Consider the following 57,671-nt stretch of genomic DNA (forward strand, 5'->3'; position numbering starts at 1 on the left):
GAATAAAATAATTATATAGAAACTAATTATTAAAAAATAAATTAATATATATTTATACATTAAATCTAATATACATTATATATAAGAATTCTTCTAGTATTTATATTTATTCTATTTTCTATTTTCCCATCGCTTATCATAAAATTATTTTTCATCCAAAAATATTTAACTTCATTATCATCAGGATGAAGCACTAAAAATTCTAAATTAGTACAAGCTTTTAAAACCTCTATAATTTCGTTTATTATAATACTACCTAGCCCGATCTTTTTAGGATTGACAGAAAACCACAATATATATACATATAAAAACTCATTTTTTTCTTTATTTTTATAAAGCCTCATATTTAAATCAAATCTCTTCTCTTTAGAAGCTTTAATTTTATTACTTATAATATAATAATCATCACTTTCGCCCTCTCTATATCTAAACTCACCATAAAACCCCAAAACTTCTAATATAACTTTATTAAACTGCTCACATAAATCTATTAATACACCTTCATCAACTTTATTAATCATAATTATCCCCCAAATATCCCCTTGTTTTTAATTTCAACTCTAGATGCATATTAAAATACTTAAGTTAATAATAGTTGATTTGTATATTATGTAATTTAATTTATATAAAAAATAAATATTATCTCAGAAAAATACAAAATAGGCATTATAAAAGGCCATGTATAAATCTTATACACAGCCCCTATAAGCGTTAGCTTTAAAATCATCTAAATTCCATTATCTATAATTCTTATATAATTTTTCAATTATATTCACAATTTCATACATTACCCAAGCGCAAACGGCAAGTACGAACACGCCCATCATAACTATGTCAAGTTTAAATACTTGGCTACCATATACAATCAGATAGCCGATTCCGTTTCTAGAAACTAAGAATTCTCCTACGATTACTCCGACCCAAGCCATACCTATATTGATTTTAACAATATTTATTAAGTTTCCAATATTAGCAGGCAATATTAATTTAAATAATATTTGAAGCTTAGTGGCTTTAAAACTCTTCAACATTTTGATTTTCTCTTCATCAACATTTATAAAATAATTATATGCAGATAATATTGTAACAACGATAGAAATCAATATTGCTGTCACAACTATACCTTTTATATTAGCCCCTACCCAAACGATTACAATAGGTGCTAAAGCTGTTTTAGGAAGTGCATTTAATACTACTAAAAATGGATCTAAGACTTTTGAAAGTCTAGGAGATGCCCAAAGTAGTATCGCAACTAATACACCGCCAACTGTACCGATTATAAGCCCAAGCATCGTCTCATACACAGAAGTCTTTACATGTATCCAAAGTTTTCCGTTTTCCATATATCTCATAAACAAGTCGTATATTTCGGATGGTTTACTAAATAAAAATGTACTTATAACACCTTTATTTGCAAGAACTTCCCATAATACTAAAATCGCCACTAATAAAACAAGTTGCATAATAAGTACTTTTATTTTTTCTACTTTAATACTTCTCAAATAATTTTTATATCCTACAGACATTTCTTTTTTTTCTACACTTGAAACATCATTAGCTGTAGATGACATTTTAGAAGCTTGCTTATTCTTTTTAAATTTACCCAATGTCATTATTATCTATCTCCTTCCAAAGAATATCAAAATATTGTTGAAATACAGGTTCCTTTCTACAATTAAACGGAGTTTTTTCATTTTCCATATCGCCGAAGTTTATTTCATGCTCACATTTAATTGTTGCAGGTCTTTTAGAAAGCACAGCAATTCTATCAGACATTGCAATCGCCTCACTTATATCGTGAGTTACAAGCAAAGCTGTCTTGTGTTCATTTTTTATAATTTTGTAAATATCGTCATTTACCATAAGTCTCGTCTGATAATCAAGAGCAGAGAAAGGTTCATCCAACAAAAGTATATCAGGGTCTACTGACAAAGTTCTTATTAGCGCTACCCTCTGTCTCATCCCTCCTGATAGTTCTTTTGGATACATATCCTTAAAATCCCAAAGTCCGTACGTTTTTAAAAGTCTCTCAATTCTATCAAGCGAAGCTTTATCCTTTCTTTTTAAAATTTCAAGCCCTATAGTTATATTATCCATTATAGTTCTCCAGTCTAATAAATGGTCACGTTGAAACATATAGCCGATTGTTCCATTAATGACCACGTCGCCCTCAGTTGGTTCTAATAATTTTGTCAAAATGTTTAAAATAGTAGATTTACCACTACCAGACGGTCCCAACAGTGAAAATATCTCGCCCTCTTCAACATAAAAGTTGATGTGGTCTAGTACGCGCATTTCACCGTCTTTAGTATAAAACGTCTTAGTCAAATCATTCACTTCTACTATTTTTGCCATGATGTCACCCCCAGTAATTCACTTGCATAGTTTATATTATTAATATTTAAGCTAATTTGTACCAAATTCTATCAAAAAATTAATTTATATAAAAAGATACAAATAGTTTATATAAATGGTTTATATAAAAAGAAGATATTAAAGTTTACAAAAGTTTAAAGAATATATTAAGTTTTATATATAAATATATTAAGTTTAAAAAAGAATATTAAAGTCTAATATGTAAGTTTAAGTGAAGCTTATAATTTATAAAAATTAGAATTAAGAAGCTAAAACAATTCCATAATTTCATATCATACATTTAAATCATTAAATTCATTTCTCATAAGTTATAATTCAATATCATGTAAGTTATATTTTGATATTTTTTAAAATTATAATTTTCTATTATGCAATTTAAAATTAATTTTCTATAATTTACAATTTTATATATTAATTTATAAAATGATTTACATACTAAAACTCACTTAATTTATATACTGAATCATACTTAAACGCACTAGATTGATAAAAAATTAACCTTTAAATAACAAATAAATAATAGATATTTAAAATACAATTTGATATTTTGTTAAAATATTTTCCCAACATAGTTTTACATTTAGTAGCATTTATTGAATATTTTGGGTTGTGTTGAATCATCTTTTTATACATTTTGTCTATATTTTTAAACGTATCGAATGATAAAGCCGAAATTTATTTCATTTTTTTCTTAATCATCGTGTGGTTACGAACAATGCTCAATCCATTGATATTACTTAGATTTTAAATGATTTGAAAATATTACCAGGAAAAAGTTATCATTTCATGTCGAAAAAAGTATTTACAAAATTATTTTTTTAACATATAATCATAATTGTCCTCGGGAAATCCCCTAACAACTGGAAGGAAACCACTTTCAAGAAAAGAATTCTTGATTTAAGGAAAAATTTATTTCAGATTTAAGGAAAACAGTTCCGAGGAAAACAAAAAGGATATTATAGAAAAATTTTGGAGGTATCATATTATGATGAATATTTTAATGGGTACTGCGTTATTACTAGTAGTACTTGCTTTATTTACATTATTTAGTTATAAGGCGCCACAAGGTATGAAGGCTATGGGTGGTCTTGCAAACGCTGCATGTGCATCGTTCTTAGTGGAAGCGTTCCACTTATCATTCTTTGGAGATGTTTTAGGTATAGAATTTTTACAAAATGTTGGTAATGCAAACGGTTCGTTAGGTGGGGTTGCTGCTGCAACTTTAGTTCCATTAGCTCTTGGAGTTTCTCCAGTTTATGCTGTGTTAGTAGGTTTAACTTGCTTAAACTTCAAAATATTACCAGGTTTCATAGCTGGTTACATAGCATCATTTGTTATTAAATTCTTAGAAGAAAAAGTTCCAGCTGGTCTTGACTTAATAGTTATAATATTAGTTGCTGCTCCTTTAACTTACTTCATAGGAGATGTTACTAGCCCAGTTGTAAATGGTGTTTTAAATACTGTAGGAACAGTTTTAATAGAGGCTTCAACTGCTTCTCCAATAATAATGGGTATAATCCTTGGTGGATTAATAACAGTAGTTGCTACTGCTCCACTTAGTTCAATGGCTTTAACTGCTATGATAGAACTTACTGGTGCTCCAATGGCAATAGGTGCTTTATCAGTATTCGGTTCTTCATTCATGAACTTCGTGTTCTTTAGCAAAATGAAATTCGGTTCTAAAAAAGACAATATAGCTGTTGCAATAGAACCATTAACTCAAGCTGACTTAATATCAGCAAATCCAATACCTGTATATGTTACTAACTTCATAGGTGGGGCTATGTCAGGTGTAATAATAGCTTCTATGGGACTTGTAAACAACTCACCAGGAACTGCTACTCCAATAGCTGGTCTTGCTGTAATGTTCGCTTATAACCCAGCAATAAAAGTATTAATAGCTGCTGCTGGTTGTGCTTTAGTAAGTATATTAGGTGGATTTATAGGATATGCAATATTCAAAAATTACAAAATAGTAACTGCTGACGTAGTTCGTGGAAACGATAAAGAAGAAGTTGCTGCTTAATATAAAAATAAAGGTTGTCGCAATAATTGTGACAACCTCTTTTTATTTATTCTCTTTTTATTTATAAATGATATAGAAAAACTCATAACACAAATTCCTTTAAGTTTAATTTTGATTTTATGTTTATAACTTTACATATATATAACTTTTTCTTATGACTTTCACTTTTACTTTTCTTTTTTGCTTTAATTTTATGATAAAGTCTTTTTCAAAATGATTATTCCAAATACAGTATCAAATTTTTTCACGATATCTTGGATTATACCGCAAGATTTAAAGCCGTATTTATAATAAAACTTTGTACTTATTTTATTTTTTGTAGAAAGAAGTGCGATTAAATTCTTAATTCCCATTTCCTTTGCATCATCTTCTAGTCTTTTTAAGCAGTGATATCCTATTCCCTTTCCTTTTGCATCATATGAAAGATAACAAATCACTTCTGCTGTTTCTTTAAGTGTCTTGTAGTTTTTGTAAGAACATAAGTAACAAAAGCCCACTACTTTATCATCTAATTTGACTGCATATGCTGGATAGTCTTTTATATCGTCTAAGATCTTTTCATAAAAATTGCTAGGCAGTTTATTTCCTGGAAAGGCTGCAAATGTATGCTCAATATAGTAGTTGTAAATCTCCATTACAGGATATTTATGTTCCATAGATAATTTTTCAAAACTCAAATTCATACATATTCCCCCTTTAATATTACATTCTTCTTTTGAAATTGCTAATTATCCTTGTAGTATAATATATTTGCCCATACATATAAAATATTCCTTATAAATCAATATTTAATCCATTATGCTTTTAATACTTCAATTTATATATTGTTATTGTTTTTTTTAACAATGTTGATATACAATATAAGTAAGATTTATTATTTTTTATTATAGTGAGGTAATATGAATGAGAAAAGACAAAACTTTATCAAGTGCCACGATTAGAAGGTTAACCAAGTATTATAGATATATTGACGAATTAGATTTAAAAAATATCCAGGTGATTTCATCATATACTTTAGGCAAAATGATGAATATTAGCCCTTCTCTAATTAGACAGGATTTTAACACAATTGGGGAGTTTGGACGCCAGGGGCATGGATACCAAGTTCAAACTTTAAAAAAAGAAATTGGCGATTTTTTGGGAATTAATAAACTACATAATATGGTAGTTGTAGGTGCGGGAAATCTAGGTCAAACCCTAGCGAATTATGACGGATTTTCACAAGTCGGATTTCCTATAAAAGCATTGTTTGATATAAATCCAAAACTTATCGGAATGAAAATAAACGAAATCGAGATAATCGACTTAGATAATTTGAAAGATTTTATTAAAAACAACAATATAAATATCGGGATATTATGTGTTAGAAAACACTGCGTCCAAGAGATGACAGATATTTTAGTCGACGCCGGGATAAAAGGTATTTGGAACTTCTCCGCTCCTGATATAAATGTACCTGATGATGTGAAAGTCGAAAATGTAAACTTCTCTAATAGCTTGTTTACTTTGTCTTATCTTATGAACGATAAATATTACTCTAAGTAAAGGATCTCTGTTGTAGAGGTTCTTTTTTATTGTAATTTATTTTTATATTATTTAATGTTTCTAAGTTTTAATGGACTCTTTTGTTATTAATGGAGTTTTTTAATTTTATAAGCTTGGCGTTTTGAGCAACGGAATCTTTGATTCGTTGGCGAAATGAACGCAGTGAATTTTATTTTAAAACTTTAGTTTTTAAATAAAACTTAAATAATAAATATAAAAAGATGTAAAACCAATTCAAATTGTCTTTGATTTTATATAGTTGTTATCCTTATTCTTTCCTACTCGGTATAATATTATTTTTTATTTACTATTTTAATTTTATATCTATTTAATCTCTTGCTTACTTATTATTTAGTTATTTAATTACTCACTTACTGCCTTTTATACTGTTTATAAAGTGTCAAGATTTTCAGGAAAAATATAGTTTTTTTAGTGAAAACCAAATATATTTTTTATATAATATTACTAAATACTGGAGATAAAATAAAAATAATAAACGATAATAGTAAAAATAAATAATAATAATAATAATACGGAGGAGGTCTATTATGACAAAGGAAGAATTAAAAACAATTACAGAAAGTGCGTTTAACAATTTATTAACTCAAAGATACTCTTCGGAAGAGTTGATAAAACAAATAACTCTTCTCAGCGAAGAAAACCAAGAAGAGTTAAACCCAAACCAATTTGCTATGTTTTTATTTTACCAAAACATTGAATTTACTAAAGATTATTTAGATAAGGTATTAGAAGAAGTGCTTTTAAAAGATACCGTAAAATAGTTTATTTTCACAAAAAATAATCTGGCATCTACCTATAATGCTAGATTATTTTTTGGAGTTTTTAATAATATTTTTAAAATTCACTTTAATATAGCCGTTTAAATATGTTCATTTTTCACCTCAGCTATTTAAATATTTTTCGTATATTTTCTTCTCTGCTATTTTAATAGCCTCAATTGGATCATAACCCATCTTTACATATTTCTTAGCTATTTCTATCAATTCATCTATTCTGTCCAACATAATTATCGCCCCTTTGAATTAAAAAACCTATCAAAACTATTATTTGTAATTATTTAATGATAAAATTCGATTATTTATTTATTAGATAAACGTATTTAAATAGCCTTCTTTTTTTTATATTTAAATTATTACATTTCTCGACACCTTATATTGTATATTGAAAATATAAATTAATATATAAGTTAATCATATATCTTTACGCTATATTCCAACATTTTAACCTCTATTTCGGTAACATTTTATATATTTTTAAATATTATATAATAACACTTTATTTTTATTTTGAAGTAGATTTTTAATCTACAGTATATTTCAACTTACAGTATATTTAATTTATATTTAATTTTAATTTGCAAAATATTTTTGAAGTGAAAAACTTAAGTACAAGGATGGTGATTTTAATGGCTGTTGTAACAGGTGCATTAATTTTTGATGCAGATAGAAGTGGTGAAATCGACTTTAGAACTAACGGCGCTATCACTAATACACCTTTAGTTTTACAAAGTACTGATGGTAGTTTTAATACAGTCGCGACTTTAACTGATGGTGTCGGCGACTTTGAGTTTTTTAATGTACCTGCCGGAAATTACAAAATAAGTGTTGTTGATGGATATACAGGACTTATTACACCTAGCCCAGCAGACTTTGCTACGGCTGCAAAACCCGAAAAAGAAATCACACAAGGCAAGGTCCCCAGTTATAAAAATGTGCTGCCAGCAGACAGGCGTACAAAAGGAATGAACGCATTAAACGCAGTATTACCTACAACTTTATATATTACAGTAACTGAGGATGCTCCCCTAGATGATGTCTACTTTTATATAGGCCCTGCTTTATATAAAAATTATATATTAGATAAGTGTAGTTCTTTATCACCTAATAATCTAATATCAGCTGGAGATAATGGGACATTTGGCGACGTCGAAATAGGTAGCGAGCCAAATAGCGGTCCCGCAACTAATCCATATAGTAATTCATCTCTTATGTCTGATTTTACATGGATTAAACAATCAAACGAAATCCCAATAGGAGATTACACTATTGGAAATACGACAAAACCATATAATGAAAGTGAACTCTACGATTGGTGGAGATTATCCGACCACACGACAAGTATAGAAACAGGTAGAATGCAGATTGTAGGCGGCAATAGTTCAAATAAGAAAACTTTATCGACTACTGTAAATAACCTCGAAAAAAACACAACTTATTTATTTACAGCTTGGGTTGCAAGTTTAAATAAAAATCAATCTCCATCAGATTCCAAAGTAGGCATGACAGTAGATGGTCTAGATACACATACTCCACTATATAGCAACTTAAACCACATGATAAGTACAGATCCTAAACTACCAATTTGGCAGGAGATAGGCGTTAAATTCAACACAGGCGAAAATACTTCAGTTTCGCTAAATATGTTAAGTGTAGCACCTATGTATTTTTTCGCTATTGATGATATTAAACTGAGAAAAGTTACAAACTTATGTAGAACTACTTCAGGTAGTGTATGTGATAATTTCTGCGTTACAAATTGCGTAAATAAACATTTAACTTGTGTGGGCGATATTTTGACATTTAATATTTGTATATACAATACAAGTGAATTTAGTATGGGAAGTAATGACTATCCGATTATTTTTTCAAATGTTTTATCTGATTGTGCTTGCTTTATTCCTAACACACTTTTACTAAACAATATGCCTTTAAGTTGTATAAATTTATGTAATATTAATCTAGGTATTTTTAAACCATATGAATTAAAAACAATCGTCTTTAGCGCATTTATACAGTCTAATTTTCAAAGGCTACTGACTAGTTGTGCTAAGGTGATTTATATAGATTCAGACTCAAATATTTGTTGTACTAATAATACGATAGCTATTATGATTTTATAACGAGTAAAAATCAAATTTATTTAAAAGGAGATGAGTTTATGGCAAGTATAACAGGATTGCTCATTTTCAATGTCAACAGAAGTGGATTAATCGACTTTGCAAATGATTCAGGAGTAGCAAATATACCGATAGTTTTACAAAGTACTGACGGCGACCTTAGGACAATTGCTACTTTTACTGATGATAGCGGTGAATATAAATTTTCTAATGTACCTCCTGGAAATTATAGAGTCGTTGTAGCAGATGGTTATTCAAAAACTATTTTACCTATCCCTGCTGATTTTGATGCTAATGCAAGAGCCGCATCACAAATTCAAGTGGCAAAAGTACCTAGCTATACATCTATAGCTCCAGAAAATCGAGTAGACGGTATGAATGCCTTAAATACGGTGACCTCGACTACTGTAAATCTAACTGTAACTTCTACTGTAGATGTATATGAGGCGGATTTTTTAATAGGGCCGGCTATATATCTCACCCAAACGCTAGAAAATTGTCTAATTGTATATCCCGACAATTTGATTAAGGTTGCTAGTAATGGGACATTTGGTGAAGTTTCACAAGGAAGTAGCCCTGACAGTGGACCTAGTAATAATCCATATCCAAATGACAATATTACTTCTTGTTTTAAGTTTACTAAGCAGACAAACGAGCTTTTTAGAGGATATTATACGATTGGAAATACAATCTCTCCATATAGTGATGATTATAACTGGTGGAGGTTATCTGATCATTCAACAAGCACAGAAACAGGACTGATGCAAATTGTAGGTGGAGATGGGTCAAACAATGCATCATTTTCAACTATTGTAAATAATCTCAATGAAAATACGACTTATTTATTTTCATTTTGGATAGCAAATATAGATAAAAGTCCAAACCAGATAAATTCAAAAGTAAGTGTATGTATAAAGGGGTTAAACGACTGTTGCACCTTATATAGTGATTATGAACAAATATCTACTAATTCACATTTACCAATATGGCAACAAGTCAGCATAAAATTTAATACATGTTGTAATTCTTGTATTTCAATATGTATTTGTAGCCCAGTTTCTATGTATTATGCAGTAGACGATATAAGTTTAAATAGACTTTCAATAGCATCATGTTCTTGCATGGCTAAATGTGCTTTATCTATTGCAAGCTGTGCAGATAGGTACACAACTTGTATAGGAGATATTATAAGATTTTCAGTAGCTATATCCAATAATACAAATACTATAATAGGTAATTCTTCTCGTGTTTTTTTATACAATAATTTATCTAAATCGGCTTCCTTTATTTTAGGAAGTCTGATTATAAATAATGTACAACTCCCTTATTACTTTGATATATATTGTATAGATTTGGGAGTGTTTAGCCCTTGTGAAGTCAAAACTATTTGTTTTGATGCTGTTGTAAATAATTGCTTTATAAATCCAATTTATAATATATCTCAGATAGTTTATAGGTATAATACACAAGTTTCAGATAATTATACTTATTGCTCAGATAGAAGTGATGTCGCTGTCTATATATGTTAATCTTAAACCTTAGTGATGTAGTGTCTATATAAAATCAGCATTAAAGTTTATTATATAAAAAGGCTGTAGAAGCATAATCTACAGTCTTGTAGTATGTGTTATAAAAAAATTACGCAAGTTTGTAAACTCCCCTCTCTTCATTCTCCTCAGTTTGTGATACAATATAAAAGGCTCATCCAAATTTGGACGGGTTTAATATATTGAGGAGGAAACATTAATGAGTTTTTTTAAAGATTTATTTTCATCTTTATCTTCTAACAAGACTTCTGAAAAACCCTCTCAAAACACAGAACTTTTAACTAACAGCGCAAAGAGAGTTATTCCTTCTATTGCAGATTATTCTTACAGAAATACAGGCTTAAACACCATGACTTTCGAGGATTTAAAATATTTACTTAAAAATGATGTGTTTGAGAAAAAGCTAAATCGTGCATGTGGCGACAATATCGTATATACTGATATGCTAAAAAAAGACATAGTTTATTATTACAACCTTATGGATGATTTAAACGACCATATTTGCTCGATTTTAACACATAGAAGATTGCTTAGTGTAGATGAGTGGATGGATATATTCTCTGATATGCAGAGAAAAAACCTTATACACAATATTTATGAGGCTAAAAATAGCGACATATTAGACGATTATAAGTACATATATGGAGATGATTTAATACGTAGATTAGAAAGCGACTACACTTGGATGTATATAAATTCGAGTTTACTGCTTGGTTGTGTAAGTGCAATTTATGAAAAACCACACTTTGGACATGATTTATTCGACAGCTCGTCAGAAGTTGTTGTAGACGAAATCAACAAATGTTGTGAAAACTGGACTGCACATTTCTTCTCGCTAAAATCATCTACTTCAAACTCAAACAAAAGAAATGTTCAAAATGCGAAATCTTATGATTCTTACGATTCTTCTTATAAAGCAGAAGAGAAACCTTGTGAACCAGTACGTGAAATCGTAAAAGAAGCTACAGAAGAAATAAGCACATCAAACGCTTTTGAGGAGATTTTTGAAGAAGTTTATAAAGAAAGAATAGTAGAGACAGAAGTTTCAAAAGATGATTTCAAAGAAGATACTTATAAAGCTATCTACAAAGAAAATACATACGATTTTTATGAAACAGAAACCGCTAACACTGATTTAGAAGATGATTTTAAAGAAGTTTATGAAACACAATCTTGTGAAATAGATTTTGAAAATAAAGTTGATTCATTAGATACAACTGAGAAAGATTTATGTGAAGAAGTTTATGAAGAAAAAACTGTTGAGGCTGTTCAAGTAGCAGAAGTGAAAGTTGCCGAAGTTGTTAAATTAGCAGAAGTGAAAGTGTTTGAGACGAGTACACAAACTGTAGAAGATACATTTGAAGATACGTTTAACGAGACTTACTCACAAACTTACGCAAACGAGACTTATATAAACAAAGAGGCACCTTCTATACTTCAAAAATGTGAAGAAGACGAAATAGTTGAAAATAGCTTTGCATTTTTAGAAGATGACGACGAACTTGTTGTAGCTGATTCAGTCATTAAAAAATACGAAGACTTCGACCCAATTGAAGAAGATTTTGAAATAGCTGAAACTGAAGAATATGCTGAGTCTGAAGGACATGTAGACACTGTCAATACTGTTAATGTGTCTGTCGATGAGCCTTCTGAAATAGAAACTTCAGAATCTAGTTATTATGAAGAAGATAAAGCTGATTTAGAAAATAATACAGAACACTTGTTGAGTGAAGATGCGAAAAACGCAATTTGGCATATTGTCCAACAATCGTTTAAATATACTGATTTCAGTGCATCTACTTATCAAGATTTCCAAGATTTTATGAATAAAAACGTATTTGATAAAAAACTAAATCGACTTAATTGTGATATTAGAAGGTATTCAGACGATCTTAAAAAGAATATCTTATACTACTACAATCTAATTGAAGATTTAAAATATCATCTTCACTGTATTATAACGAATAAACAACTTATAAAAGCGGATAAATGGATGGAAGAGTTCGGTAAATTGCAAATTGCAAACAGAGTACACGAAATAGCAGGCACACCAAACGCCGATATTTTAGAGACTTATGACAAAATAGCAGTCCAAAATCTAGTTTCTAGCTTAGAGAGAGACTACACTTGGATGTATCTAAGCTCGAACTTATGGCTTGGATGTATATATGCAATATACGAATATCCAGAATTTGCACCAGCTCTATTTGCAGAACCTGCAGGCTGTATAGTTGATGAGATTATGTATGAATGTGATGATGTTATGATAAATTGGAGATCTGGGAGATAATTTTAGGGGACTGGGAGCAGTCCTCTTTATTTTTTGGATTATTTTATACATATATTTTTATAACAAGTTTTTAAATTATTAAATCTTCTCCTGTATTATTACCCTTTGAACCTAATACTTCTTCTCCAAAAACATTTCCATTCATCAACTTAATTATACATATAAAATCTTCATTTTTATCTATTACTTTATTTAAATCAGTTTTAAATCTTATCAGCTTAGATGGATTCATCTCCCCTCTAAATACCGATTTTTGAAAATGTGATAAGTATTTTTTACAAACTTTAAAAACCTTTTGCACACGTTTTTCTCCAACATCATAAAATACAAATACATAATTATAGTTTAATTTTTTACTCATTATAAATTCTCCTTACAATTAAATGGTATAAATTCTTTATCTTCCAATATATTTTTTATAAGTTTATAACAATCTAATTTTATTGCAGTTCTATATGATACCTTTCTCTTTAATGTTGGATGCATAAATACTGATTCTATTCTCTTTTCAAAAGCTTCTATAAATATTTTTCTTCCTTCTTCATTTAAAAGACAATAATTGTATTTTTTATCGAAATGCTTTGTTACTTGAAGTTTTTTCTTATTCACTAAATCAAAAATAGTCTTATATACTAATATTGGCTTAAATGCCTCACTAATATCTAAACTAAGCGAAAATCTTCCCTCTGATGGTTCATGTAAAAAACTAATTCTTTGATCTAAATGTGTTCTATAAATAGAATTTATTGTCTTAGCATATAAAACTGAATTTCCAAATGAAATTAAAGAATTTATCGGGTTATCTGGTGGTCTCTTAACTCTTTTATTCATTATAAAATCTTCTGGTAAAAAGTATTTGAAGGTAGAATAAAACCTCTGCCAAATTTCACCTTCAACTGCCATAACTTGTTGAATGCCTTTAGCATTTTCAATTTGTTTAAAAGCATCTTTTCTTATCCAATCTATTACTTCTTTTACCTCAAATTTTTCATGTCTATAGTAATGATACAAAATTTCAGAAATATTAACTCCAATTCCTTTTACAATAGACTTGGCTATTTTTAATCTCTCTTCACTATTTTCATATTTTTCAACTTGTTTAACAAGTAATTTTCCACTATTATATTTATTTCTAGGATAAAAAGTTCCACTATATCCTTCAAAGTAGTTAAAAAAATGTACTACAATATCATTTCTAGCTAAAAAATCTAATAATTTAGTATTTATACTAATCTCATTTAAGCAATATATTTCTTTAGTATTTTCAATTGGAATATATACATTTTTTCCATCTTTTCTAAAACATAATGAATTATCCTTTCTACTAAGTTCACCCATAGAAGTAATATATCTCGTACTACCCATATTTTACATCCCCTTTTAAATATAACAATATTCATAATAAGCACATTTTTTACATTTAGGTTTATTTAATACAGTTGGAATAGATTCAGAATTAATAAGTTTTTTTATATCTGAAATGTGAAACTCTAATTCTTTTTCAATTTCATCAGTAAGTTCAAAATAATACACTTTATTATCTGATTTTTTCTTTTCAACACACTCTAACTTTCCTTTTCTTATTATCCCTTTGCTTTTTAAAACTTTTAAGTAAAATAATAATTGCCATTTACTTGCATTTATATCTGAATCTGATTTTTTTATTTCTGTAAGATATTCCTTTGTGATCTTGTCTACTTTGATATTCTCAATTGATATTTCTGAATTGTCACTATCTGATGATTTTTGCTCATGAATTGCTTTTCCAATTTTAACAAGCTCGCTATTATCTTCTAAATTCAATCGATTTGCAAATAAGTAACATTGTCGTTTGCAGTGAAAATAATAGTTTATTATCGTTCCGTTAATTTTCATAATCTCACTCCCCTTTGGGTTGTTATTGAATTTTTCTTATTAATTTTATTATATATTATTTTTGTGTTTAAATATATTTTATATTGTTATTAAATTGTAATTTTTTTGTATTTTTATTATTTTTTGATGTTCCTTCTGTATTTAAATACATCTCATGTTAATGTTAAATACGTTATAATACTTTTTATTCCATTCAATACATTAGATTTAAATACATCTCATGTTAATGTTAAATATATATCTGCATCTAATACTGCTTACTACGAAGATAATTTAAATACATCTCATGTTAATGTTAAATCTAATCTTCTTAATCTTGTAGGACAAGGAAAGTTCAAATTTAAATACATCTCATGTTAATGTTAAATTTGGAATTGTAAGCAAAGGATTTGTTGCAGATATACTATTTAAATACATCTCATGTTAATGTTAAATTCCCCTTGGGCATTCTTTGTTTGGTCTAACATTATTATTTAAATACATCTCATGTTAATGTTAAATTTGGCATCACATTTTCAATCACCGGTGTTACTGCTATTTAAATACATCTCATGTTAATGTTAAATATATCAAAATCAGATAGTAAAATTTTGATTGGAGAAATTTAAATACATCTCATGTTAATGTTAAATAAAAGAAAATGGAACATATTCATTTTATACATTAGGATTTAAATACATCTCATGTTAATGTTAAATTAATCTTACAAACGGTTATTTGTACGAAGTATTTAGATTTAAATACATCTCATGTTAATGTTAAATTTAGCAAAAGGTGTTATAAACGGATAGGGGGTATAATTTAAATACATCTCATGTTAATGTTAAATAGTTTTAGAACTTGCAAAATATTATAATGATAATGAATTTAAATACATCTCATGTTAATGTTAAATATTTAAATCCAGTTCTATATCCCCAAATATCTTTTTAATTTAAATACATCTCATGTTAATGTTAAATTCGAACTCCAATATCTCTTTTATACTTTTCTCCGTATTTAAATACATCTCATGTTAATGTTAAATTATCTAGATTCGGTACTCTAGATAGCTTGTTTTTTAATTTAAATACATCTCATGTTAATGTTAAATAAGAAAGGGAACAAAAACAAGAAAAAATAAAGAAAGATTTAAATACATCTCATGTTAATGTTAAATGAGATCCATTATTTCAAAAAGCAGAAAGAAAACTCTAATTTAAATACATCTCATGTTAATGTTAAATCACTAATACCAAAGGTACTGGTTATATAATAACAGAATTTAAATACATCTCATGTTAATGTTAAATACTTTAATTGAATTTCTCTACAAAACTAATTGCTGCATTTAAATACATCTCATGTTAATGTTAAATAATTAACTAAAAATAGTTATGTTAAGTTTGATAAATTTAAATACATCTCATGTTAATGTTAAATACTTTTTCCGTTATATGTAGTGTATCCCCAACCATTATTTAAATACATCTCATGTTAATGTTAAATTTCTTCCAAATGCATCTTGCCCTTGTTCTATATAGATTTAAATACATCTCATGTTAATGTTAAATTTATAATGAAGATTTATATGGATTATTATATTGCGAATTTAAATACATCTCATGTTAATGTTAAATTGGTAAAATTTCTTCGGACTTAGAAGTCGAAGGATATTTAAATACATCTCATGTTAATGTTAAATAAGCTAGCGTTAGTACCTTCTAATAAAGCATTTCCATATTTAAATACATCTCATGTTAATGTTAAATTAAAGTAGAACAAACAGATATAAACAATGTAAAAAGATTTAAATACATCTCATGTTAATGTTAAATCGGTGAGTATTTTATATACGGTTCAGCGAAAAAAGAATTTAAATACATCTCATGTTAATGTTAAATCAAGGTTTACTTTCTAATTGACCTAAGTCCATTACTATTTAAATACATCTCATGTTAATGTTAAATTCATTATAATCTAAAATACCTGTAGTGCTTATATAGATTTAAATACATCTCATGTTAATGTTAAATAATTTGACGGAGATAGTTTAGATTTAAGCAAATGGATTTAAATACATCTCATGTTAATGTTAAATACTGCTATCTGCTTTCTACCCCTTCTCTTTATTTGGATTTAAATACATCTCATGTTAATGTTAAATCCTATATAGTAAAAATACATCTGATGTTAAACCATATTTAAATACATCTCATGTTAATGTTAAATTTTTTTTAAACTAGCCAGTTGTTGTTTATGTCTTTCTATTTAAATACATCTCATGTTAATGTTAAATACGATTTGTGGAATGGGTTGGGGATCAATTAAAGTTATTTAAATACATCTCATGTTAATGTTAAATAAAACTGCTCCGTTTCGTGGCTTAAATCTTCTAGGTATTTAAATACATCTCATGTTAATGTTAAATACCACTAATATACCCATTTCTTATTTATATAATATCACATAAACATTGAAATACCAACAATCATACAAAACTTTTCCAACCGAAATACATAAGCAGATATTTTTATAAACAAATCGCCAAACCCCTTTATTTAACTCTGTTACAGCCATATCATATGCAAAATAAGGTTGGAAAAATCTTTAGATAAATTCACCTATATTATTCATAAACTTATCTTTATTTAGTTTACCATCTTTAAAATACTCTTCTCCATCATATATGCAGTATATATCACCGATCATATCGTTGTAGCATGGTATTTGGCTGCATACAATTTGGTATGTAAAGTAGTTCATATAACTTCTAATTTCAGATAGTTTTACTTGCTTTTTGGCATAGTTCATTTTATTATCACAAAGCAGTTTTTTATAATTATCCCAGACTTCTTTTCCGTCTATAGTAGTGCCATCTTCTAAAGTTATTTTTGTGCAAAGATAAATTGTAGTAGACCAGTTGTCGTCGTCTATAAGTTTCATTCTTTTTTCTATTTCAAATGATTTTAAATCTCCAACTTTACTAAAGAAATCATCTATATTATTTTCGTTTAATTCATTATTTCTTTCTTTTATAAGTTCCATCACAGTTTTATAGTAATCGCTGTAATTTTTATCAATCAATATATTTCTATTTTCTTCGTTTAAAAGAGTTAACGCTGTGTTTGCTCTATAATCATTTGCATATACATCTTTGATGCTGTCTAATTTAAAAAAGTATACTATTCCATCTCTCTTTCCTGATCTGTTTATCCTTCCCATAAATTGTTCCTCATTATCCATAGTCGACACATCTTTATATCCTATGTCCATATCGATATCAACACCCGCCTCGATAACTTGTGTAGATACTAATATTATCCCATTTTGTTCTGCTTTTTCGCTATTTACAACATTTAAAATTCTCTTTCTCTCAGCAATACTATCATCTCCTGTCAATAGCTCAATCAAACAACCTCCTTCTTCTGAAGGAAATTCTTCTTTTAATCTATTATAAAATTCATATGCTGATTTTTTAGTGATAAACTCTATTAAAATTTTCTTTTTTAATTTCATTTTTTTAATAACATGTTCAAATAATACATCTTTATTAAATTCACAATTTAAAAGCTCATAACTCACCTTCACCCTATCTTTAAACTTTGGATTTAGAAAATATTTTTCTCTATTTTTAATTAAACTCGTTGTTTTTATATCCCCGTCTAATAAAAAGTTTAAATTTGGAAGTGTTGCCGACATTATTATAAATTTTATGTTTAGTATATCTGCAAATGTTTTGAAAAAGGTGATTATCTCGGTCCAAATTGTGATTTTATAAGATTGTATTTCATCTAATACAACTACGCTATTTGCTAATTGGTAAAATCCAGAGCATGACTCCCTTCTGCTCCCAAACATAATGTCGAATAAACTTACATTAGTCGTCAATACCATTGGATAATTTAAAAACAGTTTATCAAGCCAAAACTTTTGATAATCGCTATCTGTATATTCAAATTCTTCATTTGTACCTTCGTTATTTTTATTTGTAGGACTATATGTTTTAATCGGCTTTATTGAGTTTATTACTGCAAATTTTTCATATACTGCTTTATTATTTCCAAATGTATTTTTTAGACTGTCTGACGTCTGCTCTATTAATGTATTAAATGGGTATATATAAAATATTTTGTTTAAGTTTTTGTTTATTTCGATAAGTTTATAACTTAAATTTATTGATGAATTTGTCTTTCCGCTTCCGGTTGGTGCTTCGAAGTAGTATATATTTTCATTCTTATTTTCTACTAGGCTGTTTTCACTTTCTATAAAAATTTCAGTCCTAAATTCATTAATATCTTTTTCATCATTTTTGCATACTTTATCAAGTTTATTTTCATCACGATTTATATCTTTTTCTAAATTTTTAGTTTTCCTATACTCATCTATCTTTTTATTTATATCAGTATTTTTAAAAATATAATAAAACTCGTTTATATCTTGTATTTCACCGACTGAATTACTCTTAACACCACTTATGTATTCGCTAGTTGCCAAATAGTCACAACTCACCAAAACAGAATACACCAACCTATAATATGTAAAAATACATATTGATTTTTCTTTAGTAGCATTTTCTAACAATTCTCTTACATCTTTTTTCAATCTATTTAAAGTCTTTTCTCCCAATATAAATTTATCTTTCTTAAATAAATCTATATTTTTATCTTTTAATAATTTTTCCAAATTAAAAATGCTATCTTTTGCACTACAAGATAAATTATTTATTTCATTTACATAAGTTTCAAAATCACCCAAATCACTGTGGTGTCTAGATATTATAAAAGAATTTAAAACTATAAAAAATCGTAAAACTTTCTTTTCTTCAAGCTGTAAATCTCTAAATTCTTCTTTTAGTTTTTTGCAATAATAATGAATATACACAGTAGATGATATTTTTGAATGTTTTGAACCTATGGCATATCTGTACTCGTCGTTTGTATAATCATCTTTTATTATCTTGTTTTGCATTTTTAAATCTTGAAATAGGGGGTTTAGCTTTCCTATGTCGTGCAGGATTATCGTATTTAATAACATCTCCCTAAAAAGTTTTCTAGAGTTTTTGCTACAGTTTTCAAAGAATTTGTTTTCTATATTTAAAAAGATTTTGTCTAACTTTTTAGCTTGAAAAATAAGATCAAAATAATACTTAACCCTATCTATATGTTCAGACAAAAGCTCTTTTTTCTTGTTTTTATTGTTGTCATCTATATGGGCATAGAATGTATAATTTTCATTTAAAAATTCGCTTATTTTAAGCGTTTTACAGTTTTTTAAGTACATATTAACCTCCAAAAAAATCTATAAAGGAGGTATATACCTCCTTTATATTTAATAAAATACTATATTTTTATTTTCAATCTTAAAAATATCTATATCCTCAGTTTTTTTCAAGTTCATATTTGTAAAAATAAACTTCTGCATTATATATAAATTTGTTTGGCTTTCAAGTGCTATCGGTAGCCTTTCCTGATATTTAAATTTTGGGACATATGTATAGTCATAATCTTCGTCGTACTCATCAGATTCGTCATCTTCGTCATAATTATTAATTACAAACATATTTTCTTTAAAAAGACAGTCTATATTTAAACAGTTTTTTAAAATTTCTATATCACTTTCTTTAAAAAGCTTTATATTTTCCATATTAGCAATATGGTCGTTTTTTCCCAAATACGGTATATAGATAGTTTTTCTATTTAGTATAGAGTTTGCTAAAGACTCGCTCACCTCATCACAAACTTGAAAATATATATCCCAAGATGGATACTCAAGCCACTGCTCTTTTATAATAAGATTTCCGCCTTGCTCTTTTGATGCATAGCCGACGCTGTTGTTAAATACTTGTACCTTTTTTTCAAAATAGCCTTCATTATTAGGTGAAATAGATATTTTTATATCTTTTAACTTGTCATAAAACTCTGGATATATAATACCCTCTTCTTTTTTGTTTTTCTTATTTTTTATATTTTGGTTGTGAAATTTCATTTTATTATATCCATCATAACCCAAAATTGCCCCAAATAAACCTAAAAGAGCAACTTTGTGGATATTGCCATAGCTATAATATAAAATAGAATTGACATCGGGCTTTTTGAAAAATGCGTTCCTTCCCGAAAGTGTAAACTTCAAAATCTTCATATTTTACACCTCTTTTTGCGTAAATATATTGTATATTTTAGCTCCTTTTATATCACTTTCCAATTTTGTAGTATCTGAATTTATATAGATTTCTACTGATTTGATTTTATCACTCAAAGAGTTTATAAGCTCTGAACAAGTTATTCTTATTATGTTTTTGTCTTGTGATTTTTCAAACTGTATATATTGTGATAAATCTGGTAGATATAAATCCCTTTCAGTTTCTACAAATAGACCAAATTCATTTTCACATCCCATTTTTGAATTAGTTGAATAAGAAGTAGCTGCTTTTAGAGAAGTATCTTTAAATTTTTTATAGTCATCTTCTGTATATCCTTCTGTCAATTCAAGCTCTTGATAGTTTTTGTAAGCTGATGGATTTATTGCAAATGGGTAGAAATAATGTGCCTCATTGCTCACTATTTTTGTGCCAAGTGTAGAACTTTTTGATTCTGTTTGGTCTTGGTTGTTTGATTTTTTAGAGTCCTTGTTTTTAGGATCTCTAAATGGAGATAAAATCTGTTGTTCTTCTGGAGTTGTATCTTTGTATTTATTAAACCCTTGACCAAGTTGGACAGCTCCTGTTATTGATACATTATTTCCCTCTTCTGCAAATGTAGCCCCAAAGTTTTTAACATCGATACATTTAAATAAATTGCTTATTACAAGTGATGCATCTTTACATTTTTTTAAATCTTCTATTTTAAATAAATACTCGTATCTTTCTTTTAAAGATCTTGGGACTAATTGAACATTATTTTTATTATCTTTACTTATCTTCATTGATTTTATATAAAGGACTTTTTCACCCTCATCTTCCCACATCTTCTTCATAGGGTATTTAAAAGCCTTATCACTTCCAAATGTGCTTCCGTCTGAAGTTGTCTTTGGATATCCTGTAAAATCTGCATTCCAATTTGCCATTATAGATTTTATCCCCAATACTCCATATACTCTTTTATCCATCTAAGCATCCCCCTTTTTTTCATCTTTTTCATATACTAAATTATTACTTAAAAATCCCGCAAGCAATATATCTTGGTCTATTTTGCTTTCTGGACGATATCCTAATACCATTGAATATAATTTTTTAAATTTATTGTTTAGACTCATTGAATAATTATAGTTTTTATATAGTCTCATAAGAGTAGTTTTTATAACTTCGTCGTTTTTTGCATTTAAAAATGGATTTATAAGTGATTGATTTTTGTTGCTTGATTTGCTAAGTGTAAGTAAATAATAAGCAGTTTGTCCAACTGCAAAAAAATATTCCATATCATTTTCTATTGTATCAAGTTTTTCATTTTGTTCAGATTTATAATTTATCTTTTCTTTTAAATTAACTTTAACACTATTTAAAAAATCTGCCATTTTATTCTCCCCTTTAAAATATTCTATAAAAGACCATCTCAAGTTAAACTGATGTATAGCTGATATATTAAATCCTTTTACAACTGAATCTTTTAAAATTTCTAAAGTTGCTTTATTTAATACAGCTTCAATATCGTTAAAATATCCTTTATAAAGCCAGTTAAATATAGAATTTCTACACATCAATAAATTTCTTTTTTTGACATTATCATTGAATTTTATCTCATTTGCATCAGTGAAATAATTTCCTTTTAAAAACTTAGAAAAATACACTTCATGTAAAAGTTCCTGAATATCTTTCTTGTCGTAGTATTTAGAGTAATATTCTACATTATCTCCTTTTGAAAAATTCAAATCTATGTCTATATAAGATTTATAATAAAAAGCTTTTTTAAGATTATATTTATAATTAGAAATAATGTCATAATCTATAATTTCAAGATTTTTCCCCTTTTGGATTCTAAGATAGATTCCTGTAAAATCATGTTTTTCTAGCATTTTTCCATTTTCTAGCTGATTTATAGTATTTCTTGTTTTAGACTTTTGTTCGTCGTTATCTATATATATATTGTATTTTTTTCTAGCTGCACATCCTGAAAGATAATCAAAAAACTTCTTTTGTAAAAATACTTCTTCATTATCTATCAAGTATGGTATTTTTGTCTTTCTTGTTTTGTTGTCTAGATAAGGCTTTTTACCATTTAGCCCTAAATTATCATTTGGAAATCCAAACAACTTATTATCTATTATTTCGTTGTATTCATTTTTATTATATATATTGGGTATAAGGTATCTTTTACTTTCCTTTTTATAAAGCTCTATCGTCTTATCTTCATCTTCAAACCTAAAAAATATCTTTAAATAATCTTTGTTTGTATTTATATTTAATTTAAAAATATTGCCTTTTATCCAGCTTCTTATACTTTCCAAAAGCTCTTCATCTACTTTGCCTATTTCGTCTTCAGTCATTTTATAGACATCTCTTGATTTTTTATTGCTTTGATATTTTTTCATAGGTTCTTTTAAAATATTATAAAAATCATCTATAATCTTATCACTTAACTTGTTTTTTATATTTTCCTTTTTAATAAAAAAACTAAGGTAGTTGTTGCTGTGAATTGTCTTTGTCGTATCCATAGGTTTATTCATATCAACTAGCTTGCTGTAATAGTCGTACATCTTTGCTTTATTATAGTCTATATCTCCAGTTTCCAAAGCTTTATCACTATTTTTATCAAGTTTTATATCAAAAGGTTCTCTCATTTTAAACCCATCATTACAAATATCTACTATTATATAAGTCCCATCAGCTGGTATATGATAATCTGTAATTAATTTGTCGCCTTCTTGTTTTAGTATTTGTTCAAAAATATCTAAACAATCCTTTAACATTCAAACACCCCCTATTTATAGGAATTTATAGTTTACAAATCCGCAGCCTCTCGAATTCATCTCCATAATTCCCGCACCAAGCGCCATATATGCCAGTTTTTGTGCCCTTTTGTCATCACTTATATAAAGGTTTATCTTGTCACCTAATAGCTTTATATCTTTATATTTTACTGAAATAGGCTTTTTGTTTTTTACATCAATTTTGTTGAAAAGATCAAAATCCTCTTTCATCTTTTCCCCTGTGATTTTGTTGTATTTTTTTATAAGGTTTTCCTTTATCCTTCTTTCATAATCATCAATCGACATAATATCTCGCCAATATCCGTTTTCATTTTTAATTATAGCTGGTGTTAGAGAATAAATTTTTTCAATAGGTCTTTGAGATATGATTTTGATTTCGCTAGATAATGCCTTGATAGAATGTGTCTCTATATTTAAAAGTGAATTTGAGAAAAACTCTCCCAAATCTAAATTAACCGTTCTTATGGTAAGCGTATATATCTTTCCTTTTTTATAAATTTTATCTGACTCAACTGGATATGGAAAATCAAAACAATAAAATTTATACTCGTTTTTTTTGTGCATTTCTAGCAATTCTTTTCTTTTTGAAAAGCTATAATCGATTAGAGAGCATACCTTTGACTGTATATCACTTGCATTTGTATCTTCTTTTAGTAAAATTTTTACCCTTATTTGTATAACTTTCATGTTATATCCCCCAGATTTATTATTTTTTATATTTTTATTATATATGACTTTTACATATTTTCACAATATTTTTGTATTTATATTTCAATAATTGTTGCATTAAGTGATTTTTGTTAATTAGGAGATGTATTTTGGTTTACTTTTATCTTTTGAGATGAAGTATGTGTTTTATTTTTATTGAATTGAAAATATATATTTTAAAAATTGTTAAATGGAGTTAGATACATCATATGTTACTGTTAAACGAATTTCGAAACTTTCAAATCAAGTTAGCAATAGAAATTTAAATGCATCATATGTTACTGTTAAACTGTCGCAGGCAATTATATCTAAAGTATTATGGTCTATTTAAATACATCATATGTTACTGTTAAACACAAAAGGTTTATTGGATTAATGGATCAATTACCATATTTAAATACATCATATGTTACTGTTAAACCTTCTTCTAATGTGCTAAATCCTTCTTCATCATCCTCATTTAAATACATCATATGTTACTGTTAAACACAATCAGATATAAATGCTTGTTCGCATGCTTGGACATTTAAATACATCATATGTTACTGTTAAACATTTTGCTTTTTACCAATATTATATTGTTGATACAGATTTAAATACATCATATGTTACTGTTAAACAAGAATTTACTACATTTGTTGGCGGAGCTAAAGTATCATTTAAATACATCATATGTTACTGTTAAACTATATTTGAATTAAAGGCTATGTTAGCTTTCTTTGTGATAAATATGATATAAAAATAGCCATATCTTAGTGTTTCTAATATATTAAATCCTAAGATATGGTTATTTTTATAATTTACTATAAATAATTATCAATATATTAATAAAGTCAATTATCCTTTAAACATAAATTCATACTGGTTATTATTTTTATTTATTAAAACATTTAAAGTTCCTTCTATCTTGTCATGAAAATCATTTATTGAAGTAATACTTTCTATATATATGTATTCGTTAGCACTAGAGTTTGAATTTATATTGCATGAAAGGTGTGCATCTCTTTCTTTATCGCTAAAAAATAGTTTATCTAAACTCACAGAAATCAATTCATCAGATTTATTTTCTATGATTAGTTCAATCATGCCAGCATTGTCCTTATATTGAAGATTTACAGCACTTATTTTTAAATCTTCATTATCAACTAAAACTGGATTTTCATAAAAATCAATTACATTCTCATTCTGTGCTTCTACTTTTATTGATTCATCTACATCTGATTTATTAGAATCAATATTTTCACAACCTACTATTAATGATAACATACACGCACAAATACATGATATTAAAATATACTTTCTCATAAAATACCCCCTATTTTTTATTCCCTAATTCATAATATATAACAATTCTGAACTATGACTATATTATACTTAATATTCAATTATTTTCCAATTGCAAAAAATAATTTCATTAATTTTAAACTGCAATATCTTATTTTAAGTTAGTTCAATAAGTCTATTTCTAATAGTATCTCTTGTTACAAGTGTTTCTTTAGTAGCTACATTTACTAACATATCTTTAATTCTATCGGTTTTCTTATTCTTCTTACTTAATTGGAGAAATTTAAACCAAGCTAAGTAGTTTGATATATATTTTGTAGATACACCATTAAAATGCATTATCCATCTTTTAAAACTACTATGAAGTGCATTTATATGTTGTAAATGATAAACACTATCTATCATAGATTTACCTCTAGGAATTTGTTTTAATTCTATATTTAATTTATCTTTTACTCCTATATATGACTTATGTGAATCCACACAAAAAGTAGTTTCTTCACATATTTTATTATCAAAGAAGTTAATTATTTGATTCGTTGTAATTCTACTATTACAAACCGCACCCATAAGAATATTTCCTTTTCTATCAATTGCAGTTTCTATACAAATCTGTTCTTTTGAAACTCCTCTTTTTTTCTTATCATTTTTACCTTTGCCTCTTTTTCTAGGTTCTCTAGGCATCACAAATGTAGTACTTTTAGAATGGTTTCCTTTAAAAGATTCCTTAATAAAGCATTCATCAACTTCAACTATACCTTCAACTTTATCATTTTTTAATGATAGATTTATTACATCAAGTATCCTATGACGCATATAGAAAGATGTTTTAACACCTACTCCAATTTCTTCGGCACATTTTCTTATAGAAAGTCCTAATATCATTAATTCACAGTATTTTAGCCATTTATCTAGACCTAATTTTGTATTAGAGAATGGAGAAAGAGTAAATTCATCAAAGCTTGTACGACAATTTTTACAGATATATCTCTGTCTTCCGTTAGATTTTCCATTCTTATTTACATTTTTACATTGGCATTTAGGACATTCATATCCCTTTGAAAATCTACTTTCTTTAACATTATCTCTAATTTCAGATGAATTAAATAAGCTACTTAGTACTTCTTGCGCTACTGAAATTAACTCTCTAAGTTCACTCTTTTTTAAATCTTTTATCATAGCTTTTATATCTGTCTTTGGCATAATATTATATATCCTTTCTAAAATAGGTTGAAATATAGTTAATATCTATATTATAACCTATTTTAGATATAATTAATCACAAAGTTAGCTAACATAGCCGAATTAAAATGTGTACCACGTTCAGCAGTATTTAAATACATCATATGTTACTGTTAAACAATTAGTTGTTATAGTTTCTACTGTTGTAACTATATCATTTAAATACATCATATGTTACTGTTAAACACGTTAACCTTTAAATTAATTAAATCAAAATATGATTTAAATACATCATATGTTACTGTTAAACGCCCTGTCTAGCTCTGGAAGCCTAATAAAAAATACTATTTAAATACATCATATGTTACTGTTAAACCAGAGTGCTTAGGTCTAGTTTCTATAAGTTTTCAACTATTTAAATACATCATATGTTACTGTTAAACAGAAGGATATCTTGATGAGGCAGAAAAGTTAATGATATTTAAATACATCATATGTTACTGTTAAACATGTAGAGATTTAGGATATACATTCAAAACAGATAAATTTAAATGCATCATATGTTACTGTTAAACATGGATGCTTATGTAGCAGAAGGAAATTCGATACTATTTAAATACATCATATGTTACTGTTAAACGCTGGATTGTTTTTAAATTTACGATTAATATCTTTCAATTTAAATACATCATATGTTACTGTTAAACAACAAATGTTAATCCAATTAAATACGGATTACTATTATTTAAATACATCATATGTTACTGTTAAACTGAATCATCGGCTAATCCTAATTTTATTTTTATTTTATTTAAATACATCATATGTTACTGTTAAACACATCAAGATGTTACGTTATTTATTCCTAGAAAAAAATTTAAATACATCATATGTTACTGTTAAACATATATTTATACGTTAGAAGATATTGAAGATAAGCATTTAAATACATCATATGTTACTGTTAAACAATGTAGAAAAATTAGCTTATGCAGTAGGTGGAGCTAATTTAAATACATCATATGTTACTGTTAAACTGTATTTACCGTAACAGATACAGGAGTCGGAATGTTATTTAAATACATCATATGTTACTGTTAAACTGGCTTCAGATGGGTCTATGGAAGTTGGCCAATATATATTTAAATACATCATATGTTACTGTTAAACTCTAAGATAATCCATCTTTTGCGATGTTGTCATGGATTTAAATACATCATATGTTACTGTTAAACGTGTATTTTTCAATCAGACTCAAACTATTAAATTTATATTTAAATACATCATATGTTACTGTTAAACGTATCAAGTCACTTTTGATAGATATATAATACAACAATTTAAATACATCATATGTTACTGTTAAACCTTATTGTTCTCCAATACTGGGAGTACCACGCAGTAATTTAAATACATCATATGTTACTGTTAAACTAACATTAGTATCTTGTACCTCTTTAAGCCTACCTATTTAAATACATCATATGTTACTGTTAAACCACCCTATTTTACACATTCTACATTTATATAATATCACACACTTCCCCAAATACCAACATTTCTAAGAATTATTTCCAACCAAACCCCCAATGCCATAAAAAAATCAAAAAACACCCTCAAGCCCTTGCAACATCACCAACCCAAGTCAAAACAAATTTTTTCGATTGGAAAAAATAACAAAAAAAGCCAGAAAGTCAAAATACTCTCCAGCTTTTCATACATCACATGTTACGGTTAATTATAAATTACTTATAAGTTAAATATAATTTAAAAACATCTTATGTTGATATTAAAATCAGTATAATTAATCTTAATATAATAAAGATTATCAAATTCGCCAAAAAATTTCAATATTAATTCCACATACTTTTAAAAGCCCATAACTAAATCTAAATTTCAATCTAGTTATGGGCCTTTGACTATATTATTCATCATTCTTGCATCTTATTATATTATCTTACTTTTTATTTTTATAATCCTCTTTTAAACATTTGTCGATTATTTTTCTTATTGTCGTTTCACTAAGTTTATATTTTTTACGAAGATCTCTATAGTTCATATTTTTATCCCTATAATCTTCATATATCGCTCTATTCTTTTTTGATATATCGTGTTTTTTCTGAGATGGAATATATATTCCTCCCCCACCATACTCTTCTACTATCTTTTCATAACATTCGATTCCAACTATTTTTACAAAAGAGTGTAGGTTTATTGGAACTACTTTAAGATATCTTTCATCAACTTCATAATTTTTTTTCATAATTTCCTCCCCTTTTCTTTAATTTTTTTATTGTGCTTGTATAATACTGATATCTTAAATTTTCTACTTATCATCCCTCCTTTATTATAATTTAAAAGCGAAATCCCTATATGAAAAGTATTAGCTCTATATTATATTTTTTAAAACATCTTACTAGTTATATATATGAAGTATTATAACTATATAAAAAACTATTTTTGGATTTCTAACTTTCTTATAATATATAATTATACAAAAAAATAAAAAATCCTCCTGACTTTTTTAAAATTCTTAAAAAAAATAAAAATTTTTTACTGTTTTTGTCAAACTTTAAAAAAAATATTTTTTTCAAGTAGTTTGTTGGATTTTTTATATTATTTTTATTTACTATTATATTATAAAAGTAATAAACTGGACCTTCCAGCAGGATGTTTATGTATGTTGTGATTTAACTTGAGAGCAAACCAGAAAGTCCAGCTTTATTAATGACTTTTTAAATTATATCATTAATATTTTAAGTGATACAAATGAATAATTGATGAAAAACAATGAGTACCTGCTCTCATGAGTACTGTCTCTTTTGAAGTTTCAAAAGAGTTAGTTATTTATCTAACTACATTATGGACATTATTATTTTATATTATACATATTTTTTAAAAATTTTTTTAGGAGGTTTTATTATGAAGTACACAATAGAAGGATTTTCTCAAAAAGTTGCAAAAGATCTTGGTCTTGATGCTTTGGATTTGATAATACTTAGATGGTTTGTAGATTTTAAAGACTCTGGAAATATGCGCACAGAGTTTATAAATGGCGAAAAATACTACTGGATTCGCCACAAAAAACTAACTGACGAACTTCCAATTTTAAGTATGCAGACAAATGCTTTTTATAGAAGACTTAGAAAAATATGCGAATGTGGCGTTTTGAAAAGAGTCTTATTAAAAGAAAATGGCAGTTATACTTACTATACACTTGGAGAAAATTTTATAAAACTTATATCTACACAAAGTCCTTCACACTCTAAATCATCTAAGAAAACTAAGAAAAAATCTAGTTTAACAAAAGACGAAATATCTTCTCTAATGTCAGATATTGACGCATATGAAAAAAGTGCTGAGCCTTTTGATAAAGTCAATAATTTAAATAATTTAGATGAAGAAAACTTATCTTTAAATACTAGTTCTATATCTTCTGAATTATCACCTTCGTCTTTAGAACAATTGCCTACATCTTCTGAGTCGTCACCTTCGTCTTTAAAACAAACACCTACATCTTCTGAGCAATCACCTTTGTCTTTAAAACAAACACCTACATCTTTTGAGCAACCACCTTCGTCTTTAAAACAAACACCTACATCTTTTGAGCAACCACCTTCGTCTTTAGAACAATCACCTACATCTTCTGAGCAACCACCTTCGTCTTTAGAGTCTAACCAAATAATTAATCTATCAAATAAATCTATCACATCACAGTACAAAGATGACGTGAGTGCGGAATTTTTACTTTCTGAGCTTATGTGGACTCTGATAAAGAAAAACAACCCAACGTTCAAAGAGCCTAATTTTAACGATTGGTCAAAGGCGTTTGATATTATTTTAAACAAAGACAACCGAAACTTCCAAGAGGTTACGGAGCTTATCAAGTGGATTTATCTAGAAAATGGATTTTGGGGTACTCATATTTTAAACCCTTGGTATTTCAGGGATTGTTATGAAAAGGTTCTAGCTAGAAAAAACTTTGAAACTTCAAAGAAAAACCTGCTTTCACAATGCAGTCTATATTCAAAACAAAGTTTATCTTCAAAACAGTTAAATCAGTATTCAAGCTCGGACTTAAGCGAGTTTGAAGATATGTAGTAAATTTAAAATCGAGGTGATTTTTATGAATTTATATGACTTAGATGCGGAAAGAAATATTTTGAGCTGTGTATTTTTAGAAAATGATGTAATTATCGAGGGCAACAGGGTCAACTTGTGCGCGGACGACTTTTTCTACACTCAACATTCAATCATCTACACATATATGAAAAAGCTATACGACACTAATATCGGAATCGATCCGGTGACTTTGAGGGCTGAGCTTGAAAAAAACGACATACTCGAAAAGGCAGGTGGAATTTCTTATCTTGCTGGGCTGACTGCTCTCATTTCAGTTTCTGACAATGTATCGTTTCACATGAAAATTGTCAAGGATTTGGCGACAAAACGCAGCATAAAGGACCTGCTTTCAAACACTACAAAAGACATCAAAAAGCTAGATAGCAAAGACCTTCTACAGTTTTCTGACGACTTAAAAGCGACACTTTTTGACAGTGGAAATGTAGAGGATTTGATTATAGATGTGTCAACTATTGCCCCTCAAGTTGATGATGTAGGAAGTATCCAAACTGGCTTTTCTGCGATTGATTCGGCGACCGGCGGCGGGCTACACTTCGGCACACTGACTGTTTTGACAGGTAATCCCGGCTCTGGAAAAAGTACATTTTTAAATCAGATTTTGTCTAATGCTATGAGCTTGGGCTTTAATGGATTTTTATATTCTGGTGAACTTTCTTACCAGATGTCGTTGGATTGGTTTTGTAAAACTGTCGCAAATCCAAACCACCTCTCATCTTGTATTAATTCTTTTGGAAGATATACAAAAGTTACGCCAGAAGGTCGCGAGGAAATTTTAAATTGGGCAAAAGACAGGCTGTTTTATTATTCAAAAGACGCCACAGCCGACGAGATAAATTTAGTAAATGCCATTGAGTACGCTGCAATTAAGAAAAATGTAAAACTGTTTATATTAGACAACTTGATGACGCTAGAATGTAGCGGTTCTGACAAATACGAAAAACAAATTATCGCCGTAAAATCACTAAAAAACTTAGCAAAAAAATACGACCTCGTCATAATCCTAGTCGCCCACTCCAACAAAAGCTCACTTTTAAATCGTGAGCCACACGTTTTTGAAATATCAGGAGCAAGCGAAATCCCAAACTTGGCGGACTACGTATTTAAAGCGACTCGCGAAAACAGCGAGCCCGAAACCTACATCCTCCTTCTAAAAAACAGAATCACAGGCATAATAAAGAAAAAACTAAAACTACACTTTGACAGCGATAGAAAGAGATTTTTCACCCAAGGAAAATCAGAACTGCAAAAAGACTACGGCTACTCCCCAAAACTAGAACAAGGAAGTTTTTTATAAACACTTAAATTCCTTATCACAAACTCGTTAAATAGAATCACAATCCCCCCAAATTTTACAATAGCAAAAGGCGTGATCCCTCACGCCTTTTTATTTAAACTTTATTCTTCAATAAAACTAAATTCTATATAATCTCCGTTTTTTAATTCTATTTCAAAATCATAGTATTTCGTCTCGTTATCGTCTTCTTCTTCTGATCCAATCTTAAATGTCCTTATGGCTCTAAACCCAATTTTGCTCGTGCTGTTTGCGTCTTTGGATAACAACAAAATTTTGTCACCAAATCTCATAATAACGTTACAATCCAGGACCAAGTGTATTGGGTTATCTCTCGAATGATACATCACTGTACATTCTCTGCCTGGACGATTCAAATCAGTTCGATATAATTCCTTATTTTCGAGTGTTTCGACAAAGCGCTCAATCCCCACTTCTTTCACAATCGCCCACCTCCTTATATTTATATATGATAAAATAAGGAGGTTTATTACTTTGATTGTAGTTTATCTTGATTATAAAAATCTTCTAAGCATATCTTGGTGCACAAAGCTCACACATTCGATTCCATATTTTATCTGCTCTACTAATTCTTCGCTGTCGAATGTATCTTCTCCATGAGCATATACAAGTTCGCCCACAACTACATTTTCGCTATTTATATAAAATTTAAATGCTTCGTATTTTTCGTTGTATTCGTTTAGAAATTCCAATAATTCAATCGGATAATCTGAGTTTTTCCCCTTCATAAATCTATAAGTGACGACTGTAAACGGGTTGTCAGAAATCATAAATAGTCTAATTTCACAAGGATATTTCATCCCATATACATCTTGTAGTGTATAAAGACATAGTCTGTTTTCGTTATTTTCTATTATTTCAAATCTATTTAAAGTTCTCGACTCTTGCAACTCGTGGATTAATATCGGTTTTTTCTCAGCAAAATTCATAATCTCGCCCCCTAAATAAAAAATAATATAAAACTTATAAGATGTCCATTATATCATCTTTGACATTTGATACAATTCCCAAACCATCTTGCAATAGTTCGATAAATTCGTATCCACTAAAGTTATTGCCTGATCCGATATATGCTATTTTCGCCGTTATAAAATTTTGTGGTGTAATGTAGTATTTTATAACTAAGCTGTCGTTGTTGTATTTATGCAACAATCTAAGCACTAAATTTTTCTTTTTGTTGTCTTCTAATTTTGCAATAACATAATTTATTGAATTATAACAACTAGAATTCGGTATTGATATGGATACTTCATAAAAGTCCCCAGCAAACATTCTAACTGATGGTTTTAAACTTAGTCTCAACATCTTGCTGTCGTCTTGTAAAACGTCGAATGCTGAAAATAAGCCAGTTTCTTTGAGAGTCTTTTTAAGTAGTGACTTTCTTCTATAAAACTCCATATTATCATCCCCTTAAAAATCTACTTATTAATTATATTGTAGGTATATTTTTCGTAATTTTCAATAAATTACTTTAATAATTTGTGAAAATAAATTGTTGTAAAAAAAAAGTGCCAATCGAACCGAGAGTTATGTATGTAAAGTCCGATTGGCAAATAGCAAGATTGGAATCTCTTGCTCCTTGATTATGCATAATAATTATGGGCTTATTATATGACCTTCCGAACGGCCATTGCAACAAACAAGGAACAAAATGTCTTTAATTAATTTTATTATGGGTTTTTTGGATTAAAGTTTATGCATTGTATATAAATAAGTATATTTTTATTGTAGACAGGTTTTCACTTTTTAAACACATTTTGTAAATTTTTTTTTAAATTTAAAAATCTGCGTTATCTTTCTCGTTTTCTTGGTCTTCGGCATCACTTGCCCCGTCGTCTTCGTCTTCATCTTCGTATCCGTCGTCGTCTTTGTCGTTTATGTCGTCATTGTCTTCGTCTAGATAATTTTCGTCTATATTTTCGATTGCATCACTGTTGTCGTCTGAAGAGTTTTGCTTGTCCTTATCGATACATCCATTTATAAATAAACATAAAACTACTCCAAGTACGATAATTATCCTTTTCATAAATAATACCTCCACCTTTATATTTCACTTGTCATTAATAATAGTATTGTTTCCTTTTATAAACTTATTCAGATTTTCTAAACTTATACTTATTTAGTCTTTTTAAACTTATACTTGTTAAGTTTTTCTAAACTTTGTTTATATCATTTTCTATAATACCATAAAATGGAGGTTATTTAAAATAAGCCAAATCTCAAGAACTTATCTATATAGGCTTCTTTACAAAACAAAATCTTCAAAAACTCATCATCATCTAGATAGTCCATGCATTTTATCATAAGATAGTCGAACAACTCATTATAAAAATAATCTCTGTTTTCTTTTATATAAGGATCTTTTTTAGAGTGTTTATTGAAAAACTCGACTTTATCTATATTAAATAGCATTTTTTTAAAGTTTTTGTCCTTTTTAAAATCATTTAAATCTTCTTTATAATAATCACAATCTAAAAACATATCTCTTTTCTCTATATTTTCTTGTTTAATAATAAATGTAGCTATTTCATCATAAGAATACTCCTCATCATATGCACTTCTATATAAACTGCTGTATAGAAGGTAAAATTCTTGAAAAATATCCATTTTGTCATCATTATCACTTTTTATCTGCTCTAAGACCAACAAGACTATATCATTTTGGATAAACACCTCGTATTTTCTAAGCATTAAGATATACGACATAAACAAAAATGCATAGCCATATTGCACCGTAAAAAACAGCAATTCATCCCCAGATTCTTTGTAGAGTTGTTTTAGTTCGCTTTGTGAAAAATTCAACCCACTTCTATTAAAACTTTCCACGTCGTATTTATATATATTAAATACAAGATTAAATACAAAATAATCCCAATCTCTATTTCTAAAATTATTATAAAGCTGGATAAATCCACATCCTTGTGCCTTTTCAAAATATGAATTACCTTCAAATCCATGATTTTTTTTAATAATCTGATTGCATGAATTATCGTAATTTGTCATAATCTTGTCTACTGCGTCTTGGTAAAAATGCCTTTTTGAAATTTTTTCTACTACATCGCGTTTAAATACTTTTTTATGTAAATCGAAATAACTATTTACGTCCCCCGCCAATTTATACATTGAAATCACAATATCAAGCCCCCTTAGAGATAAAAACTCGGGGTTTTGGCGATATTTTTTCCAAAATTTTTCTAGATTCTTATTATTCCAATTTATATTATAACAAATAACAGTTGTCGCATTTGAAATACTTATATAATGTTGTCTAATTTCCTTGGCTAATTTAGCCTCGACAATTTTCTTTTCTTCTATATCTTGTTTGCTGATTTCTGATGGTTGCTTGCTTTTTATTTTTCTTCTTCTAAACCACATACTACGCCCCCTCACAAAAGTCAGTTTACTTACTATTATTATATAATGATTTTATGTAAAATAGGCGTTTTTTCCAAAATAAATAGACCAGAACGATAGTACAATGAAAATCAATATAAATTTAAATTAAAATGAACCACTTAAAAAGTCCCGACAATAATAATCTTTATTCCCCTCGTCTAAAAAGGCAATCTCTTATAATATATAAAAATACCATTATCCCGATTGTAAGACAAAACGCCTCTATATATGTTTTATCCGATATTGTACCGCCTATAAAAGATATAATCGCTATAAATACCCTGATTAGTATACTTTTGTTGGATACTATCTTTCCGTATGGGTGAGTTTTTTTAATCGCAGCATAATTACAGACTAAACTAAGCCCAAACAAAATCCCTACTGTGACATATGATAATAATAAATCTCTTCCATAAATAAATCTATTGTCTAATATCTGTATAAATAGATCAAACAACATAACTCCAGAGAACAACATAAAAATTAAACTCGCTATTTTAAATCCATATGACAAAGTGCTCTTTTTTTGTGTAGGCTCTGCTGCTACTGCATATTCATCATAAGTTAGTTGATTTTTTTGTTTAGGTTGTTTGTTTTTAATTTGTGGTAAATTTTCTGATTTTATCTTGATGTCGTGTTGGTTGTGATGTTCTTGGTTGTGTTTGTCGTGTTTTTGGTCATGCTTTTCGTCGCGTTGGTCGTCGTGTTTTGGCTCTTCTCTTTCTGATTCTAATTTATATTCTCTTTGAGCTTCTTTTTCTATTTCTGCCTCATCTTCTTTTATCTCAATTTTTATTTCATTATCGCTTTCTTTTTTAAGATTTGAGATAGTTTTGCTGTTTAACAGACTTTTTTCTATCTCGTTTTTTATATTTAAAAATCTCTCATCATTATATTTTTCATAAATAAAATTACACTCGTCTATAAGCTCATTTACATCTTCATTTAGATTCGGTGTTTTAAATGTATCTTTATATATTTTATTTAAATTGTCTAAATAGACTTTGTTTGAGTATGTATCTTTTTGTTTGTATTTTTGGCTAAAATAATTTTCACAATACGAATTTAGAATTTCTTTTTTGTCTTTTAATCCTACATTATCTAAATTGTCCTTTAGATATTTATTTATCTCAGAATTTATAATTTCTGATTTTCTCTTTGCTAAGTCTATCCCAAAGTAGTTAGCGTATTGTTCTATTTGGTTGTTTTTGTCGCCTTTATTTATATCTAATAAATAAAAATAAGTTTCTTCTAGATATGGATTTGAGCCGAGCATTTTCTCTAAAATATTTAGCTTTTCGTCGTTTCTCAACAACTTCGATTCTGATTTTAATTTAAAAAGTAAATCCTGTGCCTCTTTTTTATCATCTGATGTAACTCTATACAAGTCCTTATCTGTCTCGTTTTCTACACAGTCCAAGATTGCCTCATGTATATCTACTACACTGTTTTCAATAGAGTTTAATATATTTTCTCTTACTTCTTCTGAGTTAAAAATTTCTGTTTTTTCCTTGAGTATTTTGTCGTGATTTGATTTTTCGATTTTTTTATATTGATTTTCTAAATTATTAAATACATCTCCAAAGGTGCAGTATTTTTGGTAGTATTTTTGTGTGAAATTTTCTTCTGTTATATTTTCTACATCCATATCTTTTAATATATCTACAGCGTAATCTATGTAAGTTTTGATAATGTCTAGGCTCGTATCAAATCCGTCTGAAACTAAATCGTCTAGTCCCTTATATTCACCTAAGATCTTATTAAATGTATTTCTCGCTTCTTTTCCATATTCTCTGTACTTTAAATATAATGTATTATACAGCTTTATCTCCTCTGGAATTTTATTGACAATACTGTTTTTCTCTTCTCCCATATAGAGTCCCCCTATTCTCACTCACTTTCTTTCCAAATTTCCTTTATATATATTATAGTACTACATTTTTGGCTTGTAAATTTTAATTAAATGCTTCAAAAATCATCTTTAAAATATCGTCTAACCCGCTAAAATCAAAGTTTTCCCTGCTTATGTCTTTATCATTCATTCTATCAAAAAATTTTTTTAGACAGTTTGCCTTATCTAAAATCCTGCCTTGGTATTTGCCCGCACTTTCAAAATACCCAATCCACTGTATCGGAATTAAGTTATCTTCGTCTTCTGTTAAGATGTCTTTTCCGAGATATAACTCTATACTGCACGCCATCCCGTTTATATCCATTACGACATCTCCTGTTGGGCCTTTTGTGGGGTATTTTTTCGCAATTTCCAAGTCTGGATATTTAAGCACTTTTATATTGTTTGGTATTTCTATCCCGCTTAAAAGTTTCATGGCCTCTTGCCCCGCTGTGTCGTTGTCGAATATTGCAATAGTTCTGTTTGCTATTCCAGATGAGATAAACGCTTTTATAGTAGATACAAGCGCATCAGCACTCCCCCTAAGTCTTGTGGCCTTAAAATCTAAAAATGAGTAGTATTCTGATAAGTGGGGGTATAAGATATTTAGCGCAGTCTCCAAAACACATGCATCTGACTTTCCCTCTGTAAGGACGATAATCTTTTCATTTATTATATATTCAGATTTTGCAGTTTCTTTGGCGCTTTTGCTAAACTCAAAATCCTCATCAAAATAGCCATTTGCTATAATCTCGCTCACATCATATATAATCTTAGAATCACTATAAAGCGACAACACAATCCTCAAAATAAACCTGATATCTATAAAACTCCCGCCCCATAAAATATCCTTATTTCTCAAAATAAATAAAACCATATCTTCTAAATCTTTGTCATTTTCCAAGATTTCTAAATTTTCTCTGTCTAAAAAATACTCGTCATAAATATTATTATCTATAATAAACTCTATACTCCTATTTAGGATTTTTATAAATTCACTCTTTGACTCATATATATTTCTCACTTTAAAAAACTCATCATAAGCCTTTTTTAAAGTAAATCCCATAATATCTAATTTGTCTGAGTAATTTTTACAACTCAATATATATCTAACTTTTGTGCTCTCTTCTTCATACTCTATTTCCTGGGTTATAATCTTGTCGCTTTCCGAAAAGACAGAAATCAATACCCCGTAAACATCATTTTTGTCTTTTAACAATTCATAATCATTTAAATATAAACGACTAAACGCCTCCATAATGTATCCCCCTTTAAAATCTCAACTTTGACCTTATATCTATTATTATATTTTTGTTTTTGCTTAATTTATACTATAATTATACTATAAAGTATATTATTATATAGGATGGATTGCTATGAAAAACATATCTATCATATCTAGTCAAAATCTAGATTCAAATTCTGATTTAGGAAGTTAGGTCTTTATAAAGCAATACAGACGTTTGACCCAAATAAGACTTCTGATTTTTCTTCATATGCCAACTGGTGGATTAAATTCTCTATACTTAGAGAAATCATCACTAAAGCTAATATGATTAAAATCCCTATACATATATGAAGATACTTATATATATTTTTGGCATATTTATATCTACAAAACTCTAAAATATATAAATCATTGAGTATGCAATCATACTCAACAGACTAAAGTCCATAAATTAAAAAAGGACAGTTTAGAAACTGTCCTTTATATTGTTTATTTATTTAATACAAATAATCTTAAGTATTCAAACACTATGTCTTCTACTTGTATTACAACTTCGTTGCTTTCTTTATTCCAAAGCATATTATACCATTGTGTTAAAACATATTCTTTCTTTTCTATATTGATTATCATAACCTTTTTGTTTTGAAGTTTTATTAAATCGTCTTTTGAATAATCATCTAGTGAAAACTTAATCCCCTTATTTTCAAAGTCATTTTTCTTTATTTCAGCAAATATGTCTTTTAGTATGTCTTTTTCTATATCTGTTAAATCTTTCTCACATTCTAACGCCACATTGTCTTTTTCCAATAACTCTTTATTGTTGCCTAGAAATAAAGTATTTACTTTTCCTTTCATAATGAATACCCCCTGTTGATATTATTTATTAATATTAATTTTATACAATTGTTATTTGGACGTCAAGCAACTTTCTGAATATTTTCATTATTTTTCTAACATACTTTCATAGCAAAAAAGAGACGGTGAATCACCATCTCTTTTTATATCAAATTATACTATATAATCATATTTTAAATTTTAATATATATCGTCGTACGAATATCCTCTATCTTCTCCACAAAATACGCAGTACCAAGTCCCATTAGGTGCCTTAATCGCAAAATCAGTAAACGCAAGCGACGTACCACAGTCTGCACATCTTACATTATACTCATTATAACAATCTAAACAAAGGTCATATCCTACTAATTGATACATTTTTCCATAATCGCCACACATATCACAGTAACCTTTGTCAAAATCTTGAGTAGAGCTTGTCTGACTTTGTATTGTTGTACTTTCTTCAGATTCGTAAGTTTTTTCTTCTGGAGCCTCATATACTATAGATCCCTCTGCTCCTGGCCATATTACGTTTTTTACAGCCTCCTCAGACACTATCTCGTCTATGTATAGTTGTTCACAGTTTTTAGACAATCCTTCTATAGAAGTTAGTTTCTCTTTTCTTATATTGTTTAGGCCATCTTCTGGTATTGTGCATGAAAATATTAAAAAGTCGTCATCTGTACTTATATTAGATGCAAATACGCTCAGTTGTAGTGTTTTTACGCCCTCTGGCAATAATTCTATAACGTCTGCTAATGTATTAAACATCTGTTTTACAAATACATTTTCATCTTGTGCCATAGATTTTTTAATTTCTACAATCGCATTTGAATCGATCTCTTCATAGCTTTGTATACCATTTAAATCGTAAATAGTTTTTTCTTGTTCTTGTGTATTAGTAAGAACAACCTCTTTTTTTTTCTGTGGTTTAGAACATCCAACCATCCCAATTATTAGTGTAAATATTATACCTAATGTAAATAATTTTTTTGTAAAATTTTTCAAATGTATTCCTCCTATATATATGTATATAGGTATTATAATACATTTTTACAACTATTAGGTAATTTATTTATATTTTAGTAAAATAAGTTCCTGAAACCCTTTTCCTGCATGCTAATTTAAATAATTTGATGGAAATAGCCTAAAATACTCACATACCATATCGTCTAGCTCAACAACTACGGCATTAGTCCCCTTTTGTCTTCTCATTTTGTACCATTGTGTAAGTACGTATTCTTTTCTATCTATATTTATTAATATAACTCTTTTGTCTTGAAGTTGTATTAAATCGTCTTCACATATGTCTTTAATAGAGCATACTATATTTCTATCTTGGAATTTATTTTTCTTAAATGCTGAAAAAACATGCATTAAGATTTTTCTCTCTTTATCGTCTAACTTTGTTTCAGATTCTAATACTATGTTCTCTGCTTTTACTAAGTCTAAATCATTATAAGACCTAAATAAAGTATTTACTTCATTGTTCATATTAATTCCCCCTTATTTAATATTATTTATTGCTTGTATTTTATATATTTTGCTTGTATTTTTGCATCTTTAATATTACATATTTATCATTTTAATCTAACTGTTATTTATTTGTCAAGCAAGTCATTAGATTTTTTTACCATTTTATTTTGTTATATTTAATCACATAAAAATGCTTGGAATCTATAAAAACTCCAAGCATCTAAACCTAATTATTATTGGACTTTTTTTCATTTAAAACTTTATCCGCTTCTATAGCAGCTTTTGTAAATGAGTTGTTTTTCCACCAAGCCCAAATTGACGCACCTATTGTAAATGCCAGTGATATCACTTGGCTGACTTCTTCATCAGAAATCGGCAAAATATCGTGACCTGTGCTAGTCAAAATTTGGTTTAAAAGGGCAATTACCAAAACTGTTGTACGTATAATTGTGTCTTTCTTAACTTCCATAAGATCAACTCCTTTTTATGAGCTATCCCCAAATACCTCTTGTTAACTACCCCTTATTTTCTTTTATGAAAAAACTACTTCAAATGTTCTATTTATATAACCAAACTATTTATTTCCTATAATTATTTTTCATCTATTATTTTTTGAGCTATACTAGTATCAACTATCTTATCATATGGAGCTTCTTTTTCAAGTTCGCCAGCAGTTTCCATAACTTTCATCAAGTTATCTAAACTTTCTTTTTCAAAGTATGGATTTTCACACCAAGCGCCTATTTTTCTATATTGTTTAGCAACTGTAACTAATTCGTCTATATCATTGTCTTCAAAGTAAGGTTGGATTGCTTCTGCGATTTCTTTATCGCTAGCATCTTTACACCATTGTTGAGCTTTATATATTGCTCTTGTGAATTTTTCTAATACTTCTTTATTATCTTTCATATAAGATTTTGTTGAAGAATAAGCAGTGTAAGGTATTTTACCTGAATCTTTACCTATTGATGCAACTATATATCCAGAACCGTCTTTTTCAAGTTGAGTAGCTGTTGGTTCAAAAGCTGTTGTGAAATCTGCTTCACCAGCTGCAAATGCTCCAGCCATAGCTGCAAATTGAACGTCTGTTCTTACGTTACATTGACCACTAGCAGTATCTTCTCCAATTTCAACACCATTTTGTTTTAAAACGTATTCCAAAGTCATTAAAGGCACGCCTCCTGCTCTACCTCCAAGAACTTCTTTACCTTTTAAATCGTCATAAGAGAAATTATCTATTTTTTCTCTAGAAACTAAGAAACTACCATCACATTGAGTAAGTTGTGCAAAGTTAACTGCATAATCGTCTTCACCTTGATTGTAAATATAAATTGATGCTTCCGGTCCCATAAGTCCTATATCAGCATCTCCAGAGATTAAAGCTGACATAGTTTTATCAGCACCTTGAGTATTTACTAAATCAATTTCTAGACCTTCTTCTTCAAAGAAGCCCTTACTCATAGCTACATATTGTGGTGCATAAAATACAGAGTGAGTAACTTCTGCTACAGTTATTTTTTGTAACTCTTTTGATTCTTTATCGCCTTTATCACCAGCAGTATCATTACTGCATCCTGTTAAGCAGCAAACCCCTAGAGCCGCTGCACTTACGATAGAAATAATTTTCTTGAACATCGATATACCTCCACTAAAATCAAACATAATTCATTATATTCATAGGTTGCAGTTTGGTTACAAAATTAAATATTTTACACTATACTCTATAATATATGCTACGATTAAGGAAAATAGTAAATTTTTCATTATAAAATAGGAGGCTGGACTTATGAAAACTAGAGCAGAAATAAAAAAAGATGCCAAAAGAAAATTAAACGCTTTTTGGATTGTCCCTGTAATTACAGTTTTAGTAGTTTATGTATTGGAAGCACTCATTATAGGAATGTTAAATGACTCCACATTATCTTCAATATTCCAAGTTGTAATTACAACAATAGCTAGCGTTTTTACAACTACATTGTTTTTGAATATAGCCAAAAACGACGACTTCGACCAAGTTAAATTCTCTTGGATGAAGACATCTTGGATGAAAGTTTTAAAATGCATAGTATATACATTGCTTTTATCTTTAGCTACTACACTTATACAATATGTAGCAATATATTCTGGAGTATTATTGAGTTTTGTTTTAGGAATATGTATAACAGTAATAGAAGTGTACTTATCATTCTCATTATTAGTAATATTAGATACAGATGCACCGATTATAGATGCTGCAAAACAAAGTATAAATTTAGTACAAGGTAACTTCTGGAACATAATCGTCTTAGGTTTATCATTTATAGGATGGTTTATCTTAGGTATACTACCTCTTGGACTTGGACTACTTTGGGTATTGCCATATACAGGTATAACATTTGCAAATTACTATTTGGAATTAAAATTGTATAAACCTATGATTTAGGTTTAACTCTTTATACTAAAATACATTTAAAAATGTAGATTTTTTAAATATATTTATCTACAATTTATAAATAAATATAAACTACTATATATTATAAAAATATCTATAAAAAATGCTGTGTTAGATAACTTTATAATTTTATCTAACACAGCATAAATAAACTTTAAATCCCAGTATAAATAAATCTAGATTAAGTAAATTGTAAATATTAATCTAAATAAATCGAAATTAAACAAACTTTAAACAATATAAATAGGCCCGTTTCCGAAATCTATAACATTAAAATTCATAGTTATCTGCATAATTCTACAAATTATTGATTTCCAAAGCTTTTTCTATAGAAATTTGTTGATGCAAAGTGCGTTTATTTCTGTTCTTACCTATTTCTCCTTCTAATGCAATTCTATCAGCGTGTGTATCTAAGCATTTGATAATGTCTTTGTTAGAAAGAACTAATTGATTTTCTGCCAGTAATAGCGCCATCTTTAATTCCTTTGGATCTACATCTTTACCTAAATGAACATCTCTTAATATATTATTGAAACTTCTCATATTAATCCCTCCTGTTACAATATAAATTTTTTTATATACAAACTTCGTGTTTTTTATTGTTCATTCCTTTAATTTTCGTTAGTCAAATTCCTACATTTTTAACGATTTATCGAGTTATTTTTTGCAAAAAAAAATAGTAGACATAAATCTACTAATTTCATACCTTTATTTTTGAAAATTATACATTTTAAATCTGAAATCGTTTTCTTTGTTTTATTTTTTGTTAGAAATGTTATTTTTTATTTTTTAATTTTTCACATAAAAATCTCTTTTTATATATACGAAATTTTAAATATTTTTGATTGATTATTTCATTAAATCTATTTTTATTTAATAATTTATTTTGCCTAGTCCAGCTTTATTTCACAACTTATTACCCTCCATATATTTTTATAATGTATAAAATAATATCTAATAAATACTACATCTAGTATAAAAATACACTTATAACTATCGAAAAGAAGTTATTTTAAAATAATTCTTGTAAAAAATTTTAAATCAAATTACTCTTTGTAAGGAAATAGTGAAATGTGATAATCACAAAATCAAATGCATTTGTTAAACTACTATTAATCCTATAATAAATAGGAGGTAGAAATATGAATAAAGAAAAAGTGAAAACTTTTGAAGATATAATAAAGAAAAATCACCCCAATATATGTGGGGTTGTCGTTTTAAAAGACGACAAATTAGTTTATGAAAACTACGAAAATAACTGCAATAAAGAAAGTAAAATCCACATCTATTCAGTCACAAAGAGCATAATCTCACTTTTAATAGGAATAGCTTTGGATAAGGGCTATATAAAAGATATAAATCAAAAAATTCTCGCTTTCTTTCCAGATTATAAAAAAGATAAATCAAACAAAACTATAGAAAATATCACCTTAAAAGATATGCTCACAATGACAGCACCTTTTAAATATAAAGATGCTCCATATATAATCTATAGATAAAAACAACTGGGTAGCTGGCACAAACAACTTAAATACTGCTGGGTGGGGGCTTTGTTTAAGCACAATAGACATGGCTAAAATCGGTCAATTATACTTAAATTGTGGCGTGTATAATTGTAAAAGAATTTTATCTACAAAATGGATAAAAGAAAGCACTTCACCTCATATAAATCTAGGAGATTTGAGCTATGGGTATTTGTGGTGGATATTAGATGATCATAGTTTTGTAGCTATGGGAGACGGCGGAAACAGCATATATGTAGATACAAAGGACAATATTGTAATTGCTATTTCCGCATTCTTTGTCCCAAATTCCTCAGAAAAAATAGAGCTGATTAAACATTATATAAAACCAGCTTTTGAATAATATTTTAATTAAAATTTTGGTGACATAAATCTATTTAAGATTTGATAACTAGCTAAGACCTGCAAAGCAAGTCTTAGCTTTTTTATACTTTTTATAGTTACTGTGTTTTACTTTATCTAATCATTTTATATTTTCTAGTAACCTTTACTTAATCTAATAATTTTTACTTGTTCTAATAACTTTTACTTTATATAATCATTTTACCTAATTCTTATCTAAAACTATCTCTCAAAAACTTCTACATATTTAGTAGATGCAGTTATATAAACACCTGATTTCAATTTATACATATCTGTTCCTGTTCTCTCTATCTTTTCAACAACAGTATATACTCCTCCTTTTTTAACTACACCGACTACACTTTCATCAGTAAAATCAGCTGCACTACGTATATTTACTTCATCAGCTATTACTCTTAGGTATAGAGTCCTTTTTTCCTGTAGTACTACTTCCTGTAGATGTTTTAGAAACGTATTTCATCCCAAAATACTCACAAACTGCCTTACAAACTGCTTCTGCACATTTTTCTTGATGTGATGGGTTTAACATAAGTTTTGCTTCTTTTTCGTAATCCATAAATCCATATTCAATCAATATTGCAGGCATATTTGTTTGTCTTAAAATAGCTAATGTAAATCCGCTCATATCGACATCTCTCATCAAACCGTAGTTGTATTCATAGTCGATATCTGCTGCTAAATGTTTTACTGCTAGATTTCCTAATTTAATAGATTTTGAAGAAGAGTTTTTTGTACGTAAAACAAGTAATCCTTTTACTTTTGTTTGCCAAACTGACGCTGTTCCAATTGCATTGTAATGGTTTGAAATTAATATATCTGCACCTGCTTTATTTGCCTTATATGATCTTGTAGAAAGTGATACATCTGTTTTTCCAGTCATATCAGCAGTATACATATAGCCAATATTGCATCTAGTAAGTGCTTTTGCCAAATATTCAGATACTGCTCTATTCCATTCATTTTCTTTAATTACTTCGCCTTTTTTTCTAACTAAGACTCCATTAACATACAAATCGGAAGACAATTTTACAGAACGCTTACCACCAGTAGTCATTCCGTGTCCAGCATCAATAGCTACTAAATATTTACTCATAGTCATCAAATCCTTCCTTTTTTAAAGTGGAGCAATAGGCTAATGCACAGTCCTATCACTTTATATTACCACTTTATACATAATTATGATTTTTTCTACAATTTGACACTATTTTAGATATTATTTTTAGATGACTAAATAATTTTTGTAATATATAAAATTAATATGTTAAAATATATACTATAAGGTAAAATTACCAATTTTACTTTATTTTGTATTTATATAACATATGGGGAGGGAATATTTAATGTTAAATGAATTCAAAAACTTAAATTCAAGTAAAAAAGTAATAGTAGGACTTATAGCTCTTTTAATTTTGCCAATAACTTTATTATTACTATCAGGTGAATTCTTAGTTAAAAGTATTAAAGACAGAAAAATACCAAAAGCTATAATAGCAGGTGTATTATGTGTCTTATTTGTAGCTCCAAGCTTAGACTACATCTCAAAGGTACTCAGCTCTGACTCAACTTCTACTAATAAAGTAGCATCTTTAGAAAGCGAGATAACTTCTTTAGAAAATAAAATTTCTTCTAAAGATGATGAAATCAAATCTTTAAAAGCTAAATTAAATTCATCAAATGAAGAAGTTTCAACACTAGAAAGCAAAGTAAGTTCACTAGAAGATAAGATAGCATCAACAGAAAAAGACTCAGAAGATGCAACTGACAGTACTACTGATTCAAACGATTCTTCTGACAATACTACTACTTCTAGTGATAATTCTAGCAGTAGCTCTACTTCTAATAACTCTAACAGCTCTAGCAATTATAGTTCTAACAATTCAAGTAGCTACACTTCTAAAAACTCAAGTAGTTATAGTGGAAATAGTTCAAGCAGTTATAGCGGTAGTAGCTCAAGTAGTTATGGTAGCAGTGAAATAGTATATTGTAACGGTGGTAGATCTAAATCAAATAAATACCACAAAACACCGACTGCTCACAATATGGAAGGTGCAATAAGAATGACAAGACAACAAGCAGAGGCTGCTGGTTATGTCGCTTGTAAAAGATGTTATTAATATTAATATTAATAACATACAAAATTAATAAAATACAAACTAAAAGCAGAGGTAATACTACCTCTGCTTTTTTATGATAAAATATAAAAATATCAACATTTATTTAAAACATATATTTAAATTAAAATGCCTCAGAACTCACTTTATCTTCTAATTCTTGCATATATTTATCTATTGATTCAGCGACTTTTTTACCTAATGCAGTTGCATAACATGCAGTCTTGTCTGCTTTTGCCTTGCTTATATCTCCTGCTGCAAAAACGCCTTTTACAGATGTATTGAAGTCTTCATCTATAACAATCATTCCTCTTTCGTCTACATCTACTGGAGCTATTGTTTGGATTGCACCCGGCATCTGACCTACTGCAAATATAACTTTATCACATTCTACATATAGCTTAGTATCGTCGTCTGTTCCCTTAAATTCCATACCAACTACTTTTCCATCTTTACCTACAATTCTAACTGAATCCATCCAGTCGATTATAGGAACTCCCACTTGTTGAAGGTATTTTAATTCTTTTGCACTAGCTGTCATCTCTTCAATTGAGTTTCTAACCATTATTCTCACTTTTTTATATCCTGTTAATTTAGCAGTCGTTCCGCAGTCCATAGCGACGTCTCCACCACCTATTATAACTGCACTTTCTCCAACTTCTATATTACCGTCGTTTGCCTTTGCTTCTGATAAGAAACTTACAGCATCTGTAACACCATCTAATTCGTGTCCTTCTATATTTAAAACTCTACCAATAGTAAATCCAGTAGAAATTAAAAATGATTTAAACCCTTCTTTTTTCAAATCATCTAATGTTATATCTCTACCAACCATACAACTTGTTCTAAACTCTACATCTAGAGATTTTATATATTTTAAATCTTTTTGAATTATTTCTTTTGGTAATCTGTGTGGTGGTATACCATAGCTAAGCCATCCACCAACTTCTTTTTTAGCTTCAAACACAGTAACTTCATATCCCTTTTGACCTAATACTGCCGCTGCTGCAAGTCCAGCCGGTCCAGAACCTATAATAGCGACCTTTTGACCTACTTTTTTAGGTTGTATATGATCACTTGTTATCACTTCATCACTTGCATCACAATAATCTACTAGATATTTTTGGATAAAAGGTATCATTATAGGATTGTCTCCTAACGCGCTTTTTCTACATCCACCTACACAGTAACTATCATAAGGACATACTCTTGTGCATATTGAATAAAATAGAGGATTGTTATCTCTGATTAGTTTTATCGCTTTTTCGAATTGTTCTGTCGCAACTAATTTTACAAATTCCTTTGGATTGCTATTTATTGGACATCTTTTATTACAATAAGCTTCTTCACATAGTAAACATCTCTTAGCTTCAGCTATAGCCTCTTCTTTTGTAAATTTCTTTGCAGATTCTGTTAAGTATGTTACTTTTTTCATTTTTAACCACCCCTAAATTTAATATATAATAATTGATATTTTAAGTAAGATTTTATTTTACTTAAAATTTTTAAATGTAAATATTCTGAAAACGAATTCCCAAACAATAAAAATATAAATATGTAAATATTTTCTTTTTATCTATAATACCTTATTTATTATAAATAAAAAAACGTTTTTTTGAAATCCCCCAAAATATTCCATTTCCCTTTCATTTACAATTATTATTTATATGAAGAGTCTTTAGGAGATTTTCATTGAAATAAAAAAATAAATGTATACAATAACCCTAGTGTAAAAAATGTCAAAGAAGATGGCTAAAAAACCATCTTCTTCTTTAAAATAACAACAGTTTGCAGAAGTTTATATTTTCTTAAAGGCTAATTAATATCAGCCACGATTTTATAAACTATTTGCATTTTTATTTTTAATATACTTATATATTTAGACACTCTTCGCTAAAATCCTTTAATTTTTTTGAAAAGATTTTGCTTTTATCAAAATAATGTGTGTGTAGATATTTATGAGCATTGTGACCTCCTATATCTCCTAAAAATTCATCATATAGTTTTTTAATATCTTCATTTTCATGAGATTTACGTTGAGGTTTATTTTTATCTATAGTATACAGTCCTGCTCCTCTTGCTTTGACTTTTTCGTAGTCGCCATGTGTAAACGGTTGTCCTCCACCATTTACACATCCACCAGGACAAGCCATAATCTCTATTATGTCGTATTTAGGTTTTCTGCCTGATTTTATATCATCTCTCAACTCGTCCATCAATTTTCTAGCACATCCTAAAGAAGACGCAGCAACAACATTTACATCCGTACCAGCTACATTTATAGTAGCCTCTTTTATTCCATCAAACCCTCTCACTGCTTTAAATTCTATAGCATCATCTGCTAATTCTTCTTTTGTGACAAAAGTATATGCAGTTCTAAGTGCAGCTTCTAGTACACCTCCTGTAACACCGAATATATCAGCAGCACCAGTTGAATATCCAAGCGGACTGTCGAAGTTTTCTTCGTCTAAGTTTTCCAAATCTATACCTGCTGATTTTATCATTCTAGCAAGCTCTCTAACAGTAAGAGATAAATCAGTATCTAATATGTTGTTTTGAGATAATTCTTTTCTTTTTACTTCGTATTTTTTAGCTACACAAGGCATTATAGATACAACGCTTACTTCATCAGGCTTTTTATCTAAAACTTTGTCTGCAAAATAATATCTAGCTACTGGTGAGAACATACTTTGTGGTGATCTACAAGTTGATAAATATTTAGTCAAATCTGGATATTGATTTTCACAGAAGTTTACCCACGCTGGACAACATGAAGTCATTATAGGCAAGTCGCCGCCTTTTGTAAGTCTATTTACAAATTCGTTTGCTTCTTCCATTATTGTAAGGTCGGCTGCGAAGTTTGTATCAAATACATAGTCAAATCCCAATTCTTTAAGTGCAGCTACGACTTTGCCAGTAGATATTGTACCAGGTCTTAAATCAAATTCCTCGCTTATACCAACTCTGACAGCTGGGGCGATTTGGACCATAACTGGTTTATCTTTTTGTGCAAGCAACTTCCACGCCTCGTCTGTGTTGTCTTTTTCAAGTAATGCACCTGTTGGACATACATTTATACATTGACCGCAGAATGTACATTCAGTTTTTGCTAAATCTGTTTCAAAGAATGTCCCGATTTCTGTAGAAAATCCTCTATTAATTCCTGATAATACTCCTACAGTTTGGACTTTATTACACATTGTCTCACATCTTCTGCACAAGATACATTTGTCGTTGTCTCTCATTATAGAAAAAGAGCTGTAGTCTTTAGATTTTTCTAATCTCTCACCTTCAAATCTTATCTTCTTAATTCCAAGTTGAACTGCTATATCTTGAAGTCCACAATTTCCGCATTTTGTGCAAGTGTAGCAGTCTTGTGGATGGTCAGATAATAAAAGTTCGACTACACCTTTTCTAAATTCAATTATTTCAGGTGTATTAGTTTGTACCTTCATTCCCTCTTTTGCTAGTGTTGCACATGATGGCACCAATCTTCCATCTGCATTTACTAGACAGACACGACATGATGCACAGCTATTGTCAAATCCTATATCATCTATATGTAAATAACATAAGTTAGGTATTTTTACATTTACTTTTTTTGCCGCCTCTAAAATATTAGTCCCCTCTTCAACAGCAACAGCTTTTCCATTTATAGTTAAATTAATTAAACTCATTAATAGATTCCTCCTTTAAAAACTCGGTATATGCGATATTTGTGAATTACTCTTTTATTATTGCGCCTTTTCTACATTTTTCCATACAAGCCCCGCATTTCAAGCACTTAGTAGTATTGATTGTGTGTTTTTGTTTCTTTTCACCAGTGATTGCTTCTGCTGGACAGTTTTTCTTACATAATCCGCATCCGATACAATCGTCAGTTATTACGAAGTTTAACATAGCGCTACATTTAGCTGCTGGACATTTTTTATCCTTAACGTGAGCTAAATATTCATCATAGAAACAATTTAATGTACTAAGTACTGGGTTTGGAGCACATTTACCAAGACCACATAAAGAAGTATTTTTTATTATTGTAGCTAATGATTTTAAATTAACTAAGTCCTCTTCTGTACCGTTACCTCTACATATTTTATTTAATATTTCAAGCAATCTTCTATTTCCTATACGACATGGAGTACATTTTCCACATGATTCATCAACAGTAAATTCTAAGAAGAATTTAGATATATCGACCATACAGTCGGTTTCGTCTAAAACTAACATACCACCAGAACCCATCATAGAGCCTATTGATGCTAGCGATTTGAAATCTATTGGAGTGTCTAGGTCTTTTGCTGATATACATCCCCCAGATGGACCACCAGTTTGAACAGCTTTAAATTCTTTTCCTCCTGGTATTCCTCCACCTATTTCGTATACGATTTCTCTTAAAGTAGTCCCCATCGGTACTTCAACAAGACCTACGTTGTTTACTTTTCCACCTAAGGCGAAAACTTTTGTTCCTTTTGAATCTTCTGTACCGAATGATGAGAACCACTCAGCACCTTTATTTATTATTGCAGGTATGTTGCCAAACGTTTCCACGTTGTTTACAGTAGTTGGAGCTTGCCATAGACCATGTTCAGTTGGAAAGTATTTATTTACGATTGGCTCACCACGATTACCTTCTATTGATTTGATAAGGGCTGTACCTTCACCACAGACAAACGCACCAGCACCGTATTTTAATTCTATTTTGAAGTTAAATCCACTTCCCAATATATCCTCACCCAAAACGCCTGCCTCTTCTGCTTGGGCTATTGCTATTTTTAATCTCTCTATTGCTAGTGGGTACTCTGCTCTTATGTATATATATCCAATATCGGAGTCTGTTGCATATCCGGCAATCGCCATAGCCTCAAGTACGCTGTGTGGGTCGCCTTCAAGAAGTGATCTATCCATAAATGCACCTGGGTCGCCCTCGTCTGCATTACAGACAATATACTTATGTCCGTTTAATCTTTTGTTTTCGGCAGCTGCTGCCCATTTTAATCCTGTTGGGAATCCTGCTCCCCCACGCCCTCTAAGGCCTGATTTTTTCATTTCGTCTATTACTTGTTGTGGAGTCATTTCTTCTAGACATTTAGCAAGTGCTAAATAACCGTCGTTTGCTATATATTCTGAGATGTCTTCTGGGTTTATATGACCGCAGTTTCTTAATGCAATACGAAGTTGTTTTTTATAGAATTGCATATCTTCGTGTTTTTGAACTTTTTTATAATCAAGTGCAGGTTCTTCAAATAATAATCTTTCTACTACTTCATTTCTACCTATATGACTTTCAACTATTTCTTTTGCGTCATCTGGTTTTACATGAACGTAAAATACATTGTCAGGATATACTTTAACGATTGGACCCATTGCACAAAATCCAAAACATCCTGTCAAATGTACCATTGCGTGGTCTTCAAGCCCTGCTTTTTTTATTTCTTCTTTTAGATTTTCTATAATAAGTAAACTCTCTGAAGAGGTACATCCCGTACCTCCACAGACTAGTATATCTCTTTTATCTGGTATAGCATCTGTATGGTTTTCTCTTAAATCGAGAATTGGTTTATATTTTTTTACAGCATCTTTTAACTCTGCTATCGTATTTAATTTTTTCATCAAAAGTACCCCCTAACAGCTTAATTCTAAATTTCTATAATTATCTAGTATTTTTGAAACATCATCTACAGTTGCTTGTCCGTAAACTTTTCCGTTTACAACTACAACTGGTGCAAGCCCACAAGCACCTACACATCTTAAACCTTCAAGTGTAAATTTAAGATCTTCAGTAGTTTCACCAGCTTTAATTCCTAATTGTTTTTCAAATTCAGCCATTACTTTATCTGAGCCTTTGACGAAACAGACAGTACCAAGACAGACGCTTATCTTGTATTCTCCAATTGGATTTGTTGAGAAGTAAGAATAAAAACTAACAACACCATATACCTTAGAAGGTGATACTCCTAATTTTTCAGCTATATGGAGTTGAACTTCTTTTGGAAGATAACCAAATATCCCTTGAGCCTCTTTAAGCACAAATATCAATGCACTCTCATCAGCTACTTCTAATGAATTTATTAAATTATCTAATTCATCAAATAATTTCCTATTTTGTTCAACAAAATTGCACATAAAAATCCCCCTTTAAAAATTTAAACTACACCTTTTCGTATGTCTTTATACAAAAATTATTATAAGGTTAATAATCAAACCTTTTTAAGTTAATTTTATATGATTTTAGTTTTTACACCAATATATAAAATTAAAAAAGAAAATTATTATGTCTAAATTTATTTTAAATGTTTAATATAATCATCATAAATAATATATTTTTTTATAATTTTTATACAACATTTTAATAATAAATTTTATAATTAAACTTTCTAACTATATAATAGTATAAATTCAGTTGAAAATGTGGTTTTTTTGGGAAATTGGAAATAAATACTGTGTTTTGTATTATGTTATTTTAATAACAAAATTCGCTGCGCTCATATCGCCAACGAATCGGAGATTCCGTTGCTCAAAATTCACTGCGCTAAAAAAAGCTAGCCTAAGCTAGCTTTTAAACGTTTTCAAATGTGTAAATCGCATCTATTCTAGTTAAATAGAGTGTTCCATTGTCACACCCTATATATTTAGCGTATTTTTGAAGTTTTTCTTTTGAAAGCTCTAAATCTCTGGAGTCATTATCAATAAGTTCTTGTACATACATATCCATCAGATATTCTTTATATGGTCTTATATCGTATCCTAGGTATTTTGTAAGTCTTTCTATTTCTCCTCCAAAATCTCCATCTTCTTTTACTAAATACTCATAGACTTCTTTTCTATAAGGATTTGCCATGATTATCTTTTGGACTATTTTGGCGCTGTCTGGTTTGCTTATAAATCCGTCTTTATAGTTGTTAAATAGCGCATTTGCTTGTTTTATAGACTCTCCATCTATATATGATTCCACATCTTTTACTCCATATTCTAAAAGTGCATCTATGACAGCCATGTGTATATTAAAGCAATCTCTATACAAGCTTCTCGATAATTTATCTACTAATGGCTTTATATCAAATAATTTAGACACATTTCTTTTATCTTTTAAAGAACTCTTTTCTTTTATAGCATTATTATATATTAGCTTAAAGTCGAAATATTTTTCGCAGTATTTCTCTTTAAAAATATTAAAATCAACGACAATTACATTGTAACTGACTAAAATCTCTACACCTTTTTTTACTGCATCGTCTATTAAATTTTCGGCAAATACTAAGTATTTATCGTTAAGTCGTCTAAGTGTAGTCAAATTTTCACTGCAGTACTTTTTAAATTCTTCACTCGCATCTTGGGCATATTCTAAAAATGTTTTTCGTATAGTATTGTAATTATCTCTTTTTTCGTCGAACTTTACCATTGCTCCGTTTATATCAAACACGATCATAGCAATAACCTCCTTGTAAAAATGTTTACAATTTTTTCTCACTATTACTATATTTGATTTTATAACTAATTTTCCTTTCAAATACAAAATTTGTCTAAAACTTTTAATGGTTGTTGACTAAATTCTACACAAAATCCTATTTTTCTACTACAGTATAAATTCTATATTACTCCCAATAGACCAAATATTATCGGCACAAACATTGCTGGAAGTAGGTTTGCAACTTTTATATCTTGTTTTAATAGCATGTTTATACCAAGTGCCAATATAAGCAAGCTCCCAACAGCATTCATCTCTGTTATTACAGCAGTTGACAATATTCCCTTTAGTAAAAATGCCCCACTTGCTATAATCCCTTCGTATATAAAAACTGCTATCCCCGATAAAAGTACACCTATCCCCATAGTTAGTGAGAATAAAAACGCAGAAACACCATCTAAAGCTGATTTTGCAAATAATGTGTCGTTATTTCCAAACAGTCCACTGTTTAATGAACCGACTACTGCCATAGCCCCCACACAAAACAGTAAACTAGTAGATACAAATCCTTGTGATATCGACACCATCTCGCTCGAATCATCTTTTTTGTCTTTCTTTAATTTAGTTTCTATCTTATCTCCAAGTCCATTAAGACCCTTATCTATATCAATTAGCTCCCCTATAAGTCCTCCTACAACCATAGACACTATACATATTAGGACGTGCTTACATTCTAGTGCACCGCTTATTCCCATATATATTATGCAAAGTGCCAACCCAGACATTATAGTATCGCTTATTTTTTCGACCCTATTATTTTTGTCAAGTTTTACTATTAATCTTTTTAATAATAATGCGACCAAACTCGCCATAACTATTGTAACGCTATTTATTATAACCCCTAATCCAAACATATTATTTCACCCTAATATCTATTACTTTGTTAATAATTTGTTTATTATTTCTTATTAAATCTAATTATTTTGCCAAATCTATTATTTTTTTGGGATTGTCTGCAAACTCTTCAAATGAATATGTCGTATAAATTACATCTTTACCTAAGAATCTTTTATATCTATTTTTTTCTTTTTCTCTTATGGATCTTCTCTTTTTGCTGTGATTATTTACTACGATTACTTTTAGATTGTCTTTTTTTCTGCTCGTCTGAACTCTTTTTAATAGATATTTTATGTGCATATCCGCCTCTGGAAATGAATAACCACAAAATACAATGACGTCGCTATCTCTAATAGCCATTTCTGATTTGTTCCAAACTGTGCTTAAAAATACGTTTGACATATTTTTAAAATAAGTCGGCGGTACAATTATTGGGACGGTTACCTCTCCACAATTTAGGCATTTCGCTTGATTTATATTTTCAATTATTCTCATTACTCCACCTTCAAATGGCGTAATCGTGATACTATTACATATTGGACAGTAAAGCCAATTTAGAGAGCCATGGATTTTATATAAGTTTACCATTGGATCTTTTGGTCTTTGCCATGAGTTTGTATCTATTTTGAAATTTGAAAAATCAATGCCGTAATTTAGCATAATGGGAAACTTATTTTCATCATATAAATTTGCTATTGCATTATCTATATGTATATCGTAATTTACACTTATAAATGTAGTGTCTTTTAATAAATCTTCTTTTATTAAGTTTTCAAGAAGAAGTTGGTGATAACTATTACTTCCTCTTGTGGCATTGTTAAGAGCTGATGCAGTAAGCATTATCAAAGACTGTCTTATATACGATATACTCGTATTTTCGTCAGTATAGCTTTCTGATTTATAATTTTTAAATGCCTCTCCCCTTTGTTCTGCCAAGTCGAGTATTCCCAATACCTCTTCAAATGTTGGAAAATTTATATTTTCTGCATCATTATTTTCTACATCAATAAAAAACAAGTCTTTAAAAAATTTTACTAATTCCCTATTCATCTTTTTATTTTTATTTTCTGGCAATATATATTTGAAATATTGCAAAAATATTTCGTTTTGTATAGGTAAATTTTCTGCTGCTGAAGCTCCTGCTCCTAAAAAAATAGTAATATTCATAGCTGCTTTAAATCCTCCAAAAAATAATTTCTCTTGTAAGTATATTATACAATTAAAATTATAATTATCCATATTAAATTATATCTATTGAAAATTTTATAAATTCCCTTTATTAAGTTTTTTTAATTAAAACACTTTTTTAAGATTTATATATATGGTATCTTTTATATAGTATAAATATATTATGGAGGTGTATTTTGAAAGAAGACAATATTAAAAACAGCTATGAATGTAGGCTTAATTATTTTGTCTGTACTTCACTTTGTGCTACAAAGCAAGCTTATAAATATATAGATAAAGTATACAATTCTAATAAAGAAAAATACAATAATTTTTCTATAAACTGTTCATATTACAATCTAGCAAATTCTAGATTATTAGAAGAAGAGATGTATTTTAAAAAAGCACTTGGAATTATTACTTCTGGGGGAGAAAAAGAATTTTACTATATACTTAGAATGACTTATAAAAAGGCAAATCTACTTATTAAAAATAGTGGAGATATCGTCAGATTAAATGAATTGCCTATAAAGCCCGACTTAATGCCTGAAGAAGAATTTCTCGGCAATTATGCCGCAGCAATAATCCTAGCCCAAAAAGAAGGCAAGAAAATAGATGAAGATGACTTTTTCTTTAGAGCATTTCAAGAGATGGTCAATTTGAGGATGAATCCTCTAATACAAAATTCATTTAAGTATTCTAATATAGATAAATCTACACGAAAACAACTTAGACAAGTCGAATCTAATTTGTGTCACAAATACCCTAATATGACCAAGTGTCTGCGTGAGTTAGATTTTCAAAAAGGCTATGGAAAGCTAGACACAGAAAAAATCA

50 protein-coding genes and 3 CRISPR repeat arrays (1 of these 53 running past the window's edge) are annotated in these 57,671 nt (G+C 28.8%); of the genes, 13 read left to right on the forward strand and 37 right to left on the reverse strand.

Annotated elements, in window-relative coordinates; all coding sequences use genetic code 11:
• Positions 1 to 65: 65 nt before the first annotated feature.
• The 3 genes from ABCM86_RS08305 to ABCM86_RS08315 all read right to left on the reverse strand — a co-directional run bounded on the left by ABCM86_RS08305 (position 66) and on the right by ABCM86_RS08315 (position 2,355).
• Entirely contained in the window at positions 66 to 521 is a 456-nt protein-coding gene (locus tag ABCM86_RS08305; RefSeq protein ID WP_295777795.1) for a hypothetical protein, read from the reverse strand.
• Positions 522 to 737: 216 nt separating this feature from the next.
• Positions 738 to 1,526, reverse strand: a complete 789-nt coding sequence (locus tag ABCM86_RS08310) for an ABC transporter permease (protein ID WP_295777812.1) — start codon at positions 1,524 to 1,526, stop codon at positions 738 to 740.
• A gap of 73 nt (positions 1,527 to 1,599) precedes the next feature.
• Entirely contained in the window at positions 1,600 to 2,355 is a 756-nt protein-coding gene (locus ABCM86_RS08315; RefSeq protein WP_295575829.1) for an ABC transporter ATP-binding protein, read from the reverse strand.
• Positions 2,356 to 3,364: 1,009 nt separating this feature from the next.
• On the opposite strand from ABCM86_RS08315, the gene ABCM86_RS08320 reads away from it, so the two are divergent.
• Entirely contained in the window at positions 3,365 to 4,402 is a 1,038-nt protein-coding gene (locus ABCM86_RS08320) for a PTS sugar transporter subunit IIC (protein ID WP_295575852.1), read from the forward strand.
• Positions 4,403 to 4,593: 191 nt separating this feature from the next.
• On the opposite strand, the gene ABCM86_RS08325 is transcribed toward ABCM86_RS08320, so the two are convergent.
• Positions 4,594 to 5,085: a GNAT family N-acetyltransferase gene (locus ABCM86_RS08325; protein WP_195929789.1), complete on the reverse strand. Its 492-nt coding sequence runs from the start codon at positions 5,083 to 5,085 to the stop codon at positions 4,594 to 4,596.
• A 220-nt stretch (positions 5,086 to 5,305) separates the two neighbouring features.
• Between ABCM86_RS08325 and ABCM86_RS08330 the strand changes: the two genes are divergently transcribed.
• Both ABCM86_RS08330 and ABCM86_RS08335 read left to right on the forward strand, forming a co-directional pair.
• Positions 5,306 to 5,947, forward strand: a complete 642-nt coding sequence (locus ABCM86_RS08330) for a redox-sensing transcriptional repressor Rex (RefSeq protein WP_195929790.1) — start codon at positions 5,306 to 5,308, stop codon at positions 5,945 to 5,947.
• Positions 5,948 to 6,495: 548 nt separating this feature from the next.
• On the forward strand, positions 6,496 to 6,729 hold the full coding sequence (locus tag ABCM86_RS08335; protein WP_195929791.1) for a hypothetical protein: 234 nt from the start codon (positions 6,496 to 6,498) through the stop codon (positions 6,727 to 6,729).
• 120 nt (positions 6,730 to 6,849) lie between these two features.
• Here ABCM86_RS08335 and ABCM86_RS08340 read toward each other — a convergent pair whose 3' ends face one another.
• Positions 6,850 to 6,972 carry a hypothetical protein gene (locus ABCM86_RS08340; protein WP_279325549.1) on the reverse strand — a complete coding sequence of 41 codons (123 nt, stop codon included), beginning with the start codon at positions 6,970 to 6,972 and terminating at the stop codon, positions 6,850 to 6,852.
• Positions 6,973 to 7,373: 401 nt separating this feature from the next.
• Between ABCM86_RS08340 and ABCM86_RS08345 the strand changes: the two genes are divergently transcribed.
• The 3 genes from ABCM86_RS08345 to ABCM86_RS08355 all read left to right on the forward strand — a co-directional run bounded on the left by ABCM86_RS08345 (position 7,374) and on the right by ABCM86_RS08355 (position 12,701).
• On the forward strand, positions 7,374 to 8,867 hold the full coding sequence (locus ABCM86_RS08345) for a carboxypeptidase-like regulatory domain-containing protein (RefSeq protein WP_343003833.1): 1,494 nt from the start codon (positions 7,374 to 7,376) through the stop codon (positions 8,865 to 8,867).
• A gap of 38 nt (positions 8,868 to 8,905) precedes the next feature.
• Positions 8,906 to 10,393: an SdrD B-like domain-containing protein gene (locus ABCM86_RS08350; protein ID WP_343003834.1), complete on the forward strand. Its 1,488-nt coding sequence runs from the start codon at positions 8,906 to 8,908 to the stop codon at positions 10,391 to 10,393.
• Between the two features lie 217 nt (positions 10,394 to 10,610).
• A complete protein-coding gene (locus tag ABCM86_RS08355) occupies positions 10,611 to 12,701 on the forward strand; it encodes a hypothetical protein (RefSeq protein WP_295674871.1) in 2,091 nt (696 codons plus the stop codon).
• A 70-nt stretch (positions 12,702 to 12,771) separates the two neighbouring features.
• On the opposite strand, the gene cas2 is transcribed toward ABCM86_RS08355, so the two are convergent.
• The 11 genes from cas2 to ABCM86_RS08410 all read right to left on the reverse strand — a co-directional run bounded on the left by cas2 (position 12,772) and on the right by ABCM86_RS08410 (position 28,917).
• On the reverse strand, positions 12,772 to 13,062 hold the full coding sequence (gene cas2 / locus ABCM86_RS08360; protein ID WP_295674873.1) for a CRISPR-associated endonuclease Cas2: 291 nt from the start codon (positions 13,060 to 13,062) through the stop codon (positions 12,772 to 12,774).
• Entirely contained in the window at positions 13,062 to 14,066 is a 1,005-nt protein-coding gene (gene cas1b, locus ABCM86_RS08365) for a type I-B CRISPR-associated endonuclease Cas1b (protein WP_295674874.1), read from the reverse strand. The genes cas2 and cas1b overlap by 1 nt, the downstream gene beginning before the upstream one ends.
• A gap of 15 nt (positions 14,067 to 14,081) precedes the next feature.
• A complete protein-coding gene (locus tag ABCM86_RS08370) occupies positions 14,082 to 14,576 on the reverse strand; it encodes a CRISPR-associated protein Cas4 (protein WP_295674875.1) in 495 nt (164 codons plus the stop codon).
• A gap of 65 nt (positions 14,577 to 14,641) precedes the next feature.
• Positions 14,642 to 16,986: direct repeats of the CRISPR family, unit length 30 nt; unit sequence ATTTAAATACATCTCATGTTAATGTTAAAT.
• A gap of 179 nt (positions 16,987 to 17,165) precedes the next feature.
• Positions 17,166 to 19,838, reverse strand: coding sequence for a CRISPR-associated helicase Cas3' (gene cas3, locus ABCM86_RS08375; RefSeq protein WP_295674876.1), 2,673 nt, complete (start codon positions 19,836 to 19,838; stop codon positions 17,166 to 17,168).
• Between the two features lie 48 nt (positions 19,839 to 19,886).
• The gene (gene cas5b, locus ABCM86_RS08380; protein WP_295674877.1) at positions 19,887 to 20,696 is read right to left on the reverse strand and encodes a type I-B CRISPR-associated protein Cas5b; all 810 of its coding nucleotides are present in this window, start codon (positions 20,694 to 20,696) and stop codon (positions 19,887 to 19,889) included.
• Positions 20,697 to 20,699: 3 nt separating this feature from the next.
• Entirely contained in the window at positions 20,700 to 21,662 is a 963-nt protein-coding gene (locus tag ABCM86_RS08385) for a type I CRISPR-associated protein Cas7 (RefSeq protein ID WP_295674878.1), read from the reverse strand.
• Positions 21,663 to 23,459: a type I-B CRISPR-associated protein Cas8b/Csh1 gene (locus ABCM86_RS08390; RefSeq protein ID WP_295674879.1), complete on the reverse strand. Its 1,797-nt coding sequence runs from the start codon at positions 23,457 to 23,459 to the stop codon at positions 21,663 to 21,665.
• 15 nt (positions 23,460 to 23,474) lie between these two features.
• Positions 23,475 to 24,167 carry a CRISPR-associated endoribonuclease Cas6 gene (gene cas6, locus ABCM86_RS08395; RefSeq protein ID WP_295674880.1) on the reverse strand — a complete coding sequence of 231 codons (693 nt, stop codon included), beginning with the start codon at positions 24,165 to 24,167 and terminating at the stop codon, positions 23,475 to 23,477.
• A gap of 215 nt (positions 24,168 to 24,382) precedes the next feature.
• Positions 24,383 to 24,875: a CRISPR direct-repeat array (repeat unit 30 nt; unit sequence ATTTAAATACATCATATGTTACTGTTAAAC).
• 150 nt (positions 24,876 to 25,025) lie between these two features.
• Positions 25,026 to 25,493 carry a hypothetical protein gene (locus ABCM86_RS08400; RefSeq protein WP_295674881.1) on the reverse strand — a complete coding sequence of 156 codons (468 nt, stop codon included), beginning with the start codon at positions 25,491 to 25,493 and terminating at the stop codon, positions 25,026 to 25,028.
• 135 nt (positions 25,494 to 25,628) lie between these two features.
• Entirely contained in the window at positions 25,629 to 26,675 is a 1,047-nt protein-coding gene (locus ABCM86_RS08405) for an IS1595 family transposase (protein WP_295674883.1), read from the reverse strand.
• Between the two features lie 128 nt (positions 26,676 to 26,803).
• Positions 26,804 to 28,153: direct repeats of the CRISPR family, unit length 30 nt; unit sequence ATTTAAATACATCATATGTTACTGTTAAAC.
• 458 nt (positions 28,154 to 28,611) lie between these two features.
• Positions 28,612 to 28,917, reverse strand: a complete 306-nt coding sequence (locus ABCM86_RS08410; protein WP_295674885.1) for a Mor transcription activator family protein — start codon at positions 28,915 to 28,917, stop codon at positions 28,612 to 28,614.
• A gap of 659 nt (positions 28,918 to 29,576) precedes the next feature.
• Between ABCM86_RS08410 and ABCM86_RS08415 the strand changes: the two genes are divergently transcribed.
• On the forward strand, positions 29,577 to 30,755 hold the full coding sequence (locus tag ABCM86_RS08415) for a hypothetical protein (protein WP_343003835.1): 1,179 nt from the start codon (positions 29,577 to 29,579) through the stop codon (positions 30,753 to 30,755).
• Positions 30,756 to 30,780: 25 nt separating this feature from the next.
• Positions 30,781 to 32,091, forward strand: a complete 1,311-nt coding sequence (locus tag ABCM86_RS08420; RefSeq protein ID WP_343003836.1) for a DnaB-like helicase N-terminal domain-containing protein — start codon at positions 30,781 to 30,783, stop codon at positions 32,089 to 32,091.
• A 101-nt stretch (positions 32,092 to 32,192) separates the two neighbouring features.
• Here ABCM86_RS08420 and ABCM86_RS08425 read toward each other — a convergent pair whose 3' ends face one another.
• From ABCM86_RS08425 to ABCM86_RS08480, 12 genes are all read right to left on the reverse strand, one after another.
• Positions 32,193 to 32,531 carry a hypothetical protein gene (locus tag ABCM86_RS08425; protein WP_195930766.1) on the reverse strand — a complete coding sequence of 113 codons (339 nt, stop codon included), beginning with the start codon at positions 32,529 to 32,531 and terminating at the stop codon, positions 32,193 to 32,195.
• A 72-nt stretch (positions 32,532 to 32,603) separates the two neighbouring features.
• A complete protein-coding gene (locus ABCM86_RS08430) occupies positions 32,604 to 33,038 on the reverse strand; it encodes a hypothetical protein (RefSeq protein WP_195930765.1) in 435 nt (144 codons plus the stop codon).
• A 34-nt stretch (positions 33,039 to 33,072) separates the two neighbouring features.
• Entirely contained in the window at positions 33,073 to 33,507 is a 435-nt protein-coding gene (locus ABCM86_RS08435) for a hypothetical protein (RefSeq protein ID WP_295762514.1), read from the reverse strand.
• 379 nt (positions 33,508 to 33,886) lie between these two features.
• Entirely contained in the window at positions 33,887 to 34,135 is a 249-nt protein-coding gene (locus ABCM86_RS08440; protein ID WP_295574282.1) for a hypothetical protein, read from the reverse strand.
• 176 nt (positions 34,136 to 34,311) lie between these two features.
• Complete coding sequence (locus ABCM86_RS08445) at positions 34,312 to 35,484, reverse strand: hypothetical protein (RefSeq protein WP_195930762.1); 1,173 nt, start codon at positions 35,482 to 35,484, stop codon at positions 34,312 to 34,314.
• 166 nt (positions 35,485 to 35,650) lie between these two features.
• Positions 35,651 to 37,378 carry a hypothetical protein gene (locus ABCM86_RS08450; RefSeq protein WP_343003837.1) on the reverse strand — a complete coding sequence of 576 codons (1,728 nt, stop codon included), beginning with the start codon at positions 37,376 to 37,378 and terminating at the stop codon, positions 35,651 to 35,653.
• Between the two features lie 82 nt (positions 37,379 to 37,460).
• Positions 37,461 to 38,654: a hypothetical protein gene (locus ABCM86_RS08455; RefSeq protein ID WP_343003838.1), complete on the reverse strand. Its 1,194-nt coding sequence runs from the start codon at positions 38,652 to 38,654 to the stop codon at positions 37,461 to 37,463.
• A gap of 459 nt (positions 38,655 to 39,113) precedes the next feature.
• On the reverse strand, positions 39,114 to 39,479 hold the full coding sequence (locus ABCM86_RS08460; RefSeq protein WP_295674901.1) for a hypothetical protein: 366 nt from the start codon (positions 39,477 to 39,479) through the stop codon (positions 39,114 to 39,116).
• 180 nt (positions 39,480 to 39,659) lie between these two features.
• Complete coding sequence (locus ABCM86_RS08465) at positions 39,660 to 40,469, reverse strand: hypothetical protein (RefSeq protein WP_195930758.1); 810 nt, start codon at positions 40,467 to 40,469, stop codon at positions 39,660 to 39,662.
• Between the two features lie 111 nt (positions 40,470 to 40,580).
• Positions 40,581 to 40,955, reverse strand: coding sequence for a hypothetical protein (locus ABCM86_RS08470; RefSeq protein WP_295574275.1), 375 nt, complete (start codon positions 40,953 to 40,955; stop codon positions 40,581 to 40,583).
• Between the two features lie 208 nt (positions 40,956 to 41,163).
• Positions 41,164 to 41,406: a phage holin gene (locus ABCM86_RS08475; RefSeq protein ID WP_195930756.1), complete on the reverse strand. Its 243-nt coding sequence runs from the start codon at positions 41,404 to 41,406 to the stop codon at positions 41,164 to 41,166.
• A 122-nt stretch (positions 41,407 to 41,528) separates the two neighbouring features.
• Positions 41,529 to 42,572 (reverse strand): ABC transporter substrate-binding protein, encoded by a 1,044-nt coding sequence (locus ABCM86_RS08480; RefSeq protein ID WP_195930755.1) that lies wholly within the window; start codon positions 42,570 to 42,572, stop codon positions 41,529 to 41,531.
• A gap of 151 nt (positions 42,573 to 42,723) precedes the next feature.
• Here ABCM86_RS08480 and ABCM86_RS08485 point away from each other — a divergent pair, with 151 nt between their 5' ends.
• Complete coding sequence (locus ABCM86_RS08485) at positions 42,724 to 43,359, forward strand: DUF975 family protein (protein WP_195930754.1); 636 nt, start codon at positions 42,724 to 42,726, stop codon at positions 43,357 to 43,359.
• Between the two features lie 306 nt (positions 43,360 to 43,665).
• Here the strand turns inward: ABCM86_RS08485 and ABCM86_RS08490 are convergent, their stop codons facing one another.
• A complete protein-coding gene (locus tag ABCM86_RS08490) occupies positions 43,666 to 43,911 on the reverse strand; it encodes a hypothetical protein (protein WP_295674903.1) in 246 nt (81 codons plus the stop codon).
• Between the two features lie 599 nt (positions 43,912 to 44,510).
• On the opposite strand from ABCM86_RS08490, the gene ABCM86_RS08495 reads away from it, so the two are divergent.
• A complete protein-coding gene (locus tag ABCM86_RS08495) occupies positions 44,511 to 44,867 on the forward strand; it encodes a serine hydrolase (RefSeq protein WP_330605444.1) in 357 nt (118 codons plus the stop codon).
• Between the two features lie 70 nt (positions 44,868 to 44,937).
• Entirely contained in the window at positions 44,938 to 45,234 is a 297-nt protein-coding gene (locus tag ABCM86_RS08500) for a hypothetical protein (protein WP_343003841.1), read from the forward strand.
• A gap of 402 nt (positions 45,235 to 45,636) precedes the next feature.
• On the opposite strand, the gene ABCM86_RS08505 is transcribed toward ABCM86_RS08500, so the two are convergent.
• A complete protein-coding gene (locus tag ABCM86_RS08505) occupies positions 45,637 to 46,347 on the reverse strand; it encodes an N-acetylmuramoyl-L-alanine amidase (RefSeq protein ID WP_307994058.1) in 711 nt (236 codons plus the stop codon).
• 247 nt (positions 46,348 to 46,594) lie between these two features.
• On the opposite strand from ABCM86_RS08505, the gene ABCM86_RS08510 reads away from it, so the two are divergent.
• Positions 46,595 to 47,368 (forward strand): hypothetical protein, encoded by a 774-nt coding sequence (locus ABCM86_RS08510; protein ID WP_195931701.1) that lies wholly within the window; start codon positions 46,595 to 46,597, stop codon positions 47,366 to 47,368.
• A 121-nt stretch (positions 47,369 to 47,489) separates the two neighbouring features.
• On the opposite strand, the gene ABCM86_RS08515 is transcribed toward ABCM86_RS08510, so the two are convergent.
• The 7 genes from ABCM86_RS08515 to ABCM86_RS08545 form a co-directional block, all read right to left on the reverse strand.
• Positions 47,490 to 48,800 (reverse strand): FAD-dependent oxidoreductase, encoded by a 1,311-nt coding sequence (locus ABCM86_RS08515; protein WP_295674912.1) that lies wholly within the window; start codon positions 48,798 to 48,800, stop codon positions 47,490 to 47,492.
• Between the two features lie 436 nt (positions 48,801 to 49,236).
• Positions 49,237 to 51,042 (reverse strand): NADH-dependent [FeFe] hydrogenase, group A6, encoded by a 1,806-nt coding sequence (locus tag ABCM86_RS08520; protein WP_343003842.1) that lies wholly within the window; start codon positions 51,040 to 51,042, stop codon positions 49,237 to 49,239.
• Positions 51,043 to 51,088: 46 nt separating this feature from the next.
• Positions 51,089 to 52,975: an NADH-quinone oxidoreductase subunit NuoF gene (locus tag ABCM86_RS08525; protein ID WP_307994291.1), complete on the reverse strand. Its 1,887-nt coding sequence runs from the start codon at positions 52,973 to 52,975 to the stop codon at positions 51,089 to 51,091.
• Positions 52,976 to 52,987: 12 nt separating this feature from the next.
• The gene (locus tag ABCM86_RS08530) at positions 52,988 to 53,488 is read right to left on the reverse strand and encodes an NAD(P)H-dependent oxidoreductase subunit E (protein WP_195931740.1); all 501 of its coding nucleotides are present in this window, start codon (positions 53,486 to 53,488) and stop codon (positions 52,988 to 52,990) included.
• A gap of 433 nt (positions 53,489 to 53,921) precedes the next feature.
• The gene (locus ABCM86_RS08535) at positions 53,922 to 54,791 is read right to left on the reverse strand and encodes a kinase (RefSeq protein WP_195931807.1); all 870 of its coding nucleotides are present in this window, start codon (positions 54,789 to 54,791) and stop codon (positions 53,922 to 53,924) included.
• Between the two features lie 161 nt (positions 54,792 to 54,952).
• A complete protein-coding gene (locus ABCM86_RS08540) occupies positions 54,953 to 55,684 on the reverse strand; it encodes a DUF554 domain-containing protein (protein ID WP_343003843.1) in 732 nt (243 codons plus the stop codon).
• A gap of 64 nt (positions 55,685 to 55,748) precedes the next feature.
• Positions 55,749 to 56,834 carry an SIR2 family protein gene (locus ABCM86_RS08545; protein WP_343003844.1) on the reverse strand — a complete coding sequence of 362 codons (1,086 nt, stop codon included), beginning with the start codon at positions 56,832 to 56,834 and terminating at the stop codon, positions 55,749 to 55,751.
• Between the two features lie 197 nt (positions 56,835 to 57,031).
• On the opposite strand from ABCM86_RS08545, the gene ABCM86_RS08550 reads away from it, so the two are divergent.
• On the forward strand, positions 57,032 to 57,671 hold the start of the coding sequence (locus ABCM86_RS08550; protein WP_343003845.1) for a hypothetical protein. 833 nt of this gene lie beyond the right edge of the window; the window shows 640 of its 1,473 coding nt (coding positions 1-640); its start codon is at positions 57,032 to 57,034; its stop codon lies off the right edge, out of view.

Source organism: Clostridium sp. 2218st1_F5_2218SCRN_220325 (genome assembly GCF_039062665.1).
GTDB lineage: Bacteria > Bacillota > Clostridia > Peptostreptococcales > Peptostreptococcaceae > Intestinibacter.

Coding starts and splice junctions, on each gene's coding strand:
- ABCM86_RS08505 (WP_307994058.1), bottom strand. CDS start 46,347: ATGAGTAAATATTTAGTAGCTATTGATGCTGGACACGGAATGACTACT.
- cas3 (WP_295674876.1), bottom strand. CDS start 19,838: ATGTACTTAAAAAACTGTAAAACGCTTAAAATAAGCGAATTTTTAAAT.
- ABCM86_RS08440 (WP_295574282.1), bottom strand. CDS start 34,135: ATGAAAAGGATAATTATCGTACTTGGAGTAGTTTTATGTTTATTTATA.
- cas1b (WP_295674874.1), bottom strand. CDS start 14,066: ATGGGTAGTACGAGATATATTACTTCTATGGGTGAACTTAGTAGAAAG.
- ABCM86_RS08530 (WP_195931740.1), bottom strand. CDS start 53,488: ATGTGCAATTTTGTTGAACAAAATAGGAAATTATTTGATGAATTAGAT.
- ABCM86_RS08430 (WP_195930765.1), bottom strand. CDS start 33,038: ATGAATTTTGCTGAGAAAAAACCGATATTAATCCACGAGTTGCAAGAG.
- ABCM86_RS08450 (WP_343003837.1), bottom strand. CDS start 37,378: ATGGGAGAAGAGAAAAACAGTATTGTCAATAAAATTCCAGAGGAGATA.
- ABCM86_RS08355 (WP_295674871.1), top strand. CDS start 10,611: ATGAGTTTTTTTAAAGATTTATTTTCATCTTTATCTTCTAACAAGACT.
- ABCM86_RS08400 (WP_295674881.1), bottom strand. CDS start 25,493: ATGAGAAAGTATATTTTAATATCATGTATTTGTGCGTGTATGTTATCA.
- ABCM86_RS08480 (WP_195930755.1), bottom strand. CDS start 42,572: ATGTTCAAGAAAATTATTTCTATCGTAAGTGCAGCGGCTCTAGGGGTT.
- ABCM86_RS08325 (WP_195929789.1), bottom strand. CDS start 5,085: ATGAATTTGAGTTTTGAAAAATTATCTATGGAACATAAATATCCTGTA.
- ABCM86_RS08470 (WP_295574275.1), bottom strand. CDS start 40,955: ATGAACAATGAAGTAAATACTTTATTTAGGTCTTATAATGATTTAGAC.
- ABCM86_RS08335 (WP_195929791.1), top strand. CDS start 6,496: ATGACAAAGGAAGAATTAAAAACAATTACAGAAAGTGCGTTTAACAAT.
- ABCM86_RS08305 (WP_295777795.1), bottom strand. CDS start 521: ATGATTAATAAAGTTGATGAAGGTGTATTAATAGATTTATGTGAGCAG.
- ABCM86_RS08460 (WP_295674901.1), bottom strand. CDS start 39,479: ATGAAAGGAAAAGTAAATACTTTATTTCTAGGCAACAATAAAGAGTTA.
- ABCM86_RS08345 (WP_343003833.1), top strand. CDS start 7,374: ATGGCTGTTGTAACAGGTGCATTAATTTTTGATGCAGATAGAAGTGGT.
- ABCM86_RS08525 (WP_307994291.1), bottom strand. CDS start 52,975: ATGAAAAAATTAAATACGATAGCAGAGTTAAAAGATGCTGTAAAAAAA.
- ABCM86_RS08415 (WP_343003835.1), top strand. CDS start 29,577: ATGAAGTACACAATAGAAGGATTTTCTCAAAAAGTTGCAAAAGATCTT.
- cas2 (WP_295674873.1), bottom strand. CDS start 13,062: ATGAGTAAAAAATTAAACTATAATTATGTATTTGTATTTTATGATGTT.
- ABCM86_RS08540 (WP_343003843.1), bottom strand. CDS start 55,684: ATGTTTGGATTAGGGGTTATAATAAATAGCGTTACAATAGTTATGGCG.
- ABCM86_RS08455 (WP_343003838.1), bottom strand. CDS start 38,654: ATGGAGGCGTTTAGTCGTTTATATTTAAATGATTATGAATTGTTAAAA.
- ABCM86_RS08340 (WP_279325549.1), bottom strand. CDS start 6,972: ATGTTGGACAGAATAGATGAATTGATAGAAATAGCTAAGAAATATGTA.
- ABCM86_RS08370 (WP_295674875.1), bottom strand. CDS start 14,576: ATGAAAATTAACGGAACGATAATAAACTATTATTTTCACTGCAAACGA.
- ABCM86_RS08475 (WP_195930756.1), bottom strand. CDS start 41,406: ATGGAAGTTAAGAAAGACACAATTATACGTACAACAGTTTTGGTAATT.
- ABCM86_RS08320 (WP_295575852.1), top strand. CDS start 3,365: ATGAATATTTTAATGGGTACTGCGTTATTACTAGTAGTACTTGCTTTA.
- ABCM86_RS08515 (WP_295674912.1), bottom strand. CDS start 48,800: ATGAAAAAAGTAACATACTTAACAGAATCTGCAAAGAAATTTACAAAA.
- ABCM86_RS08405 (WP_295674883.1), bottom strand. CDS start 26,675: ATGCCAAAGACAGATATAAAAGCTATGATAAAAGATTTAAAAAAGAGT.
- ABCM86_RS08510 (WP_195931701.1), top strand. CDS start 46,595: ATGTTAAATGAATTCAAAAACTTAAATTCAAGTAAAAAAGTAATAGTA.
- ABCM86_RS08330 (WP_195929790.1), top strand. CDS start 5,306: ATGAGAAAAGACAAAACTTTATCAAGTGCCACGATTAGAAGGTTAACC.
- ABCM86_RS08495 (WP_330605444.1), top strand. CDS start 44,511: ATGAATAAAGAAAAAGTGAAAACTTTTGAAGATATAATAAAGAAAAAT.
- ABCM86_RS08410 (WP_295674885.1), bottom strand. CDS start 28,917: ATGAAAAAAAATTATGAAGTTGATGAAAGATATCTTAAAGTAGTTCCA.
- ABCM86_RS08390 (WP_295674879.1), bottom strand. CDS start 23,459: ATGTTAAAGGATTGTTTAGATATTTTTGAACAAATACTAAAACAAGAA.
- ABCM86_RS08350 (WP_343003834.1), top strand. CDS start 8,906: ATGGCAAGTATAACAGGATTGCTCATTTTCAATGTCAACAGAAGTGGA.
- ABCM86_RS08385 (WP_295674878.1), bottom strand. CDS start 21,662: ATGGATAAAAGAGTATATGGAGTATTGGGGATAAAATCTATAATGGCA.
- ABCM86_RS08545 (WP_343003844.1), bottom strand. CDS start 56,834: ATGAATATTACTATTTTTTTAGGAGCAGGAGCTTCAGCAGCAGAAAAT.
- ABCM86_RS08500 (WP_343003841.1), top strand. CDS start 44,938: ATGGCTAAAATCGGTCAATTATACTTAAATTGTGGCGTGTATAATTGT.
- ABCM86_RS08435 (WP_295762514.1), bottom strand. CDS start 33,507: ATGGAGTTTTATAGAAGAAAGTCACTACTTAAAAAGACTCTCAAAGAA.
- ABCM86_RS08535 (WP_195931807.1), bottom strand. CDS start 54,791: ATGATCGTGTTTGATATAAACGGAGCAATGGTAAAGTTCGACGAAAAA.
- ABCM86_RS08445 (WP_195930762.1), bottom strand. CDS start 35,484: ATGTGGTTTAGAAGAAGAAAAATAAAAAGCAAGCAACCATCAGAAATC.
- ABCM86_RS08485 (WP_195930754.1), top strand. CDS start 42,724: ATGAAAACTAGAGCAGAAATAAAAAAAGATGCCAAAAGAAAATTAAAC.
- cas5b (WP_295674877.1), bottom strand. CDS start 20,696: ATGAAGATTTTGAAGTTTACACTTTCGGGAAGGAACGCATTTTTCAAA.
- ABCM86_RS08310 (WP_295777812.1), bottom strand. CDS start 1,526: ATGTCTGTAGGATATAAAAATTATTTGAGAAGTATTAAAGTAGAAAAA.
- cas6 (WP_295674880.1), bottom strand. CDS start 24,167: ATGAAAGTTATACAAATAAGGGTAAAAATTTTACTAAAAGAAGATACA.
- ABCM86_RS08315 (WP_295575829.1), bottom strand. CDS start 2,355: ATGGCAAAAATAGTAGAAGTGAATGATTTGACTAAGACGTTTTATACT.
- ABCM86_RS08420 (WP_343003836.1), top strand. CDS start 30,781: ATGAATTTATATGACTTAGATGCGGAAAGAAATATTTTGAGCTGTGTA.
- ABCM86_RS08520 (WP_343003842.1), bottom strand. CDS start 51,042: ATGAGTTTAATTAATTTAACTATAAATGGAAAAGCTGTTGCTGTTGAA.
- ABCM86_RS08490 (WP_295674903.1), bottom strand. CDS start 43,911: ATGAGAAGTTTCAATAATATATTAAGAGATGTTCATTTAGGTAAAGAT.